The organism is Plantactinospora mayteni, assembly GCF_016862935.1.
Classification (GTDB): Bacteria; Actinomycetota; Actinomycetes; order Mycobacteriales; family Micromonosporaceae; genus Plantactinospora; species Plantactinospora mayteni.
Genome location: NZ_BONX01000011.1, coordinates 1 through 57,671 on the forward strand (window position 1 = coordinate 1; position 57,671 = coordinate 57,671).

51 protein-coding genes (1 of these 51 running past the window's edge) are annotated in these 57,671 nt (G+C 72.7%); 21 read left to right on the forward strand and 30 right to left on the reverse strand.

Annotation, left to right across the window (positions count from 1 at the left end; genetic code table 11):
* Positions 1–902, forward strand: a 902-nt coding sequence (locus Pma05_RS10330) for an MFS transporter (protein ID WP_203857128.1), incomplete at its 5' end; no start/stop codon positions are given.
* A gap of 108 nt (positions 903–1,010) precedes the next feature.
* Here Pma05_RS10330 and Pma05_RS10335 read toward each other — a convergent pair.
* The 7 genes from Pma05_RS10335 to Pma05_RS10365 form a co-directional block, all read right to left on the reverse strand.
* Entirely contained in the window at positions 1,011–1,556 is a 546-nt protein-coding gene (locus tag Pma05_RS10335) for a hypothetical protein (RefSeq protein WP_203857129.1), read from the reverse strand.
* Positions 1,557–1,783: 227 nt separating this feature from the next.
* On the reverse strand, positions 1,784–2,344 hold the full coding sequence (locus Pma05_RS10340; protein ID WP_203857130.1) for an HIT family protein: 561 nt from the start codon (positions 2,342–2,344) through the stop codon (positions 1,784–1,786).
* Positions 2,322–3,095, reverse strand: coding sequence for a hypothetical protein (locus tag Pma05_RS10345; RefSeq protein WP_203857131.1), 774 nt, complete (start codon positions 3,093–3,095; stop codon positions 2,322–2,324). The genes Pma05_RS10340 and Pma05_RS10345 overlap by 23 nt, the downstream gene beginning before the upstream one ends.
* A 178-nt stretch (positions 3,096–3,273) precedes the next feature.
* Positions 3,274–3,909: an RNA polymerase sigma factor gene (locus tag Pma05_RS10350; RefSeq protein ID WP_203857132.1), complete on the reverse strand. Its 636-nt coding sequence runs from the start codon at positions 3,907–3,909 to the stop codon at positions 3,274–3,276.
* Between the two features lie 310 nt (positions 3,910–4,219).
* Positions 4,220–4,864 carry a hypothetical protein gene (locus Pma05_RS42470; RefSeq protein ID WP_239312129.1) on the reverse strand — a complete coding sequence of 215 codons (645 nt, stop codon included), beginning with the start codon at positions 4,862–4,864 and terminating at the stop codon, positions 4,220–4,222.
* Positions 4,865–4,976: 112 nt separating this feature from the next.
* Positions 4,977–5,243, reverse strand: coding sequence for a hypothetical protein (locus Pma05_RS10360; protein ID WP_203857133.1), 267 nt, complete (start codon positions 5,241–5,243; stop codon positions 4,977–4,979).
* The gene (locus Pma05_RS10365; protein WP_203857134.1) at positions 5,240–5,608 is read right to left on the reverse strand and encodes a hypothetical protein; all 369 of its coding nucleotides are present in this window, start codon (positions 5,606–5,608) and stop codon (positions 5,240–5,242) included. Before Pma05_RS10365 ends, Pma05_RS10360 begins: the two co-directional genes overlap by 4 nt.
* A gap of 238 nt (positions 5,609–5,846) precedes the next feature.
* Between Pma05_RS10365 and Pma05_RS10370 the strand changes: the two genes are divergently transcribed.
* From Pma05_RS10370 to Pma05_RS10380, 3 genes are all read left to right on the forward strand, one after another.
* The gene (locus tag Pma05_RS10370) at positions 5,847–6,644 is read left to right on the forward strand and encodes a helix-turn-helix domain-containing protein (RefSeq protein ID WP_203857135.1); all 798 of its coding nucleotides are present in this window, start codon (positions 5,847–5,849) and stop codon (positions 6,642–6,644) included.
* Positions 6,641–6,835, forward strand: a complete 195-nt coding sequence (locus Pma05_RS10375; protein WP_203857136.1) for a DUF397 domain-containing protein — start codon at positions 6,641–6,643, stop codon at positions 6,833–6,835. The genes Pma05_RS10370 and Pma05_RS10375 overlap by 4 nt, the downstream gene beginning before the upstream one ends.
* Positions 6,836–7,196: 361 nt before the next feature.
* The gene (locus Pma05_RS10380) at positions 7,197–7,913 is read left to right on the forward strand and encodes an RICIN domain-containing protein (RefSeq protein WP_203857137.1); all 717 of its coding nucleotides are present in this window, start codon (positions 7,197–7,199) and stop codon (positions 7,911–7,913) included.
* 122 nt (positions 7,914–8,035) lie between these two features.
* Here the strand turns inward: Pma05_RS10380 and Pma05_RS10385 are convergent, their stop codons facing one another.
* The 3 genes from Pma05_RS10385 to Pma05_RS10395 form a co-directional block, all read right to left on the reverse strand.
* Positions 8,036–9,094 carry a hypothetical protein gene (locus Pma05_RS10385; protein WP_203857138.1) on the reverse strand — a complete coding sequence of 353 codons (1,059 nt, stop codon included), beginning with the start codon at positions 9,092–9,094 and terminating at the stop codon, positions 8,036–8,038.
* Between the two features lie 175 nt (positions 9,095–9,269).
* Positions 9,270–11,672, reverse strand: coding sequence for an ABC transporter permease (locus tag Pma05_RS10390; protein WP_239312132.1), 2,403 nt, complete (start codon positions 11,670–11,672; stop codon positions 9,270–9,272).
* A 67-nt stretch (positions 11,673–11,739) separates the two neighbouring features.
* Positions 11,740–12,447: an ABC transporter ATP-binding protein gene (locus Pma05_RS10395; protein ID WP_203857139.1), complete on the reverse strand. Its 708-nt coding sequence runs from the start codon at positions 12,445–12,447 to the stop codon at positions 11,740–11,742.
* A gap of 165 nt (positions 12,448–12,612) precedes the next feature.
* On the opposite strand from Pma05_RS10395, the gene Pma05_RS10400 reads away from it, so the two are divergent.
* Together Pma05_RS10400 and Pma05_RS10405 are read left to right on the forward strand one after the other, a co-directional pair.
* On the forward strand, positions 12,613–13,596 hold the full coding sequence (locus Pma05_RS10400; RefSeq protein ID WP_203857253.1) for a sensor histidine kinase: 984 nt from the start codon (positions 12,613–12,615) through the stop codon (positions 13,594–13,596).
* Positions 13,593–14,390 carry a response regulator gene (locus Pma05_RS10405; RefSeq protein WP_275414668.1) on the forward strand — a complete coding sequence of 266 codons (798 nt, stop codon included), beginning with the start codon at positions 13,593–13,595 and terminating at the stop codon, positions 14,388–14,390. The genes Pma05_RS10400 and Pma05_RS10405 overlap by 4 nt, the downstream gene beginning before the upstream one ends.
* 74 nt (positions 14,391–14,464) lie before the next feature.
* On the opposite strand, the gene Pma05_RS10410 is transcribed toward Pma05_RS10405, so the two are convergent.
* Positions 14,465–14,980, reverse strand: a complete 516-nt coding sequence (locus Pma05_RS10410) for a 2'-5' RNA ligase family protein (RefSeq protein WP_203857140.1) — start codon at positions 14,978–14,980, stop codon at positions 14,465–14,467.
* 149 nt (positions 14,981–15,129) lie between these two features.
* Positions 15,130–16,749 (reverse strand): glycosyl hydrolase family 18 protein, encoded by a 1,620-nt coding sequence (locus Pma05_RS10415; protein ID WP_203857141.1) that lies wholly within the window; start codon positions 16,747–16,749, stop codon positions 15,130–15,132.
* A 453-nt stretch (positions 16,750–17,202) separates the two neighbouring features.
* On the opposite strand from Pma05_RS10415, the gene Pma05_RS10420 reads away from it, so the two are divergent.
* A complete protein-coding gene (locus Pma05_RS10420) occupies positions 17,203–17,694 on the forward strand; it encodes a glutathione peroxidase (protein WP_203857142.1) in 492 nt (163 codons plus the stop codon).
* A gap of 87 nt (positions 17,695–17,781) precedes the next feature.
* Here the strand turns inward: Pma05_RS10420 and Pma05_RS10425 are convergent, their stop codons facing one another.
* A complete protein-coding gene (locus Pma05_RS10425) occupies positions 17,782–18,750 on the reverse strand; it encodes a TrmB family transcriptional regulator (RefSeq protein ID WP_203857143.1) in 969 nt (322 codons plus the stop codon).
* 120 nt (positions 18,751–18,870) lie between these two features.
* Between Pma05_RS10425 and Pma05_RS10430 the strand changes: the two genes are divergently transcribed.
* The 4 genes from Pma05_RS10430 (at position 18,871) to Pma05_RS10445 (ending at position 24,824) form a co-directional block, all read left to right on the forward strand.
* Positions 18,871–22,737 (forward strand): S8 family serine peptidase, encoded by a 3,867-nt coding sequence (locus tag Pma05_RS10430; protein WP_203857144.1) that lies wholly within the window; start codon positions 18,871–18,873, stop codon positions 22,735–22,737.
* A gap of 30 nt (positions 22,738–22,767) precedes the next feature.
* Positions 22,768–22,983, forward strand: coding sequence for a hypothetical protein (locus Pma05_RS10435; protein ID WP_203857145.1), 216 nt, complete (start codon positions 22,768–22,770; stop codon positions 22,981–22,983).
* A gap of 171 nt (positions 22,984–23,154) precedes the next feature.
* Entirely contained in the window at positions 23,155–24,078 is a 924-nt protein-coding gene (locus Pma05_RS10440; protein WP_203857146.1) for a DUF4397 domain-containing protein, read from the forward strand.
* Positions 24,075–24,824, forward strand: a complete 750-nt coding sequence (locus Pma05_RS10445) for a class F sortase (protein ID WP_239312135.1) — start codon at positions 24,075–24,077, stop codon at positions 24,822–24,824. Before Pma05_RS10440 ends, Pma05_RS10445 begins: the two co-directional genes overlap by 4 nt.
* A gap of 145 nt (positions 24,825–24,969) precedes the next feature.
* Here the strand turns inward: Pma05_RS10445 and Pma05_RS10450 are convergent, their stop codons facing one another.
* The 4 genes from Pma05_RS10450 to Pma05_RS10465 form a co-directional block, all read right to left on the reverse strand.
* Entirely contained in the window at positions 24,970–25,320 is a 351-nt protein-coding gene (locus tag Pma05_RS10450) for a DUF2203 domain-containing protein (RefSeq protein ID WP_203857147.1), read from the reverse strand.
* A gap of 47 nt (positions 25,321–25,367) precedes the next feature.
* Positions 25,368–26,186, reverse strand: a complete 819-nt coding sequence (proC, locus tag Pma05_RS10455) for a pyrroline-5-carboxylate reductase (RefSeq protein WP_203857148.1) — start codon at positions 26,184–26,186, stop codon at positions 25,368–25,370.
* Between the two features lie 141 nt (positions 26,187–26,327).
* A complete protein-coding gene (locus tag Pma05_RS10460) occupies positions 26,328–27,356 on the reverse strand; it encodes a 6-phosphofructokinase (RefSeq protein ID WP_203857149.1) in 1,029 nt (342 codons plus the stop codon).
* 174 nt (positions 27,357–27,530) lie between these two features.
* The gene (locus tag Pma05_RS10465; RefSeq protein ID WP_203857150.1) at positions 27,531–28,040 is read right to left on the reverse strand and encodes a polyadenylate-specific 3'-exoribonuclease AS; all 510 of its coding nucleotides are present in this window, start codon (positions 28,038–28,040) and stop codon (positions 27,531–27,533) included.
* A gap of 494 nt (positions 28,041–28,534) precedes the next feature.
* Between Pma05_RS10465 and Pma05_RS10470 the strand changes: the two genes are divergently transcribed.
* Positions 28,535–29,227 carry a Crp/Fnr family transcriptional regulator gene (locus Pma05_RS10470; RefSeq protein WP_101367233.1) on the forward strand — a complete coding sequence of 231 codons (693 nt, stop codon included), beginning with the start codon at positions 28,535–28,537 and terminating at the stop codon, positions 29,225–29,227.
* 283 nt (positions 29,228–29,510) lie between these two features.
* Here Pma05_RS10470 and Pma05_RS10475 read toward each other — a convergent pair whose 3' ends face one another.
* Positions 29,511–29,705: a hypothetical protein gene (locus tag Pma05_RS10475; protein ID WP_203857151.1), complete on the reverse strand. Its 195-nt coding sequence runs from the start codon at positions 29,703–29,705 to the stop codon at positions 29,511–29,513.
* Between the two features lie 244 nt (positions 29,706–29,949).
* Between Pma05_RS10475 and Pma05_RS10480 the strand changes: the two genes are divergently transcribed.
* Positions 29,950–33,531 (forward strand): AAA family ATPase, encoded by a 3,582-nt coding sequence (locus tag Pma05_RS10480; RefSeq protein ID WP_203857256.1) that lies wholly within the window; start codon positions 29,950–29,952, stop codon positions 33,529–33,531.
* Between the two features lie 38 nt (positions 33,532–33,569).
* Here Pma05_RS10480 and Pma05_RS10485 read toward each other — a convergent pair whose 3' ends face one another.
* On the reverse strand, positions 33,570–34,301 hold the full coding sequence (locus Pma05_RS10485; protein ID WP_203857152.1) for a lysophospholipid acyltransferase family protein: 732 nt from the start codon (positions 34,299–34,301) through the stop codon (positions 33,570–33,572).
* A 252-nt stretch (positions 34,302–34,553) separates the two neighbouring features.
* Here Pma05_RS10485 and Pma05_RS10490 point away from each other — a divergent pair, with 252 nt between their 5' ends.
* Both Pma05_RS10490 and Pma05_RS10495 read left to right on the forward strand, forming a co-directional pair.
* The gene (locus Pma05_RS10490) at positions 34,554–35,411 is read left to right on the forward strand and encodes a DUF308 domain-containing protein (RefSeq protein ID WP_203857153.1); all 858 of its coding nucleotides are present in this window, start codon (positions 34,554–34,556) and stop codon (positions 35,409–35,411) included.
* A gap of 163 nt (positions 35,412–35,574) precedes the next feature.
* Positions 35,575–36,993, forward strand: a complete 1,419-nt coding sequence (locus Pma05_RS10495) for an alpha,alpha-trehalose-phosphate synthase (UDP-forming) (RefSeq protein WP_203857154.1) — start codon at positions 35,575–35,577, stop codon at positions 36,991–36,993.
* A gap of 42 nt (positions 36,994–37,035) precedes the next feature.
* Here Pma05_RS10495 and Pma05_RS10500 read toward each other — a convergent pair whose 3' ends face one another.
* Positions 37,036–37,842, reverse strand: coding sequence for an alpha/beta hydrolase (locus Pma05_RS10500; protein WP_203857155.1), 807 nt, complete (start codon positions 37,840–37,842; stop codon positions 37,036–37,038).
* On the reverse strand, positions 37,839–39,239 hold the full coding sequence (locus tag Pma05_RS10505; RefSeq protein WP_239312137.1) for a flavin-containing monooxygenase: 1,401 nt from the start codon (positions 39,237–39,239) through the stop codon (positions 37,839–37,841). Before Pma05_RS10505 ends, Pma05_RS10500 begins: the two co-directional genes overlap by 4 nt.
* A gap of 165 nt (positions 39,240–39,404) precedes the next feature.
* Here Pma05_RS10505 and Pma05_RS10510 point away from each other — a divergent pair, with 165 nt between their 5' ends.
* The 3 genes from Pma05_RS10510 to Pma05_RS10520 all read left to right on the forward strand — a co-directional run bounded on the left by Pma05_RS10510 (position 39,405) and on the right by Pma05_RS10520 (position 43,422).
* The gene (locus Pma05_RS10510) at positions 39,405–42,143 is read left to right on the forward strand and encodes a DUF4132 domain-containing protein (protein ID WP_203857157.1); all 2,739 of its coding nucleotides are present in this window, start codon (positions 39,405–39,407) and stop codon (positions 42,141–42,143) included.
* A 305-nt stretch (positions 42,144–42,448) separates the two neighbouring features.
* The gene (locus Pma05_RS10515) at positions 42,449–43,240 is read left to right on the forward strand and encodes a helix-turn-helix domain-containing protein (protein ID WP_203857158.1); all 792 of its coding nucleotides are present in this window, start codon (positions 42,449–42,451) and stop codon (positions 43,238–43,240) included.
* The gene (locus Pma05_RS10520) at positions 43,231–43,422 is read left to right on the forward strand and encodes a DUF397 domain-containing protein (RefSeq protein WP_203857159.1); all 192 of its coding nucleotides are present in this window, start codon (positions 43,231–43,233) and stop codon (positions 43,420–43,422) included. The genes Pma05_RS10515 and Pma05_RS10520 overlap by 10 nt, the downstream gene beginning before the upstream one ends.
* Positions 43,423–43,483: 61 nt before the next feature.
* Here the strand turns inward: Pma05_RS10520 and Pma05_RS10525 are convergent, their stop codons facing one another.
* From Pma05_RS10525 to Pma05_RS10565, 9 genes are all read right to left on the reverse strand, one after another.
* Positions 43,484–43,978 carry a S26 family signal peptidase gene (locus Pma05_RS10525; protein WP_372441450.1) on the reverse strand — a complete coding sequence of 165 codons (495 nt, stop codon included), beginning with the start codon at positions 43,976–43,978 and terminating at the stop codon, positions 43,484–43,486.
* Positions 43,979–44,000: 22 nt separating this feature from the next.
* Complete coding sequence (locus Pma05_RS10530) at positions 44,001–45,893, reverse strand: ABC transporter ATP-binding protein (protein ID WP_239312140.1); 1,893 nt, start codon at positions 45,891–45,893, stop codon at positions 44,001–44,003.
* Positions 45,890–46,432 (reverse strand): TlpA family protein disulfide reductase, encoded by a 543-nt coding sequence (locus Pma05_RS10535; RefSeq protein ID WP_203857161.1) that lies wholly within the window; start codon positions 46,430–46,432, stop codon positions 45,890–45,892. The genes Pma05_RS10530 and Pma05_RS10535 overlap by 4 nt, the downstream gene beginning before the upstream one ends.
* Positions 46,433–46,639: 207 nt before the next feature.
* Positions 46,640–46,819: a hypothetical protein gene (locus tag Pma05_RS10540; protein WP_203857162.1), complete on the reverse strand. Its 180-nt coding sequence runs from the start codon at positions 46,817–46,819 to the stop codon at positions 46,640–46,642.
* A 201-nt stretch (positions 46,820–47,020) separates the two neighbouring features.
* Positions 47,021–50,191, reverse strand: coding sequence for an AfsR/SARP family transcriptional regulator (locus Pma05_RS10545; RefSeq protein ID WP_203857163.1), 3,171 nt, complete (start codon positions 50,189–50,191; stop codon positions 47,021–47,023).
* 96 nt (positions 50,192–50,287) lie between these two features.
* On the reverse strand, positions 50,288–51,013 hold the full coding sequence (locus Pma05_RS10550) for an endonuclease/exonuclease/phosphatase family protein (protein WP_239312143.1): 726 nt from the start codon (positions 51,011–51,013) through the stop codon (positions 50,288–50,290).
* 33 nt (positions 51,014–51,046) lie between these two features.
* On the reverse strand, positions 51,047–51,994 hold the full coding sequence (locus tag Pma05_RS10555) for an ROK family glucokinase (protein WP_203857164.1): 948 nt from the start codon (positions 51,992–51,994) through the stop codon (positions 51,047–51,049).
* A gap of 103 nt (positions 51,995–52,097) precedes the next feature.
* Entirely contained in the window at positions 52,098–53,456 is a 1,359-nt protein-coding gene (locus tag Pma05_RS43960; protein WP_239312146.1) for a hypothetical protein, read from the reverse strand.
* Between the two features lie 57 nt (positions 53,457–53,513).
* On the reverse strand, positions 53,514–53,969 hold the full coding sequence (locus Pma05_RS10565; RefSeq protein ID WP_203857165.1) for an SRPBCC family protein: 456 nt from the start codon (positions 53,967–53,969) through the stop codon (positions 53,514–53,516).
* Between the two features lie 163 nt (positions 53,970–54,132).
* Here Pma05_RS10565 and Pma05_RS10570 point away from each other — a divergent pair, with 163 nt between their 5' ends.
* The 3 genes in view from Pma05_RS10570 to Pma05_RS10580 are tightly spaced (at most 14 nt apart) and all read left to right on the forward strand, a layout consistent with a single transcriptional unit that may run on beyond the window.
* A complete protein-coding gene (locus Pma05_RS10570; RefSeq protein ID WP_203857166.1) occupies positions 54,133–55,947 on the forward strand; it encodes an AMP-dependent synthetase/ligase in 1,815 nt (604 codons plus the stop codon).
* Between the two features lie 14 nt (positions 55,948–55,961).
* Entirely contained in the window at positions 55,962–57,656 is a 1,695-nt protein-coding gene (locus Pma05_RS10575) for a sensor histidine kinase (RefSeq protein WP_203857167.1), read from the forward strand.
* 7 nt (positions 57,657–57,663) lie between these two features.
* Positions 57,664–57,671, forward strand: the start of a protein-coding gene (locus Pma05_RS10580) for a response regulator transcription factor (protein WP_130460771.1). It continues 661 nt past the right edge of the window; only the first 8 of its 669 coding nucleotides appear in the window; its start codon is at positions 57,664–57,666; its stop codon lies off the right edge, out of view.

The window sequence follows — 57,671 nt, forward strand, 5'->3', positions numbered from 1 at the left end:
CGGCCCGCCGCTCCCGCGCGTTCAACCTCCAGTTCTGGGCGTTCAACCTCGGCATGGCGGGCGCGTCGGCGCTGGCCGGGCTGCTCGCCGAGGCGAGCTATCTGGCCCTGTTCCTGGTCGACGCGGCGGCCACCCTCACCACCACGGTCATCATCGCCTGGAAGGTGCCGGAGACCCTGGCCCGGACGGCCCCGGCAACCTCAACGGCCGACCAGGGAGCCTCGACGGCTGACCCGGGAACCTCGACGGCCGGGCCGGGGGCGGTGCGGGCCCGGCGGGCCGGGTTGCGTACCCCGCTCACCGACCGGATCTTCCTGGCCTTCGTCGCACTGACCTTCGCGCACGCCGTGATCACCGCGCAGAACTCGACGGTGATGCCGCTGGCGATGCGCAACGACGGGCTCAGCTCCTCGGCGTACGGGCTGGTGGTGGCGCTGGGCGGGCTGTTCATCGTGATCGGTCAGCTCTTCGTGCCCCGGCTGATCGACGGTCGCCGCAAGCACCGGGTGCTGGCCACCGCGCTGGGCCTGGCCGCCTTCGGGTACGCCGGACTGACCGTCGCCGACGGACTGCCCGGGTACCTGCTGGCGGCGCTGGTCTGGACGGTCGGCGCGATGCTCGCCGCACCGCCGAACGCGGAGATCAACGCCGAACTGGCCCCGCCCCGGCTGCGTGGCCGCTACCAGGCGGTCTTCTTCCTCACCTTCCCGGCCGCGGCCTTCGTCGCCCCGGCGGTCGGCGGGGTGAGTCTGCAGTACCTCGGCGACGCCCACTGGCTCGCGGTCGGCGGGCTCGGCCTGCTCGCGGTCGCCGGCCACCTGCTCGCCGGCCCACCCCGGGAACGCCGAGTGGCCCGCATCGCCGATCCACCCGCCGTGGTCAGCGGCGCAGTTCGGAGCTGATCTCGGAGCTGATCTCGACGCCGATCTCGGAGCTGATCTCGGCGGCGGTCGCCAGGTCGGTGGCGAGGGCCGTGTGCTCGGCGGCGGAGAGTTCCACCGCGTCGACCGTCAGGTGGGGGCGTGCCGCCGCGCGAACGCCTCGATCGCGTCGAGGTCGGCGGGGCGGAGTCCCCGCCCGGGGTCGGGCATGATCAGCAGGGCGACACCCCGGGCCACCGCCCGGTCCAGGATCCTGTCCCCCGCCGGGATCGCCTCGTCGTCGGTCCAGACGAGGGTACGACCGGCTGCCAGCACCGCGTGTGCGGCGGTCAGCTTGACCGGCCAGCCCAGTTCGCCGGTCGGCACCGGATCGCAGGCGAGGGCCCGATCCAGCACCGGCAGCCGCCACAGCCGCTCCAACACGTCCGCCTCCGGGCACCAGGTGGTGCACCAGCGCACCTCCACCGCCCCGGACTCGTGCAGCGTGCGGATCCGGTCGACGAGCGCGCCGGCCCAGCGCAGCGGGTACTCACACCGGTCGGACTGGGACCAGACGTCGGCCCGGCGGGCCGCTCGGCCCCACCCCGGCCGACGGGCGTTGATCACACCGTCGACGTCGAGCAGCCAGACGGGCGGCAGATCGGGTACGACCGGCAGGTCCAGCTCGCTGTCCATGTTGCCTCCGATGATCGGTCCTCATTGTGGACGCCGCCCGCCAGCCCGGCCCGCCCCCGCAGCGACATCAGGCGATCGGTGCGCCGTCTCGCGGTCTCCGCCGATCCGGCCCGGAGCCACCTGACGTTCGTCCCGATCAGGTCTGCTCGGTCGCCCATCGGCCGCTCGCCGGAGGAGGCGGCCGGGCCGGAGTCCTGAACCCGGATGGCGGCCACCGGGCCGACCGATCAACCCGTCCGGAGCCGTTCGGCGATGGCGACGGCGACCTCCACGCGCCGGTCGCTCGTCAGCCATTCGCTCTCGGGGCGGGTGAGGTAGTGGAAGACCCGTGGCCCGCGGTGTTCCGTCGGAAGGTCGGGCATCCGGGGTACGACGTGGAAGTGCACGTGCCCGAAGCCCTCCGCCTCGGCGAACTGCATCACGTACGTCTTCGCGCAGCGTACGACGTCGTGCAGGGCGGTGCTGAGCCGGTGGAGCAGCGGGCCCAGCTCGACGGCCTCGGCGGGGGTCAACTCGGCGATCGAGGTGACGTGTCGGCGCGGCAACGCGACCAGCCACCCGGGCAGGCTGGAGTGGAACGCGTGCGCCGTACGCCAGTGGTCGGTCAGGTGCAGCCGTTCGGCGAACGACGCGGTGGCGAGGTCGTTCTCCTCGCGGCAGGAGTTGCTCTCGACCTGGCCCGCCGGACCGTACCGCCGGGCGCATGGCGTTGAGGCAACCGGTGCCGGTTGCCCGGTCCCGGTCGCCTCAACGGGTGCGAGGTGGTCAGATTTTGGGGACCTCGACATCGACCGGCATACCGTAGTTGGAGAACTCGATGGTGGTTTCGATCAGCAGCCCATCCCCCTGGCTGCGGGGCGCCGAGTCCACCGGGCGGTATGTCACCGAGCTGACCTTGCCCGAGCGCACCTCGACGGTCCCGGTATAGGTAAGCCGTGCGGGGGCGCCCGTACGCGGATTGGTCGGGGCCGGCGTCCTGGCAGGGGCCGGCGTTCCGGTCGGGGGGGCCGGCGTGTACGGCAGTTCGTCGTACTGGAACGCGTACGTCTCGACCCCGCCGGCGCTCCCGGTCTTCTCCACCGTGCCCGCCTCGGCCAGGGCGTTCAGCATGTCGGTGGGGTCGGTGGTCACGTCGCCCGGCAGTGCCGCCTCGAGCCCGAGAAGCGAGCGGCCCATCAGCTTCTGCACCTCGACCGCCTTACCGTCGACGATACGGATCTGATAACGGTGGTCGCCGATGATCCGCTGTTCGAAGCCATTGCCGCGTCGGTCGGTCGTAACCACGAAACCCCGCTCGCCCACCGGGTCGTAGGCGCCCTCGAAGAGCGGCTGGTCGCGGCGAATTTCCCGATTCCACCGATTCCACACCTTGAAGGCGAAACTGTTCTCTCCGGTTGCCCGCGCAGCCGCCGCCAGTTGCAGCGTCGGCGGTTGCTCCGCCACCGTCGTGCCGCCACCACCCTCACCCAGGCCCGCGTCGCCGACCAGCCCGGCGAGGGTCGCGCCCACCGCCACCACCGCGACGGCCGCCGTGGCCACCGCGACGCGTACCGCCGGCCGCGGCAACCACCGCCGCCATGCCCCGGTGCCAGTCGCCCGACCTGCCCCGGTCGGGCTGGCCGATGCCATCGCCGCCGTCAGCCGCGTCTCCGTGCCGGCCAGTTGCTCGGGACCTGGTACGGGAACATCTGTCCGCATTGCTCGCAACTCCCTCATCTCATCCATTGGGCTCCCCCTCTTCGACAGTCATGGGATTGGCCCCGCCAAGCGCCTTGCGCAACGTGCCGCGAGCCCGGCTGATCCGGGACCGGACGGTGCCGACCGGTACCCCGAGAGCCACCGCGATCTCCTCGTAGGTCAGTTCCGCCCAGGCGAACAGCAGCAGCGCGTCCCGATGTCCACGCGGCAGCCGGGCGAGGGCACCCGCCAACTGTCGGCCTGTCGCACTCGCGCTCACCCGGGCGTCGCTGCGCTCGGTGAACGCCTCCAGCACGGGGTCGACACTGCTCCGCTCGGTCACCCGAAGCTGCTTCAACTCCGTACGCCGGAACCGCCCCATCCGGTTGGTGGCGATCCCGTAGAGCCACGGCCGGGCGTCCGGCCGGGTGGAGTCGTAGCGGTGCCGTTGACGAAACGCCTCCAGGAACGTGTCGGCCAGTATGTCCTCGGCGGCCTCCGGACCGATCCGGCGTCCGAGGTAGCGCAGCAGCGCGGCGGCGTGCCGGCGGAACAGGACGGCGAAGACCTCCGGATCGTCGTACGACCTCCGGATGACCACGGCGTCGGCGGTCTCCTCGGCCTCGACGCCGACGCCGGAGCGATCCCGTGGCGGTGCCCAGTTCTGTCCGATCACGTTGTCTCGGCCTCTCGACGATTTCCCTGACACCCGTTATTGCCGACCGTCGCGCAGCCGGTTCCCGTCGAGTGCGAGACCGTTCAGAGCACACTCGCCCGACGCCTAGCCGCTCGCCGCCCGGCGCCCGGCGCCCGGCGCCCGGCGCCCGGCGCCCGGCGCCCGGCGCTCGGCGCTCGGCGCTCGGTGTGCTTCGTGCTTGGTACTCCGTGCTCGGTGCTCGGTGTGCTCGGTGCTCGGTGTGCTCGGTGCTCGGCACGATCCGCTGACGTTCGACGCGGATTCGACGCGGAGCGGTGCGGGGGCGCGGCTACGGCAGGAACGGCGCGAAGTGGTCGGCCACCAGCCCGGCGACCCCTTCCGCGTCCCGGCTGCCGTCGACCTCGATCACCCGGATGTCGAGCCGGCGGGCACCGCGTACGGCGTCCTCGGCGAGCAGGCGATCCCGCTGGATCCGGTTCCGCTGCCCGAGTTCGGGGTCGCTGACCTGGTGACCGAGCCGACCAGCCCGGGGCAGCCGGTCGAGCTGCCGCTGCCGGAACTCCTCGGTCGGCACCATCACCACCATCTGCCGGGTCGATCCGGTGACCGGCGCGACCAGGTCGGGCCGCAACCCCCAGCCCTCGGCAAGAATGGGCCGGGGTGAGGCGAGCGCCCGCAGGTCGTCCTGCACCCACTCGAACCGCTCGGCGAATTCGACCAGCACCTGCCGGGCCATCTCCTCCGGCGTCGTACGGACCCAGACCGTCTCCCAGTCGGGCTCGGCCGGCTCGCCGCGCCGGATCCGGCGTACCACCCGGCGGTCGTTGTGGCCGCGCGCGTCGTGGTAGTCGTAGTGGTAGTGCGTCAGGCCGTACCGCTCGGCGAGGATTCCGGCCACCGTCGACTTGCCGGCCCACTGACCGCCGCCGATCCAGAGCGCCCGGCGCAGGGTGCTGAAAGGGTCCCATGGCATGCCCAGAATCGTGAGCCCGATACGCACCGAATTCCAGTCTTGTATTTGGATATCCGCCCTGGTCAACTGAGGTTAGGGGGACCGTGCCGAGCCGCCGTCGTGGGCGACGGGGTCAGCGGCGGGCGGGCACCCAGCCGAGGAAGCGTTCGCTGAGTGCCCTCGCCGCCGGAGCGCCGGCCGGGTTGAGCGCATGCAGATCGCGGTACGCCTCGGCGAGCGACGAGCCGAGATGGACGCAGAGCGCGACGCGGGTGTCCGGGTACTCCCGGACCAGGCTGAGCCGGGCGGCGGCGCACGGCCAGGGCTGCCCGTCGGTGCGACACAGCCAGATTGGCCGCAGTGGAGTGTGCGGGCCGATCGGCGGCTCCGGGGCGGTCATCTCCACGCCCCGGTGCCGGCGCGGCCCCGCCGCCACTCCCCCAGCGTGCCGCGAGCGCCGTCGACCAGCGCCGGCAGCGCCCGGTGGGTCGGGTACTCCGCGTTCCAGCGCGGGTGCCGGTTGCGCCCGCGCGGCGGCGTCAACGGTGCCGGCGGTGGCGGGTCCGGTGCCGGCGGGACGGTCGGCATCGCGAGTTGGGGCGGCAGGTCGGGGGCCGGGACCGTCTGCGGCAGCAGGATCGAGAGTCCCTGCCACGGGCACGACGACCATCGCCGCCCGCACCGGCACCACAACCACAGCCGACGCCAGTCGCGACAGTGCCGGAAAACGAGCGGGACGGGCCGAGTCCGGCGTACTTTCCGCATCGCGTCTCCTTCGGAGTTGGAAGGGGGCCATCTCATTACGGGGGGAAGTGAGATGGCCCCCGCAGGTTCCGCCCGGCCGGTCACCATGCCATTTGAATTCCGGGCGGTTCCGCTAGTGACACTCTGTCGTGGAGTGCACTACGGTCGATACGTGCTCGCGGCATCCGTGCTGGTCAGAGCGGCAGGCGAGCGATTTTGTGAAGCGAATCTTCGGAAGTGAGCAGAGGTGGGATTATCGATGGGACTCGTCACGGAATACGTCCTCGCCGAGCTTAGGCTGTTTCGCACTGAGCAGCGACTCAGTCAGGAGGAGTTCGGGCGCAAGATCGGCTATTCCGGATCACACGTCAGCTCGGTGGAAACCGGCCAGCGTCCGCCGACCGACGAATACGTGGAAAAGATCGACCAGACCTTCCAGACCGGCGGCACGTTCAGCCGGATGCTCAAGAAGCTCGCCAAGCTGGACAGCACGCCGGCCTGGCTACGCGACTGGATCGAGTTCGAGCGCCTGGCCCGCCTGCTCCGCTGGTACGAGCCGGCGTACGTGCCAGGGCTCCTACAGACCGAGGCTTATGCTCGGGCAACGCTCGTCGGGGTCCACCTCACGCCGGAGGAAACCGAGCAGCGAATCCAGAGCCGGCTGGACAGGCAGGGCGTGCTCACCACCGGCAGTCCGGCACAGTTCGTCTTCGTCCTCGACGCGATGGTCCTTCGCCGACCGGTTCGCGGCGAGCCGGGTGTGATGGTCCAGCAGCTTCAACACCTGGCGACCTGCGCGGAGCTGCCACACATACAGGTCCTCGTGGTTCCTCCTGAGGTCGGGGTCTACCCTGGCCTACAGGGAGGCTTCACCCTGGCGACGCTGCCGGATCAGTCAGTAGTGGCGCACCTCGACCATCAGGTGCGAGCACAGATCGTCGACAGGGCCGAGGAACTAGCCACGCTCCAGGGCATCTGGGAGGCGATCCGCAGCGAGGCTCTCCCCAGACCACAGTCGCTCGAACTGATAAGGGAAGTGGCGAAGGAATGGACATGACCGGCGCCAACTGGCGGAAGTCCACCCGCTCGGGTGCGAACGGCGGGTCCTGTGTGGAAGTGGCGGACAACCTGCCCGACATCGTGCTCGTACGCGACACCAAAGACCGCGACGGCGGCACCCTGGCCTTCGGACCGGCCCACTGGCAGGCGTTCGTACGCCTCGCCCAGCACCTCGACCCAACCACCTGACCGCTAAGACCGAAGCTCCAGGGATCTTGGCGAGAAATGGTTCGCGGGGAACCTTAACTCGCCAAGAATCTTGGTAGCAGGCTCATCCGGGGGCGCCGCCTCAGCAGGCGGTGCCCCCGTCGGCGATCAGTAAGCGGTGCCCCCGTCGGCGGTCAGTAGGCGACGTTGCCGATCGTGCCACATCGATGTTGCCGACCATGCCACCTCAACGTTCGGGTTCGGGTTCGGCCGGGATCCCGCCGGACACCCTGTCGACGCCGGACAGTGAGCCGCAGGCGAGCCGCCGACCAGGCCGTTGGCGGAGCCGCATCTCACTGTCGCACTCCCGGTTGGAGGAAGCATGCTCGGCGCCGGATTCCCCTTGTTCGACCCAGACGACGGCAGAGCCACCGGACCACGCCTCGGCAGGCTGGTCGGCCGGCTCGACAGATCCGGAAATCCGACCGGCCAGCCGGGACCACCGACGGGCGGGGGGCACGCGGCGAGCACCCTGCTGCGGGGCCTCGCCATCGCGATGGCCCTGGTGGTCGCATCCGTCGTGATGATCGCACCCACTCCCGCGTACGCGGACACCAACCGCAGAGAGCTGGTGAGTGGCTACAGCACCCTTCGCGCCGACGTGATGTGGGCCTCCACGGCGAATCATCAGGGTGTCTTCCTCTGGCCGGACAACACCAGCGCCTCGCAGGAGTTCGACCTGCTCGACAGCGGGGGCGGCTTCTTCCGGATCAGGGCTCGGCACTCCGGTCAGTGCCTGATGCTCGACTGGCGGGCCGGGTTCTACGACAACGGCACGCCGATCATCCAGTTCCCGCACTGTTCCGCCGGCTACACCCCGGGCGAGTGGTTCACCCAGGAGGTTTTCCACAAACCCTGTACGGGTCAGTGCTTCGGCTCCTGGTTCGTGCTCATCAAGAACCGCGAGACCGGCATGTGCCTGGATGCCGCCGCGCCGTCCGGGCGGCCTGCCCAGCAGGCGGTGTTGCAGCAGTGGAGCTGCATCTCGGCCACCACCGACTGGAACGCCTTCAACCAGATGTGGAAGATCTACGATCCCACTCCGGTGATCATCGGCTAGCGCGGCGGCGGCGATCGACCAGCGACGGTGGCGACCGGGCCGATCAGCCGATCACGTGCCGACGGTGGGGCAGCCGGAACCCGGCTGCCCCACCGCGCTGGCTCAGTCGACGACCGCCTGGCTCAGTCGACGACCGGTGGCGCGGTCTTCGCCGCCTCCCGCAACGCCGCCGCCGCACCGGCGTACGGGTTGTAGGTGTACGACCGGGACAGGCTGCCCGGGATCGTGAAGTACTCGACGGAGAGCTTCGCCGAGTCGGTGGCGATCTCGCCCCGGCCCGGCAGGTCGTTGCCGTCGTCCCAGCCCCACGGCGCGTTCGCCGAGTTGGTCGAGCAGGAGAAGGTGCCGACGCCACAGTCACCGGAGGTGTCCCCGGCGAAGGTGCCGAGGTTGGCGAAGAGGTTGGCGTTGGCCCGCTGCGGCCAGAGCCCACCGGAGGCGAAGATGTCCACGAGCTTGTAGCGGACGTCCCGGTCGTTGCCGTTGCTCGGCGTCTCGGCCACCGTCGACGGGTAGTAGACGATGCCGTCCCCGTTGATGTTGTACTGCGGGTACGCCTTCAGCCCGTGCCCCTGCGCCTCCTGTGCGGTCACCGGGTGCTGGAACGAGTCGTGCGGCGACGACTGCATCTGGAGCGTACCGTCGACGTTCTCCCGCCCGCTGGTCCAGGTGCTCCCGGCCGGGGTGTACGAGTAGAAGTCGCTGTGCGCCACGGTCACCGCCCCGCGCAGTACCCCGTAGTCGGAGCCGTTCCGCTCGATGGCGAACATGACGCCCTCGCCGTCGTTCTCGTGCTCGGTCTCGAAGAACGGGTGGTCCGTCCAGTCCCGGGGGTGGAAGAACAGGTACGTGATGTACCAGTGCGTGCTGGTCTCCAGCACCGAGTAGTACGCCTGCGCGGCGAACGAGGCGCCGGAGCCGGCGGCGTTGTCCCAGTTGTTCCGCCCGTTCAGGTCCCCGTCGAAGTCGACGGCGGTGATGTAGTCGGAACGGCCGCCGAGCGCGTGGCTGCCGGTCGCGTCGACGTCCTGGTAGTGGATCGGGGCCCAGCGCAGCGCCAGTTCCGCCCGGCTCACCGCCGCGCTGGCCGGTGCCGGCGCCGCCAGCCCCACGGCCACCAGCGCCGGCACCAGTACGGCCGCCGCCAGGGATCTCCCGGCGGTCCTGAACCGATCAGGCATGTGTCCTCCCACGGTCGGGTTTGGATAGACCGCGGGCAATCTACGGGATCGACGTCGGCCGGCACATGTCCAACTGACGACGAGCGATTTGAGTGCAGTCGACGGATTGGCTGCACCGCACCGGGATCGGCGCAGCCGCACCGGGATCGGCGCGGCCACACCGCTCGACCCGGTGTCACTCGTTGTGCAGTACCTCGGCGATCGGCAGTCGCGCCGCCGAGCGGGCCGGCAACAGTGCCCCGAGCATCGCGATCGCCGCCCCCGCCAGCGCCAGTACGCCGAGCAGCGGAACCGACCAGACGTTGATCAACGAGTCCGGTACCCGGATCTGCGCCGCACCGGAGGCGATCGGCACGACCAGGCGGTGCGCGACGATCCCGACCGGGATGCCGAGCAGTCCGCCGAGCGTTCCCAGCACCGCCATCGAGGTCACCATCATCGCCGTCACCTGCCTCGGAGTCATCCCGATCGACTTGAGCATTCCGAGGTCACGACGGCGTTCCCGGGTGTTCAGCACCACGGTGTTGAAGACGGCGAGCGCCGTGACGATGCCCAGCATCAGGGTGACCACCGCCGCGAGACTGACCGCCGCCACGGTGAAGCTGTCGGTACCGCCGTTGTCCCAGGCGTCCAGGCCCGGATCCGCCGCCTCCACCGCCGCGGTGTACGCCGGGATGTCGGTGCCGCGCGCGAGCTGGATCTGGTAGAGCACCTCGTGGTTGCCGAGCTGGTGCGCCGGGGCGAGCCGGCCGACCGCCGACCAGTCGGCGAGCAGCCCGGGCGGACCGGGCGCACCGCCCATCGTCTCGCCGACGATGGTGGCGGTGCTCCGCCGGCCGTCGGCCTCCATCGTGATCCGGTCGCCGACGGCGAGTCCACGCTCCCCCAGCAACTCCGACGGGGCGACCACCTCGTCCGGGCCGGCCAGCCAGCGCCCCTCGACCACCTGTTCCCGATAGCCCTGGGTCTCGATGTCCCCGCGCAGGAAGTTGACCCCGACCGGCTGGGCGGAGCCGACCAGCGAGAAGTCGAGGGTCAGGTTGACGGTCACCCGGCTGGTGCCGGGCAGCGACCGCAACAGCGCCTCGATCTGCGGGTCGGTCAGCGACGAGGCGGGGCGCAGGGTGCTCCGCTCGGGGTCGGCGGCGCGTACCCCGACGTGGTCGTTTCCGTCGGTGGCGTCGGCGTACCGGGTGACCGTGCTGGTCAGGCCGGTCGCGAAGGTCACCGTGGTCACCCCGAGCAGCACCGCCGAGATGGTCAGCGCGGTCCGGCCCGGCCGGGCGAACGGCAGGCCGAGGCCGAGGCTGACGGCGCGGGGCAACCGGGTACCGCTGAGCCAGCGCTGCACCCGCAGCCCGCGCCCGACCCGGGGTGCGCTGCCGGCGCTGATCGCCTCGACCGCGGAGAGCCGGCGGGCCCGCGACGCCGGGACCAGCGCGGCGAGTACGACCACGACCGGCATCCCGAGCAGCGTCGCCACACTCACCAGTGGACTGATCCCGACCGGTCCGAAGCCCATCCCCTGGAACGAGATGTCCAGCAGCGGCTGCGCCCCGACGTTGCCGAGCACGGTGCCGAGCGCGCACCCGACCACCGCCGGCACGCTGACCATCACCAGATAGACCGCGAGCACCTGCCCCGGGGTGAAGCCGAGCGCCTTGAGGATGCCGATGTGCCGGAAGCCGGAGACCACCGCCCCGCTGACCACGTTCGCGACGATCAGCACCGCCGCTACCAGCCCGAGAATCCCGAAGACCATCAGGAACGGCACGAACACCCCCGGCTCGGCCGCGACCGCCTGCTTGACCAGCAGGTACGACTGGGCGGCGAGCAGGGCGTCCGCCGGTACCCCCTCGGTGACCGTCGCCATCCCGGCCTCGATCTCCTCGTCGTTGGCGGCCGAGTCGAACCGGTAGAGCACCTGGGTCGAGGAGGGCCGGAACGCCTGGATCTGCTCCGGCGTGACCCAGGCGTCGGCGGTCCGACCCAGGCTGTACGCCACGCCGACGACGGTCAGCGTCGGCCCGCCCGGGATCTCGGCGCTGGTGCCGAGGATCGGCGGCTGCCAGCGCTCCGGCCCGAAGCCGGCCAGGTCCCGGGCCGGTGGCGTGTCGTTCAGCACGATCTCACCGGGCGCGCGGGGCCAGCGCCCCGCCCAGAGGTCCACCCGGTCCACCGGACCGGCCGGGTCCGCCCGGCCCACCACGTTCAGCGGCCCGCCCGTCAGCCCGGGGCCGTTCAGCGGTACCTCCAGCACGGCCTGGGCGAACGGGCCGGCGACCGCCTCGACACCGGGCCGCCGGGCCGCCTCTGCGAGCTGCGCCTCGGAGACCAGCGTGGAGTCGTACGCCGCCGCGACGTGTGCGCCGCGCTGCCGGGCGAACGCGTCGTCGAACGGTGCGGTGGAGGCGACCAGCAGGCCCAGCGCCATCACGGTGGTGGCGGCGGAGAAGAGGAGTACCAGCCCGATCACGACCGTCTGAAGTTTCCGGCGTCGTACGGCGGCCCGGGCGGCCCGCCACACCGCGCCCGTACCGCGTCCCCGGGACGGTAGCGGCTGCGCCAGCCCGCTCATGCCGGCACTCCGCTGCGCTCCGTGCCGCCATGAGGCACCGTCGCACTGAACTGGCTGATTCGCTCGCTCATGCCGCCCGCTCCAGGCTGCGTTCGCCGGCCACCCGGCCGTCGGCCAGCTCGACCAGCCGGCTGGCGCACCGGTGTGCCAGCCGCTCGTCGTGGGTGACCAGCAGCAGCGTCTGGCCGATCTGGTTGAGGTCGAGCAGCAGGTCCATCACCTGCTCGCCGGCCGAGCTGTCCAGGGCGCCGGTCGGCTCGTCGGCCAGCAGCAGGGCGGGCCGGTTCATCAGTGCCCGGGCCACCGCCACCCGCTGCCGCTCGCCACCGCTGAGCGCGGCCGGATAGATGTTCCGCCGGTCGACGATGCCGAGTTCGTCGAGGAGTTCCAGCGCCCGCCTGCGCGCCTGCCGGGCCGGTACCCCGACCAACTGCGCGGCCAGCGCGACGTTGTCCAGCGCCGGCAGGTCGTCGAGCAGGTTGAAGAACTGGAAGATCATGCCGATCCGGCGGCGCCGGAACAGGGCCCGGCCGGTCTCGTCGAGCCGGCCCAGGTCGTCGCCGTGCACGACGACCTCCCCCGAGGTGGGCCGGTCGAGCCCGGCGACCATGTTCAGCATGGTCGACTTGCCGCAGCCGGACGGCCCCATCACGGCCACCGCCTCGCCGGCCCGGATCTCCAACGACACCCCGGCCAGGGCGGTGGTGTCGCCGTACTCCTTGCGCACGTCGGTCAGCCGCACGACGACCTCTGATGTGCTGTCTGCGCTGGTCATGGCGACCAACCTAGGCAGGACGGGGCGGGGTCGGCATCAGCCCGGGGAGGTAACGTCCGGCCAGGTCATCCTGGGGATGTACGGCATTGCTGCCCGGGGATGACGCGGATCGTGCCGCGTACTGCGAAGGTGGTCGGCGTGGGGGGAACCGGAACGGTCGGCTGGCTGGTCGGCGCGCTCGCGGCGGCCGGCGCGACCGTCGGGTGGCTGGCGGTGGCGCTGGTCCGGGCCCGCCGGCTGCACCGCCGGGCGCTCGGCGAGCGGAGCTGGCTGCTGGAGCGGGAACGGGAGAGCGCCGCCCGGGTCGCGGTCGAGGCGGAACGGGCCCGGATCGCCCGGGAGCTGCACGACATCGTCAGCCACAACGTGAGCCTGATGGTGGTGCAGGCCGGGGCGGCCCGGGAGGTGCTGGCCAGCATGCCGGACGAGGCCGCCGCCGCGCTGTTCGCGGTGGAGAGCGCCGGCCGGGACGCGATGACCGAGCTTCGCCACCTGCTCGGCCTGCTGGCACCGGCCCAGGACGGCGAGGACACCGTCGCCGACCGGTCGGGGCTGGACCCGCAACCCGGGCTGGGCCAACTCGGCCCGCTGGTCGACCGGATCGCCTTCGCCGGGTTGCCCGTCGAGGTACGCATCTCCGGGGAACCGCGTCCGCTGCCGGCCGGGATCGACCTGACCGCGTACCGGGTGGTGCAGGAGGCGCTGACCAACGCGCTGCGGCACGGCGACGGGGAGAAGGCCGAGGTGACCATCAGGTACGCACACAACTACCTGCGGGTGGAGGTACTCAACACCGGCCCGAGCGTGCTCTCCGGCGGCCGGCCGGCGGGCGCCTCCGCCAGCGACCGGTCCGCCGGTGCGTCCTCCGGTGGCCGGTCCGCCGGTGCGTCCTCCGGTGGCGGGTCCGCAGGTGCGTCCTCCGGTGGCGGGTCCGCCGGTGGCCGGTCCACGGACGGGCGCTCGGGTGGGCCGGCCACGGCGGGTGGGCCGGGGTCCGGAGGGTCCGCGCCGGGCGGGGAGGGCGGCGCGGGGCGGGGCCTGCTGGGGCTGCGCCAGCGGGTCGCGGTCTACGGTGGCGACCTGGACGCCCGGCGCCGGCTCGGCGGCGGTTACCGGGTCCGGGCCCGCATCCCGCTGGACCGGCCGTGACGGATACCGAGGAGACCCGGCCGGCACCCCGGGTGCTGATCGTCGACGACCAGGCGCTGGTCCGGACCGGGTTCCGGATGATCCTGACCGCCCGCGGCCTGCACGTGGTGGGCGAGGCAGCCGACGGGGTCGAGGCGGTGGCGGCGGCGTACGAACTGCGGCCGGACGTCGTACTGCTGGACATCCGGATGCCGAACATGGACGGCCTCCAGGCGGCCCGGCGGATCCTGGCGCAGTCCCCGGACTGTCGGGTGATCATGCTGACCACCTTCGACCTGGACCGGTACGTCTACGCCGCGCTGGCCGCCGGAGCCAGCGGCTTCCTGCTCAAGGACGTCACCCCGGAACACCTGGCCGCCGCCGTCCGGCTGGTCAACACCGGCGACGCCCTGCTGGCTCCGTCGATCACCCGACGCCTGGTGGAACGGTTCGCCACCACCGACTCGGCGCGCGCCACCACCGACTCGGCACGCGGCGCCACCGACCCAGCGCGCGGTGCTACCGACTCGGCACGCCGCACCACCGACTCCGGCCCGAGCGGCGGCGATCCCGGGCGGACCGCCGCCCGGCAGCCGGAACTGGCGGCGCTGACGCCCCGGGAGCGGGAGGTGCTGACGCTGCTGGGTCGCGGGCTGTCCAACAGCGAACTGGCGCACCGGTTGACCCTGAGCGAGGCGACGGTGAAGACCCACGTCGCCCGGATCTTCGCCAAACTCGGCCTCCGGGACCGGGCCCAGGCCGTGGTGCTGGCGTACGAGACCGGGCTGGTCGCGCCCGGCGATCCGAGGGGCTGACTCTCCCGCCGGTCAGGTCAGTGGGCTGACTCTCCCGCCGCACAGTCAGGTCAGTGGGCTGACTCGCCCGCTGGTCAGGTCAGCGGGCGGGCGATGTCCCGGGCGTGGTCGACCACCGCCGCGCCGACCACGGTCGCCTCGACCGGCAGCACCTCCAGGCAGCGCCGTACCGCAGCCGCCATCAGGGTGTTCGGCACCCGCATCGAGAGGGTGCAGTGCGGCACCCAGCGGCCGGGGTGGTAGTGCTCGCTGACCGGTACGTCGGCCCAGGTCAGCCGCTCGTGCACCATCGCCTGGTGGGCCAGCAGTTCCGAGGTGGGAGTCGGGCCGAGCCAGAGCACCCGGCCGACGAACTGGCCGGCGTACTGGAAGGAGAGTCGGAGCGGCGCGGCCACCGCCGTCCCGGTCAGCGCCTCGGCGACCGCGTCGGGGTCGAGCCGGGGAGCGACCGCCAGCGAGACGTGCGGCCGGTGCCGGTGGCCCAGCAGCGACCGCAGGCTCTGCACACCCTCGGACTCCAACGCGTCCCAGAGCACCCGGATCCGCCGGGTGGCGTCGGTGTCGAGGTACATCTCCAGGGCGGCGACCATTTGATCACTCTAGGGACCGGTCGCCGCCGTTCCCGGATCGGGACCGACCGGGTCGGCGGCACCGCACCGGGTCGACGGGACGGGCCCTGGTCACCCCCCAGATGACCAGGACCCGTCCCGATACCTGTCGACGGCGTCAGCCGGTCCGGTCAGCGCAGACCGTTGGAGACCGCCGTGATGAGTTCACCGTTGCTGGTGTCGCCGGAGAGCTCCCAGAAGAAGGCGCCGCCCAGCCCCTGACTCTTGGCGTACGACATCTTGCCGCCGATGGTGGTCGGGGTGTCGTAGCTCCACCAGTTGCTGCCACACTTCGCGTACGCCGTGCCGCCGACGGTGCCGGTGGCCGGGCAGGTGTTCTTGAGTACCTTGTAGTCCTCGATGCCGGCCTCGTAGGTGCCCGGTGCCGCCCCGGTGGCCGTACCGCCCGGGGTGGTCTGGGTGACCCCGGTCCAGCCCCGGCCGTAGAAGCCGATGCCGAGCAGCAGCTTGTTGGCCGGGATGCCCTTGCCCTTGAGCTTCTGGATCGCCGCGTCGGACCAGAAGCCCTGCTGCGGAATCCCGGCGTACGAGGTCAGCGGCGAGTGCGGGGCCGTGGGGCCCTGCGGGGCGAAGGCGCCGAAGTAGTCGTACGTCATCGGCATCAGCCAGTTGAGGTTGTTGATCGCACCGGCGTAGTCGGCCGCGTCGATCTTGCCGCCGTTGCTGCCGTCCGCGGTGATCGCGGCGGTGACCAGGTTCGACGAGCCGAACCGGCTGCGCAGCGCGGAGATCACGTTCTTGAACGCGTTCGGGCCGCTGGCGTCGCAGGTCAGACCGCAGGCGTTCGGGTACTCCCAGTCGATGTCGATGCCGTCGAAGACGTCCGCCCACCGCGGGTCCTCGACCAGGTTGTAGCAGGACTCGGCGAACGCGGCCGGGTTCTGTGCGGCCTGGGTGAAGCCGCCGGACCAGGTCCAGCCGCCGAACGACCAGATCACCTTGAGGTTCGGGTACATCCGCTTGAGCTTGCGGAGCTGGTTGAAGCTGCCGCGCAGCGCGCCCGCGTCCCAGGTGTCGGCGACCCCGTCCACGCTCTCCGCCGCCGAGTACGCCCGGTCGTAGTCGGCGTAGCTGTCGCCGATGGTGCACCGGCCGCCGGTGGTGTTGCCGAAGGCGTAGAGGATGTGGGTCAGCTTGGCGGCCGAGCCGCTGGTGTGGATGTTCTTGACGTGGTAGGCCCGCTGGTAGACGCCCCACTGGGCGAAGTAGCCGACCACCTTCTGCGCGCCCGGGTTCGGCGGCGGGGTGGTGGTCGGCGGCGGAGTGGTCGGGGTGGGGGTCGGGCTCACGGTCGGCCGGGGGGTGGTGGGGGTCGGGCTGGGAGTGCCGCCACCGCCGCAGGCGCCACCGTTGACGGTGCAGTTCGTCGGGGCCCGGTAGCCGCCGGTGCCGATGTAGCCCCAGACCGCCGAGGCGCCCGGGGCCAGCGCGCCGGCCCAGCTCTTCTGCACCGCCACGACCCGGTTGCCGCTGCGGGTGACGTCGGCGTCCCAGAAACTGCTGATGGTCGTCCCGGCCGGCAGGTCGAACTCGACCCGCCAGTTGGCGACCGGCGCGTCGGTGCCGTTGGTGACGGTGACCCTGACCTCGTGGCCGGAGCCCCAGTCGGAGCTGGCGGTGAAGCTGGTGGTCAGGCTGCCGGCGCCGAGGGCCGCGGTGATCGGGACCACGGCGACGGCCACCGCGGCCGCGACGCCGGCCCACAGCGCCCGGCGGATGGATCTCCTCATGGTGGCGTCTCCCTTTATTGATAGGAAACTTTCCAGATAGTGAGGCGACGCTACTCAGCAGTTCACCGCTTCGTCAAGATGTCCATGTTTCGATTTACCGCGCGGCGCCCGAGCGAGGCCGGCAGAGGATCGCGCGGCGCCCGAGCGAGGCCGGCAGAGGATCGCGCGGCGACCGAGCGACGCCGGCAGAGGATCGCGCGGCGACCGAGCGACGCCGACCGAGGACCGCACGCCGACCGAGCGGCGCCGGCCGAGGACCGCGCGGCAGCCGCCACCGAACCGAGGGGGCGGCCGAGGGGGTCGGCGGAGAGGCGGCCACGGTGGGCGAGTGGCCGGGAAGTCGATCCTGACGACGCCGGCGCCCGGTAGCCTCTGGGCCATGACCGAGCGGAAAGTGAATGTCAGTCGGGCCCGACTGCGGCGACGCGGCGACGACCGGCGCGGAGGCAACCGGTGACCGTATTCGACGTCCAGATCGGAGCGCTGACCGGCGACGGTTTCGCCGACCTGGCGCAGTTCCGGGGCAACGCCATGCTGGTGGTCAACCTCGCCTCCAAGTGCGGGCTGACCCCGCAGTACGCCGGGCTCCAGACCCTGCACCAGACCTACGCGGACCGCGGGCTGACCGTGCTCGGCGTACCCAGCAACCAGTTCGCCGAGCAGGAGCCGGGCACTCCGGCCGAGATCGCCGAGTTCGCCCGCTCCACCTTCGGGGCGACCTTCCCGATGACCGAGAAGATCGACGTGAACGGCCCCGGCCGGCACCCGCTCTATGCCGCGCTGGTCGACACGGCGGACCCCGACGGACACTCCGGCGACATCCGGTGGAACTTCGAGAAGTTCCTGGTCGGCCCGGACGGCATTGCGGTCGCCCGGTTCGCGCCGCAGGTCGAGCCGGAGTCGCCGGAGATCACCGCCGCCATCGAGCGGGTACTGCCGAAGTAGTCCCGGACGAGGCGGCCGGCGTCGGGCGTCAGAGCCAGCCGGGGCGTCGCCATCAGAGCCGGTCAGGGTCCGCGGCAACGCGCGCCGTCAGAGCCAGCCGCGTTCGTGGGCCTGCCAGCCGAGTTGGAGCCGGGAGCGGGAGTTGGTGCGCTCCATCAGCACCTGCACCCGGCGTACGACGGTGCGGCGGCTGATCCCGAGCCGGGCGCCGGCCGCCTCGTCGGTCAGCCCCGCCACCAGCAGCGACAGCAGGTGGCGGTCCTCGGCGGAGATGCCGACCGCCGTCGACACCTGCTCCAGCCCGGCCGCCGACAGCGGGGTCGCCTGGGTCCACAGCGTCTCGAAGAGCGCCACCAGGGCGTCCAGCAGGCCGCACGGGTGCACCAGCAACGCCGCGTTGTGCGCCGACGCGGTCCAGGCCAGCGGCAGCAGCGCCAGGGTGCGGTCCGCGACCGCGAGCTTGGTGGGGAGCCCGACGGCGAGCCGGGCCGCCTCACCCGCGCGGATGTGCGCGGCCACGCTGGCCGCGAACTCGGGGTCGTCCAGGGCGCTGCTGTCGTACACCGCCCGGTAGGCCACCCCGGCGGCCTCCCGGTCGAACTGGGTGGTGTTCAGCGAGATCGGGGTGGCGTACGGGGGTGCCACCAGCACCCGCATCTCCTGCCGCGCGCTGCGCTGCACCCGCTCGAAGGCTCGGCCGACCGCCGCCCGCCCCGAGACGATCTCGATCAGCTCCTCGGTACGCCGGTTGCTCGCCCGCCCCTGTGCCTCGGCGGCGAGCCGGTGCGCCGCCTCCCGGGTGAGTTCCAGTTCGGCGTACCGGCGCCGGATCAGTTGCTCGACGGCGAGGTCGGGCGGCACCGGTACGACCCGTTCGGCCGGTGGCGGGGTGCGGTGCACGAAGCCCTCGCGTTCGAGTACCCCGACCACCCGGCGTGCCCGCGCCTCCGAGAGCCCGAGCCGGTCCGCGAGGTCGACCAGCCGCGCGCCGCCCTGCCGGATCAGCGCCAGGTACGCCGACTCCTCCACCGTGCTCAGTCCGGCGAACTTCAGCACGGAGGAACCTCCTGGCGCATCTAGGTCATGGCGCAGTTGCGCTCACTCCGGATCCTTTACCGGCATAGTGACGAAGTGTGACGCTGCCCGATGATCTAGCAGCACGTCAAGGGAGCTTTCGTGGTCAGACCACCACGTACGGTCATCGCGTTCGCGGTCACCGTCGCCATCCTGGCCGCCGGGGCGCCGCCGGCCGCCGCCGCGCCACACGGTGGCGCAGTCGCGCCAGCGGTCCCCTCCGGACCGGCGGCGGTGCACACCGTCACCCTGGTCACCGGAGACGTCGTCCGGCTCAGCACCTTCGCGGACGGTCGGCAGGTGGCCGAGGTGGACGACCGGGGCACGCCCAAGGGTCTCGGCTTCCAGCTCTCCGAACACGACGGAGACCTGCACGTCACGCCCTACGAGGCGCTGCCGCTGGTCGCCGCCGGGCGGGTCGACCCGGCCCTGTTCAATATCACCGACCTGGTCGCCGAGGGCTACTCGGACGCGGCCCGGCCCAACCTGCCACTGCTGCTCACCGGTGCCCCCGCCGCACCGGGGCTGCGGGCCGCCGCACCGGCGACCCCGACCGGCGCCACCCGGCACCGTGAACTGCCCAGCATCGGGGCGATCGCGGTCGGCGCCGAGAAGTCCCGGGCCGCCGACTTCTGGGCCGCCGTCACCGGCGACGCCACTCGGGACGGCAACCGGGCCACAACCGGCCCCACCACAGCCGGGGCCGGCACCCTGGCGAGCGGCTTCGGCAAGCTGTGGCTGGACCGGCGGGTCCGGGCCGACCTGGCCGAGAGCGTGCCGCAGATCGGTGCACCGCAGGCGTGGCGGGCCGGGTACGACGGCCGGGGCGTGAAGGTCGCCGTCCTGGACAGCGGCTACGACCCGAGCCACCCCGACCTCGCCGGCCGGGTCAGCGCGGCGGCCAGCTTCACCGGTACCCCCGACACCACCGACCGGGTCGGACACGGCACCCACGTCGCCGCCACCATCGCCGGCGCCGGCAGCACCGGTCGCAGCGACGAGCGGCGTCCCGACGGCAAGAGTTCGGGAGGCAACGGTTCCGGCAGCACGGGGCCGGGCGGCAAGGGAGTCGCGCCCGGCGCCCGGCTGCTGATCGGCAAGGTGCTCGACGACCAGGGTTTCGGAGACCTCTCCTGGGTGATCGCCGGCATGGAGTGGGCGGTGCGCCAGGGCGCCCGGGTGGTCAACCTGAGCCTCGGCGGCCAGGCCGCCGAGGGACCGGACCCGGTCACCGAGGCGCTCGACGCGCTCTCCGCCAGCTCCGGCGCGCTCTTCGTAGTCAGCGCCGGCAACGCCGGCCCCGGTCGGCAGACGGTCGCCACGCCGGGTACGGCGGACCGGGCGCTGACCGTCGGCGCGGTCGACGACCGGGACCGGATCGCCGACTTCTCCAGCCGGGGTCCGCGGCTCGGCGACGGCGCGGTCAAGCCGGAGATCACCGCCCCCGGGGTCGGCATCGTCGCGGCCCGCGCCGCCGGGACCACCCTCGGCGAGGTGGTCGACGCCGGCCACACCTCGATGTCCGGCACCTCGATGGCCGCCCCGCACGTCGCCGGCGCGGCGGCACTACTCGCCCAGCGGCACCCGGACTGGCGGGCCGACCAACTCAAGGCGGCCCTGGTCAGCAGCGCCGTGCCGAGCCGGGACACCCCGGCCTGGGCCCAGGGCGGCGGTCGGGTCGACGTCGCCGATGCCCTGGACCAGCCGGTCACCGTCGACACCGCGACGCTCGCCCTGGGCAAGATCCCGGCCGGTACGCCGGCCCGGAGCGCCACCGTCGGTTTCACGAACCCCGGTCGCCGGCCGGTGACCCTCACCCTCTCCGCCGAGGCCCGCGACGTCGGTGCCGACCAGCGGCGGGCGGTCGTCGGCGTCTCGCCGACCCGGCTGACCGTACCGGCCGGCGGGCGGGCCAGCGCGGTCGTCCGGCTCGACCCGACCGGCACCGCCCCCAACCTGTACGCCGGAGCGCTGACCGTCCGGGGCGGCGGCGCGGAGCTGCGTACCCCGATCGGGTTCCACGTCGTGCCGCCGACCCGGACGCTGACGATCGAGGCGGTGGACCGTCAGGGTCGGCCGCTGGCCGACTTCTACAGCCGGTCCCAACTGTTCAACCTGGACACCGGCGAGAAGCACTGGGCGCACTTCGGCGGCGGGCAGCCCCCCACCGTCGAGCTGCCGGCCGGCCGTTACGCCCTGGCGACCTGGGTGTTCGGCATGGCCCCGTCGGGCTACCCCGAGGACGCCACGCTGCTCGCCGAGCCGGAGCTGACCGTCGAGGCGGACCGGACGCTGCGGCAGGACGCCCGGACCGGTCGGGAGATCCGGGTCGACACCCCGGACCGGACCACGGCCGTGCAGGCCGCCCTGGTCTGGCAGCGGGCCACGCCGGCCGCCGCGCTGCTCTCCGGCGAGTCGCTCAACCTCGACACCATCCGCCGGATGTACGTCGCGCCGACCCGACCGGTGTCGACCGGTACCTTCCAGTTCTTCAGCCGGTGGGACCTGGCCGCGCCGACCCTCACCGCCGAGGTGACCGGCCCGGGCGGCTTCCCGGTGCCGGGCCTACGGGAGGTCGCCGACACACCGCTGCTGGACGGCCGGAGCAGCGCCCGGCTCGTCGACGGCGGCGACGGTACGCCCGCCGAACTGGCCAGGGCCGGAGCCCGGGACGCGCTGGTGCTGATCCGGCTCGACCAGGGCGGCGAGGAGGCTCCCGGCGTCGCGCAGTTGCGTGCGGCGGGCGCGGCCGGCGCGCGGGCGGTCTTCCTGGCCGGCCCGACGCCGGGCTACCACGACGCCTTCGGGTTCGGCTCGCCGGTGCCGGCGTACCGGCTGGACGCGGGCGTGGCGCAGCGGCTCCGGGAGCGGCTGACGGCCGGGCCGGCGACGCTCGCACTGGACGCCGTCGCCCGGTCGCCGTACCGCTACGACCTGCTGCTGCCGGAGCGGGGCCGGGTGCCGGCGGACCTGCACTACACCGCCGACGAACTCGCGCTGGCCACTGTGGAGTCCGAGTTCCACCAGCACGCGCCGGCGATGCTGGCCCGGGAGACCAGGGCCGGCTATCCGGACGGGGTGTCGACCGGGTTCGGCTTCAGCCGCGCCATCACCGCCGCGCACCGGCGTACCGACCACGTCAGCACCCGGGGCGTCGCCTGGCGGAGCACCGGAATCCTGGAGGCGTTCCAGGTCGGCAACCCGCAGGGGCAGATGTGGGGCCCGCTGCGGGCGTACCGGGCCGGCGAGCGGGTCCGGGAGGTGTGGTTCCCGGCCCTGACCCGGCCCGCCGTGCCGGGGACGGTGAGCGCGGACCACGCGTACGGGCTGCCGGTGAACCGGGCGTACGACGCGATCCGGGTCGCCGTCCCGCAGTACGCCGACGGTGCCGCCACCGCGTACGGCTGGGTCGACGGCCGCTCCGACCGCAGCGAGCTGACGCTGAGCCGGGACGGCAGGGTACTCGGCCGGAGCGGCGCGTCGTCCACCCAGTTCACCGTGCCGGGCGACACCGGGCGCTATCAGCTCCGCCTCGACGTGACCCGGGACTGGTACGCCGAGCGTCCCTGGTGGACCACCTCGACCGCCACGTCGACGACCTGGACGTTCCGGTCCGGTCGACCGCGCGGCGACCAGCCGGTGGTGCTGCCGCTGCCGCAGCTCGGCTACGACGTCGAGACCGACCTGACCAACACGGTCCGGGCCGACCGGCCGTACCCGCTGGTGCTGCGCCCCGGCTACCAGCCCGGGGCGACCGGCCCTGGCCGGTTCACGGTACGGGTCGCGGTCTCCTACGACGACGGCGCGCACTGGCGGGACGCGAGCACCCGGGGCGACCGGGAGGTGCGGGCGACCCTTCCGGCCGCTCCCGCCGGGGCGGAGTTCGCCACCCTCCGGGTGACCGCCGTGGACCGGGACGGCAACGGCGTCGAGCAGACCATCACCCGAGCCTGGCGGGTGACCGGTTGAGCTGAGGCGCACGCCTGCGACACTGGACGGATGCGGGCGGCGGTCGGCCGGGAGTGCCGGGTTCTGGTGCGCAGCCCTGTGCTGCGCTGCCGCCCGGTGCTGCCGGCCGCCGCCGCCGTACTGCCCGGCCGGCAGCTCAGCCCTCCGGGTCGCCGCCGCGCTGCCCGGCCGGCAGCTCAGCCCTCCGGGGGAAGTGACCCGGCCCGACCGGCCCAGGCGGCGGCCTCGGCGTTGCGTAACGATTGAGTCACTGCGTGTGGCGCGCTTGCTCCCCCGCCGGGTGCTCGGGACCCTGTCCCCGGCGCCTCCGGTCCCGCCGGACGTTCCACTCCCGAGCAGTCCCGGGTGGACGGACCGTGGGTGCGACATGCCGGGCCGCCGGGTCGATAGCCTGCCGGCCACATCCCAGGAGGCGAGATGGAGCACCTCGAACGACCTGTCCGGACCGGGCGGCGGATCGCCGCGGCAGCCGCCGCCCTCGGTCTCGGACTCGGCCTGTCCGGCCTGTCCGCCGCGCTCGCCAGTCCGGCCGGCGCCACGGCCGCGATCGGATACGTCCGGCTGGCCCACCTGTCGCCGGACACCCCGGCCGTCGACGTCTACCTCGGCCCGGCCGGCGACTCGACCGAACCGCAGGTGTTCAAGGCGGTCGGCTACGGCGTGCTGTCGCCGTACCTGCCGCTGCCGACCGGCCCGTACGCCGTCGCGATGCGCCGGGCCGGGGCGCCGGCCAGCGATCCACCGGTACTCACCACCAGCGTGTCGGTGAAGTCCGGCGAGGCGTACACGGTCGCCGGGGTCGGCCGGTACGCCGAGCTGGGCCTCAAGGTGCTCGACGACGACCTGAGCGCACCCGCCGAGGGCCGGGCCAAGGTACGGGTGGTGCAGGCGTCCGTACGGGCACCCGTGATCGACGTCGCGGTCGCCGACGGGCCGAGCATCGCCGACGCCGTACCCTTCGCCACCACCACGCCGTACCACCAGGTCCCGCCGGGGCGGTCGACGCTGCGGCTGTCGGCGACCGGGGCGAGGGCGACGACGACCGACGTGTCGCTGCGGGGCGGGACGGTCTACTCGCTGTTGGTGCTCGACGCCAAGGCGGGCGGGTTGACCACCGAGCTGCGGGTCGACGCGCGGGGCGGGGTGGTGGTGCCGAACGGTGGGGTGGACACCGGAGCCGGTGGCACGGCCGGGCCGGCCGATTCCGGGTACCCGCTCGGGCTGGCCTCGGTCGGCGCGCTCGGCGCGGTCGTCGTCGCGGCGGCCGGCCGGTCCGCGCTCCGGCGCCGCCGACTCGCGGCTGGTGTGGACCCGCAGCAAGGGCCGGATCGAGCTGCGTGACCACCGCCTTCTTCCGGGTCCTCTTCTGCTCGCGGGGCCGGGCCGGGCCGGGCGGCCGGCCTGGTCGGCCCGGCCCCGCGACAGCCCCGGGCGTCAACCTGGTGCTCTGCGCGGTGCTCGGGGCGAGCCTCGGTGTCGCGCTGACCGGCGACGCGGTGCCGGCACCGCTGCCGGTCGCGCTGCCGGGGCCGGCCGCGCCGCCGATGTCCGCCGGGCCGCCGGACTGCCCGGACGGCTGCCGGGCCACCCCGGCGGGCGCCACCGACCAGGCACCCACGGGCGCACCGACCCGGGTACGCATCCCGCGGATCCGGGTCGACTCGGCCCTGACCCGGCTGCGGCTGGACCGGTCCGGCCGGCTCGGCACTCCCGGCGACTTCGCCGAGGTCGGTTGGTACGCCGCCGGCACCGCCCCCGGGGACGTCGGGCCGGCGGTACTGGCCGGGCACGTCGACTCGACCACCGGACCGGCGGTCTTCGCCCGGCTCTCCGAACTGCGCCCGGGCGACCGGGTCGAGGTGCGGCGCGGCGACCGGTGGATCCCGTTCCGGGTGACCGGGAGCAGCCGGCACGCCAAGGACGAGTTCCCGACCGACGCCGTCTACGGCCCCACCCCCGGCCCGGAGCTGCGGCTGATCACCTGTGGCGGCGCCTTCGACCGGCCCAGCCGGCACTACCGGGACAACCTGGTGGTCTTCGCCGTCGCCGAAGCACCGGTGGTGCTCCCGGAGTCGGCCGCCGGCTGAGGCCGGATCGGGGTCGGCCGCCGACGCAGCCCCGCTCGGGGTCGGAGCCGGCCATGACCCGGTCGGGGTCGGAGCCGGCCAAGACCCGGTCGGGGTCGGAGCCGGCCAAGACCCGGTCGGGGTCAGAGCCGGCTCAGGCTCGGGGTCAGACGGGGCGTCGGCCCGAGAAGCCGCACTCCACCCGGTGGTACCACCTCAGGTCGCTGTCCCCCTCCAGCCAGCACCAGAGCACCGGCCGGCCGGCCCGCTCGCCGGGGAAGTCGAGCAGCACCGGGGCGAAGCCCTTGACCTGGATGTCGTGCCCGCTCAGCTCCTCCAGGATGCCGAAGACCCGCGCCTCCAGGCCCTTGACCTCGGCCAGCCCGCCGAGCGGGCTCGCTCCCCGGTCGGTCAGGTCGGCCCGCAGCTCGGCCAGGTCGGCGCGGAGCACGATCAGCTCGTCGATCCGTGGGCGCAGCGTCGCGATCAGGTGACGTGCCTGGGCAAGGGTGAACACGGACAAATTATGGGGCACCGGGGCCCGGATCGGGCCGGACGTACGGCTCAGTCGTTCTGTGCCGCGATCTCCCGCGCCCGGTCCCGGGCCGCCTCCAGCGCCGCCAGCAACGCCGCGCGTACGCCGTGGTTCTCCAGTTCGCGGATCGCCGAGATGGTGGTACCGGCCGGCGAGGTGACCGCCTCACGCAGCTTCACCGGGTGCTCGCCGGAGTCCCGCAGCATCACCGCCGAGCCGATCGCGGTCTGCACGATCAACTCGTGCGCCACCTGGCGGGGCAGCCCGAGCAGGATGCCGGCGTCGACCATCGCCTCGACCAGCAGATAGAAGTAGGCCGGGCCGGAGCCGGAGAGCGCGGTCACCGCGTCCTGCTGGGACTCCGGCACCCGGATCGTCGCGCCGAGCGGCCGGAACATCTCCTCGGCGAGTGCCAGGTGCGTGGCGGTGGCGTGCACCCCGGCGGAGATCGCCGTCATCGCCTCGTCGACCAGGGCCGGTGTGTTGGTCATCACCCGGACCACCGGGGTGCCCTCGGGCAGCCGCCGGGCGAAGAAGTTCGTCGGCAGCCCCGCGCAGAGCGAGACCACCAGCTTGTCGGCCGGTACCTTCGGGCCGATCTCGTCGAACAGCGCGTCGGCGTCCTGTGGCTTGACCGAGACCGCGAGCACGTCCGCCTCGGCGACCGCCGCCAGGTTCTCCACCACCCGTACGCCGTACCGGGTGGCGATCTCCTCGGCGCGGCTCTGCCGCCGGGTGGTGGCCAGCAGCCGGTCCACCGGCCAGCCCGCCCGGAGCAGCCCGGAGAGCATCAGTTCACCGATCTTGCCGGTGCCGATCACGGCAACGGTGTGCGCTCCCGGCGCCATCGCTCCTCCTCAGGTGCAGGCCGTCAAGCCGTCGCAGCCAGGTGGCCACTCGGGTCGGGGGTGGCCCGCCGGGTCCGGCTCCGAGCGGTCAGACTCGATATCGTTGCCGGACGCGGCGGGCCAACCCGCCGCCGCGAGTCGTCAGCTACCGAAGAAGACCTCGGCCTCGGTGTAGCGCTCCAGCGGCACGGTCTTCAGCTCACGGGTCGCCTCGGCCAGCGGGACCCGGACGATGTCGGTGCCCTGCATGGCGACCATCTTGCCCCAGTCGCCCTCGTTGACGGCGTCGATCGCCTGTAGGCCGAGCCGGGTGGCGAGCACCCGGTCGAACGCGGTCGGGGTGCCGCCGCGCTGGATGTGCCCGAGTACGACCGTCCGGGCCTCCTTGCCGGTCTTCGCCTCCAACTGCTCGGCGAGCCACTGCCCGATGCCGCCGAGCCGGACGTGCCCGAAGGCGTCCAGTTCCTGGTTGTGCAGCACCATCTGGCCGTCGAGCGGCTGTGCGCCCTCCGCGACCACCACGATCGGGGCGTACTGCTTCTGGAAGCGCTTCTCGACGTAGGTCGCGACCTGGTCGACGTCGAACTGCCGCTCGGGCAGGAGGATCACGTTCGCCCCACCGGCCAGGCCGGCGTGCAGGGCGATCCAGCCGGCGTGCCGACCCATCACCTCGACGACCAGGGTGCGGTGGTGGCTCTCGGCGGTGGTGTGCAGCCGGTCGATCGCCTCCATCGCGATGTTCACCGCGGTGTCGAACCCGAAGGTGTAGTCGGTCGAACCCAGGTCGTTGTCGATCGTCTTCGGTACGCCGACCACCTGGACGCCGAGTTCGTGCAGCTTGGTGGCGACGCCGAGGGTGTCCTCGCCGCCGATCGCCACCAGCGCGTCCACGCCCTGCTGCGCCAGGTTGTTCTTGATCTGCTCGACCCCGCCCTCGATCTTGAAGGGGTTGGTCCGGGAGGAGCCGAGGATGGTGCCACCGCGCGGCAGGATGCCCCGCACCTCCGCGATGCCGAGCGGCTTGGTCAGCCCCTCCAGCGGGCCGCGCCAGCCGTCACGGAACCCGACAAATTCGTGGTCGTAGGTGGCGACGCCCTTGCGCACCACCGCTCGGATCACCGCGTTCAGACCCGGGCAGTCACCACCACCGGTGAGCACGCCGATACGCATGATCTGCTTCTCCTCCAGGAGCTTCGATTGAGCCCGTCAAGCCCCAGGGTGAAAGTCGGGTGAGACCGTCGGCGTCGTTGCCGGCCCGGGGCGGGCCGTCATTGCGCACTGTAGTCGCCCGCCCCGAGCCCGACCACCGCGCCCTGGCCGCCGACGGATGATCATGAGGCGGGTTCAGGACTGCGCCGGCCGGGCGTGCATCGCCTGCCAGCGGGCGAGGTTGTGCCGGGCGTCGACCAGCGCGTCGTGCCGGTCGGAGGCGGCGTCCGGCAGCGGCGGGCTGCCCCGGTCCTCCCAGCGCTGACGCAGCTCCTTGGTGAACCGGGGAATCTCCCGGGGCAGCGCCGGCATCGCTCCCCAGAGCTGGGCGAGCACCACGTGGTCGTACGCCGCGTACCAGGCCCAGAGTTCCAGCTTCTCCCCCGGCCGGTCCCGGACCGGCTCCATCAGGAACTCGTAGAGATCGTCCCGGATCCGCTCCCGGGAGCGCCACGCCCCGTCGCCCGGGGACGGCAGCTTGTCCAGCACGTGCCGGCGTACCCACGGCACGGCGCGGGAGTCGTCGAACTCGGTGGAGACCGCGTAGAACTCGCGACCGTACTCGTCGACGACACCGATTGACACGAGGTCGACGAGCCGGCCGTCCTCGATGAACTCACAGTCGTAGAAATAGCGGTAGACCATCGCCGCCATCCTTGCCCATCCGTCCCGCCGTACGGGAATCGGGGGTGGAATTTCCACCATTCGGCGCCGGCCTGCCCGGTCGGGGTACGCGGCGGGGGCGGTCGGCGTGGTGATCCTGAAGTGTCGGCGGATCACCACGCCCTTCCCTGCCGGTCCGGCCGGCGCCCCCACGCCGGTCGCACCCGGGTCCACCGCGGCCGGCCAGCGGGACGTGGCTCGCCCTCCGGCCGGTCGCGGCTTCCCGCGCCCCCACGCATCCGCCACGCCCCCGTACGGTCCCCACCCGGTAGCGGATCTGACGTCAGAATGCTCCCTGGTCAGCGGCAGAACTGTCACAGAAGTGATTTGAGGGGTGTACAGCAAGCGACACGACCGTCATGATCTGATGTGTACCGCTACCGGACCCTACCGGTATCAGTTTCACCTTGCTTCCTCGGTCGGTTGCGGGTCGGCCGAGAGCAGAACTGGGATATTTACCGGGGAGGGGTTGAGCCGTGGAGGTTCGCCTGCCTGAGCCGGGCGACGCCCTCACCGGCGTCGACATGTTCGCCGGCCTTGAGCCAGAGGTGCGCCAGCGGGTGATCGCCGCGGCGGTGCCGCGCACCTACCGCAAGGGGCAACTGCTGTTCGTCGAGAACGATCCCGGCGAGTCCCTGATCGTCCTGCGCCGGGGAGCGGTCGCGGTGTTCCGCACCGCGCCGACCGGCGAGCGCGCGGTACTCAACGTCATCCGCCCGCCGGACGTACTCGGCGAGGTGTCCCTGCTGGACGCCTCCACCCGGTCGGCGTCCGCCGAGGCCATCGAGGACTGCACCGCCCTGGCGCTGTCCCGGGGCGCGTTCATGGAGCTGGTGCACTCCAACCCGCGCATCCTCGACGCGGTGATGCGGTCGCTGGGCGGGCTGATCCGCCGGCTGACCGAGCAGAACGCCGACCACGTCTTCCTCGACCTGCCGGGTCGGGTCGCCAAGACGCTGGTCCGGCTGGCCGGCGAGAGCCAGGCTCCGATGATCACAATCGAACTCAACCAGAGCCAGCTCGCCGAGATGGCCGGCGGTTCGCGGCAGAGCGTCAACCAGGCCATCGGGTCGTTCGCCAGCCGGGGCTGGCTGCGTACCGAGGGGCGGCGGATCGTGGTGACCGACGTCGCGGCGCTGCGCCGCCGCGCCGGCATGGCCGAGCGCTGACCCCCGTCGTCCCGACTCGCGGCACCGGCGCAACGTCCGGGTGGGACCGTCGACAGTGTCCGGTCGGCCCGGTCGCCGAGGTGACGGTCGTTGACGGTGCCGCAGGCCCGCGGTCCGTCGACGCGGCAGAGCCCGTCGACGCAGCAGATGGTGCCGCCCGAGCCCGACAGTAGTCCGGTCGCACAGGGCTGCGCGGTGTTCCGGGGCCGGACGTGACGGCGGGCGTTCCGGAAACCCGCCATGGTCTCCGGAACGCCCGGTCGGGCGCTGGGCGCCGGGACGATCAGGTCGCCCCGGGCCAGTTGGTCGTGTCCCGACCGCCGCCGGTCGCCCCCGGCCAGTCGGGATTCTCCCCGCCGACGATCCCGGCGGCCTGGAGCTTCGCCAGGGTGGCGGCGTCCACGTCGATCATGTCCCCCGAGGAGTGGCCGACGCCGTCGCCGTCGGTCCATTCCTTTTCCAGTCGGACGTACACCATTGCCCATCTCCCTGATACTCGTCGATCGCTAGGCGCCAATGACTGTATCTTGGATCACTATGGGTGGGACTGTCCGCTAGCTAACAGCCTGGTTCCCGACACCGGGCCGGACGCTGATACTCGGCGGTGGCGAAACCCCCACCCGCGCGGGCCGGCGGCTCGCCGGAGCCTCCGGCCGGCAGCCACGGCCGGGCAGCACCACCCCGGTGGACAGCACGTCCCTTCGACTCGGTAGGAGGACGGCATCTCCGCTACCTGCACCAGATGCGGCCGGATCGCCGCCGCTGGCGACCGCTTCTGCGGCGGCTGCGGCACCGAGCTGACCCCGGCCTGTCCGCACTGCGACCAGCCACTGGCCGCGGATGCCGCGTTCTGTACGGCCTGCGGCAAGCCCCGGCCCACCCCGCCCGGTCGACCGGCCACGATGTCCCAGGAGGACCGGCGGCGGGTCAGCGTACTCTTCGTGGACCTCATCGACTTCACCCCGTACGTCGAGCGGGCCGACCCGGAGCTGGTCCGGGGCATGCAGACCGCCTTCTTCGCGGCGGCCCGCCGGGTCATCGGCCAGTACGGCGGGGTGGTGGAGAAGTACATCGGCGACGCCGTGATGGCGTTGTTCGGGGCGCCGGTGGCGACCGAGACCGACCCGCTGCGCTGTGTGCGGGCGGGTCTGGAGTTGCAGCGGGTGCTGACCCGGTTCACCCCGACCGGCGCCGACCACCTGCGGTTCCGGGTGGGGGTGGCCACCGGTGAGGCGCTGGTGGACGTGGCTGCCGCCCGGGACGGCGGTCAGGCCATCGTGGCCGGCGACGTGGTGAACACGGCGTCCCGGATGCAGTCGGTGGCACCACCCGGCGGGGTACTGGTCTGCGGCACCACGTACGCGCTGACCCGGGACGCGATCCGCTACTCGGAGCAGGCGCCGGTGACGTTGCGCGGCCGTTCCTCGCCGACCGAGGTGTGGCTGGCGCTGGCCCCGGTGGACCGGCAGCCGCCGGACCGCGAGCCGGACACCACCCCGCTGATCGACCGGGAACACGAGCTGGGGCTGCTGGTCAACGCGCTGCACCGGTCCATCCGGGACCGGCTGCCGCAGATGGTGACGGTGCTCGGGCACGCCGGGATCGGCAAGAGCCGGCTGGTCCGGGAACTGTTCCGGCACACCGAGCGGCTCACCGACGAGCCGCTGACCTGGCGGGTCGGCCGCTGCCCGCCGTTCGGCGAGAACGTCACGTTCGCCGCGCTGGCCGACATCGTCAAGGCCGAGGCCGGGATCCTGGACACCGATCCGGCGCCGACCGCCACCCGGCGGCTGGAGTCGGCGCTGGTCGAGCTGGTCGGGCCGGGGCCGGCGGACCGGCTGATGGACGCGCTCCGCCCGGTGGTCGGGCTGCCCGGGCCGACGCTGCCGGCCGAGGAGTCCGAGTCGGCGTGGCGGCGGTTCCTGGTCGCGCTCGCCGCCCGCCAGCCGACCGTACTCGTCTTCGAGGACCTGCACTGGGCCGACGAGGCGATGCTGAACTTCGTCGAGCTGCTCGGGGCGTACGCGCAGAACGTGCCGCTGCTGCTGCTCTGCACCGCCCGCCCCGAGTTGCTCAACCGGGAACCGAGCTGGGCCGGCACCATCACCGGCTCGATGAGCGTCACCCTGCCGCCGTTGCGGGACACCGGCATCGCCTCGCTCTACGGGCACATCTTCGGCCAGGCGGCCTTCTCCACCGACACGCTCAGCCCGCTGGTCGAGGTCGCCGACGGCAACCCGCTCTACGCCCACGAGTACGTCCGGATGCTCGTCGAGCAGGGCGCGCTGCGCCAGTCCGGCCGGGGCTGGTCGCTGGAGAAGCAGCACAACCTGGCGATGCCGGAGAGTGTGCACTCGGTGATCGCCAACCGGGTGGACCTGCTCGACGGCCCGGACCGAATGGTGCTGCTGGCCGCCTCGGTGGTCGGCGTGCAGTTCTGGCCGGGAGCGGTCGCGGCGGCGCTCGGCCAGCCGGTCGAGTCGGTGGAGCGGGCGCTGCGCCGGCTGGAGCAGCGGGACTTCGTGCACGAGCAGGCGACGTCGGCGATGGCCGGCCAGCCGGAGTTCCGGTTCCGGCACGTGTTGGTCCGGGACGTCTGCTACCAGCGGCTGCCCCGGACCGAGCGGGTCGCCCGGCACGACCGCACGGCCGACTGGCTGGACGGGATGTCCCGGGGCCGGGACACCGACCTGGCCGAGGTACTGGCCCACCACCGCTGGGCGGCGCACGAGATCGCGCACACCCTCGGGGTGGACACCGAGCGGTACGCTCCGCCGGCCCGGGAGGCACTGCACCGGGCGGCCCGCCGGGCGTACGCGCTGCACGTGCTGGACGCGGCGGCCAACCACGCTGGGCGGGCGCTGGGGCTGGCCGACGACAGTGATCCGGTCGGCCGGCTGCACCTGGAGCTGCTGCTCACCGAGATCTCCTACTTCCGCGACGGCACCGCCTTCCTGGCCGGTGGCGGTACCGACCAACTGCACGCCCTCGCCGACCGGCTCTTCGCGTACGACGAACCCGCTGGCGCGGCCCGGGCCTGGACGCTGCTCGGCAAGGCCGCCTGGCTGCGGGCCGACCGGGCCGAGGCACTGTCCTGTCTGGACCATGCGGTGGAGCTGTTCGACGCGCTGCCGGACACCGCCCAGAAGGCGGACGCCTACGCCGAGCTGGGCCGGCTGCACATGCTCAACTACGAGCGCGACCCGGCGGTGGCCGCAGCCGGCGCGGCGGCCGACATCGCCGAACGACTCGGCCTGGTCGAGCCGCAGACCGATGCCCGGATCACCGTGGCGACCGCCCGCTACCAGTCCGGCGACCGGGCCGGGCTGGACGAGCTGCACACCATCCTGCGGTTCTGCCAGGACCACCAGCTCGTGGTGCTGCCCCGGGTGGTACGCAACCTCGCGCACGCGATGCGGGAGGAGGGCGACTGGATCCGGGCGGACGAACTGGTGGCGTCCTGCCCGGCGCTGGCCCAGGCCGAGGCGCTGTCGACCGGCGGCTCGGCGGAGGCGCTGCGCGCGTACTGCGAGGGTGACGTCGGGCGGCTGCTGACCGTCGCCGACGGTTTCGTGGACACTCCGGCCGGGCGCTGGGACATGCAGGTGCGCGGGATGCGGGCGTACCTGCGGGTGCTGCGCGACGAGCCGGTGCCGGGCGGGTCGCCGGGGCCGGTGACGCGGGTCGGCGAGGTGGCGCCGGTCGGCCGCCCCGGGATCGCCGGCCCGGACGACGTGACGGACGCGCTGGAGACCGCCCGACGCAGCGGCTTCCACCGGCTGCACTGGAACATGCTCGGCCTGGGCGCGCTCTGCCGGGCCCTACAGGGGCGTACCGGGGAGGCGGCGGAGCTGCTCGACGAGCTGGCCGAGTCGTGGGCGACCGTGCCGGCCCTGGCCAGCGGGGAGTGGATCCCGGCCGCCTCGTACGCCGCCGCGCTAACCGACCGGGACTCGGCGGTACGCGTCCGGGAGATGCTGGACGCGGTCACCCACTCCACGCTCTGGGTGGAGGCGGCGGTGCGTACCGTGACGGCCGCGCTGGCCGGCGCGGACGGCGACCATGCCCGGGCCGGCCAGCTCTACGTCGCGGCGGCGGAGAGCTACGCCCGGATCCCGGACGTCACCGACCGGATGTTCGGGCTGGCGCTCGCCGCCGGTGAACTGGCGCTGGCCGGTGACGACTCCGCCGCCGAGGTGGCGCTGGCCGAGGTACGCGCGTTCGCGCTACGCAACCGGGTGCCCGGCCTGCTCCGGCTCGGCCACGCCCCACCGGCGGCCGGTGCCCCGATGCTCGCCTCCTGAACCGCCGGCCGGGCGGGGGTCCGACCGGCCGGCAGTGCTCAGGCGGCCAGCGAGTCGGTGGGCGACTCGGCGGTCAGCTTGCCGGCTGCCGCCTTGAGCTGCTGGTTCTTGATCTTCTGGGCATAGATGTCGACGTACTCCCGGCCGGAGAGTTCCATCAGCTCGTACATGATCTCGTCGGTGATCGCCCGCTCGACGAACCGGTCGCCGGACATCCCGGCGTACCGGGAGAAGTCCAGCGGTTGGCCGAACCTGATCTTCACCCGCTTGATCTTCGGCAGCAGCTTTCCGGGCGGCTGGATCTCGTCGGCGTTCAGCATCACCACCGGGACGACCCGGGCGCCGCTGTCCAGCGCGAGCCGGGCCACCCCGGTCTTGCCGCGATAGAGCCGGCCGTCCGGCGAGCGGGTGCCCTCCGGGTAGATCCCGGCCAGGTTGCCGGCCCGCAGCACCGCGAGCTGGGTGTCCAGCGCGGCCTGCGCGGCCCGCCCGCCGGACCGGTCCACCGGGATGGTGCCGGTACCCACGAAGAACTTCTTCACCAGCCAGCCCTTCAGCCCCTTGCCGGTGAAGTATTCGGCCTTCGCCACGAAGGTCACTTTTCGCTTGACCATCAGCGGCATGAAGATCGAATCGGAGAACGACAGGTGGTTGCTGGCGATGATCGCCGGACCGGTGCCGGGTACGTTCTCCCTCCCCTCGACCTGTGGCCAAAAGATCAACTTCAGCCAGGGCCCGAGGATGACGTACTTCATCAGCCCGTACAGCACCGGTGTCCTTCCCGAGAGTCCCGCGCGTCCCCACGTCGGCCGCGGCCGGGCCCGACACGCGGGTACGCGTCGAACCGCCGTCGATGGCCGCGGGCGGGAACTGTCGGCAAGAAGCCTACGAAGCGGGTACGCCGCGCCACAACGCACTCCCGCAACCAGCACCCGCCGTGTCACGATTCATTGCGCGGCAGTGGCGCAGCCGGCGGTCGGCAACACGGCCGGGCGCCACAGGCCGGTAGGGAGGGTGTCGGGGTGTCAGCGGGTGGGGCCCGTCGGGGACGGCGGGACAACGGGCTGGAGGCGACGGAGTACGCCGTCGCCGGCGACGTGGACCCGCGGCTCGGCGAGCACCTGCTCGACGTGCTGGCGGCGGGCGGAATCGCCGCCTACCTGCAACCCTCCGCCGACCTCAACCCGGTGACCCGGACCACCACCGTGCCACCCCGGCCGGTGGACCGGCTCTATGTCGACCGCAGTTTCCTGGCCACCGCCCGGGACTACCTGACCCAGCTCGCCGACGAGGACCCGCCGGGTCAGCCCCCCGCACCCCGCCCCGACCCCGATCCGGACCCGGACGTGGAGGCCGAGTGGGCCCGGATCGTCGCCGGCTACCACACCGAGGTCGCGGCGGACTCCCGATCCTGGCCCGCCGCCGAGGACGTCGCGGTCGGCGAGTCGACGGACCGGCCCGCCGGGACGGCGACCACCCGCCCGGGACCGGAGCTGCCCGGGCCGGCCGATCCGGGCGTACGCCGGCTGCCCTCGGCCACCGACATCTCCGGGATCTCGGTCGGCGGCCGGGCCGACGACGGGTCGCTGCTCGACGGGCTGGACACCTTCGGCGCGGACCTGCCGGACGACCCGGAGGAACGCTACGTCCCGCCGCCACCGCCGCCACTGCCCCGGTTCTCGAAATACGCCGTGGTCGGGACACTGGCCATCGTCGCCGGCTTCGCGCTCTTCCTCTTCCCGCACCTGCTCCCGATCGACCGGAGCCTGGTCACCATGCTCGGCTTCGCCGGCATCCTCACCGGTTTCGTGACGCTGATCCTGCGGCTGCGGCCCGGCAACGAGGAGGACGACGACCCCGACGACGGGGCGGTGGTCTGAGCCCTGCCGTCCAGATCGCGAGATTCATCACCGCGTGGAGGCAAGGCGTAACACTCGCGTAATTTCACGTCAGTAGGAATACTGCTGTAAGTTACCTTCCCCTCACGACTACCCCGATCGCTCCTATTCGCGGTGGTCGCCTCGCCCGGAACGAGGTGCCCGATTGCGACAGAGTTCCCTCGTGGTGGTGGCCAACCGGCTGCCCGTCGACGACAGCGTGGCGCCGGACGGCGCCTGTGAATGGCGCCGCAGCCCCGGTGGGCTGGTCAGCGCCCTGCACCCCCTGCTCCAACAACACACCCCGGCAACCTGGGTGGGCTGGGCCGGCGGCACCGGTCCCGCCCCCATGCTCGCCGACGTCGACGGCGTACGCATGCACACCGTGCCGCTCGCCGGCGACGACGTACGCGACCACTACGAGGGCTTCGCGAACGCGACGCTCTGGCCGCTCTACCACGATGCGGTGGAGCAGCCGGTCTACCATCGCCGCTGGTGGGAGGCGTACCAGCGAATCAACCAGCGGTTCGCCGAGGCCGCCGCCGAGGCCGCCGAGCCGGGCGCCGTGGTCTGGGTGCAGGACTACCACCTGCAACTCGTGCCCGGCCTGCTCCGGGCGATCCGCCCCGACCTGCGGATCGGCTTCTTCATGCACGTGCCGTTCCCGCCGCCGGAGCTGTTCATGCAGCTCCCCCGCCGCGCCGAACTGCTGCTCGGGATGCTCGGCGCCGACCTGGTCGGCTTCCAGCGCCCGCAGGCGGCGCACAACTTCGCCCAACTCGCGACCAAGGTACTCGGGCTGGCCGCCACCGATCGGCGGATCGCGGTGGACGACCGGGTGGTGCGGATCGGCGCGTTCCCGGTCTCCATCGACATGGCCGAGATGGAGGCGCTGGCCACCCGCCCGGACGTGGTCACCCGGGCCGCCCGGATCCGGCGGGACCTCGGCGACCCCCAGCACATGCTGCTCAGCGTCGACCGGATGGACTACACCAAGGGCATCGAGCAGCGGCTCAAGGCATACAGCGAACTGCTCGCCACCGGGCACGTCAAGGTACGGGACACGGTGATGGTGCAGGTCGCGGTGCCGAGCCGGGAGCGGGTCGAGCAGTACCAGATCCTCCGCGAGCGGGTCGAGCGGGAGGTCGGCCGGATCAACGGCGAGTTCGGCCGGGTCGGCGAGCCGGCGATCCACTACCTCACCCAGCCGTTCGACCGGGCGGAACTCGCCGCGCTCTACCGGGCCACCGACATCATGGCGGTGACCCCGCTGCGGGACGGGATGAACCTGGTCGCCAAGGAATACATCGCGGCCCGGGTCGACAACGCCGGGGCGTTGCTGCTCAGCGAGTTCGCCGGTGCCGCAGCGGAGTTCCCGGAGGCGTTCCTGGTCAACCCGCACGACCTGGAGGGGCTCAAGCTGACCCTGATGCACGCGCTCCAGGCCATCCCGGCCGACCTGACCGCCCGGATGACCGCGATGCGCGAGCAGCTCCGGGTGAACGACATCCAGGCGTGGGCCCGGTCCTACCTGACCGCGCTCGACCAGAGCGGCAACCTGGTGCACCGGCTCACCATCACCTGAGACGGATCCTCCCCCGGGCCACCCGCGCCCGGGGGAGCCGTCCTATCCGGCCAGGTCCTTGTCGAGCCAGTCGAGGATCGCGTCGACCGGCTCCCGCCACCGGGCGTCCAGCATCATGTCGTGCCCCATGCCGGGAAAGAGCAGCGGGGCGACGCCGTACCGGCCGGCGGCCCGGGTCAGCGCCGACGGCGGCACCACCCGGTCGTCCGGGCTGCCGACCACCAGCATCGGCGGGTCGCCCACCGCCGGCTCGACCGGCCGCTGCCGGAGCAACTGCCACTGCGCCCTGGCGGAGGCCCGGCCGAGTCGGGCGGCGTATTCCCGGGCCGCCGCGTCCGGCAGCTCCCGGCTGAACAACTGGCGGTGGTGCAGCCGCAGCCGCCCGCCGAAGACCGCCGGGAGCGTACCGGCGGGGTTGCGGCCCAGCGCGGTGCCGAGGGTGCCCCAGCCGCCGAAGACCGGCGCGACCAGCACGCCGGCCCGGGCCGGATAGCGGGCCAGCGCGTGTGCCACCACGAGCGCGCCGGCACCGTGCCCGACCAGCACCGCCCGCCGGTCCAGGCCCGTCGCCACCTGGACCACGTCGTGCGCGTACGCCCGCAGCGTCGCCTTCGGCGCCGGGCCGCTGCCGCCGTGCCCGCGCAGGCTGACCGCGTGCGCCGGAAACGCCCGCGACGCGGCGTGTTCGAGCCAGTGCTCGGCGAACGCCCACGCCCCGTGCCCGAAGCCGGGTACGAAGAGCAGCGGCGGCTTTCCCTCCGGCGCCTCCGGCGTGGCGGCGCGTACCTCCCGGAACACCGCCGGCACCGGACGGGTCCAGTCCCGCACCCGTACGACCCGGGTCTTCACGCCGCCACCTCCAGCTCGTCCAGGGTGCGCTGCAACACGCGCAGATAGTCGATGTGCCCGATCTCGAACCAGTGCCGGGTGCTCTCCTTCACCTTCGCGGAGTGCCACCGGTCGCCGGCCTCGGCGTCGACCCGGGCGGCGAAGGAGCGGGCCCGTTCCGGCGCCGCCTCGCGCAGCCGGAGCCAGCGGGCGATCACCACGGACTGCCAGTGCACCAGCGGCAGCAGGCCGGAATCCGGCTGGAGCAGGCCGGCCACGGCCAGCGTCGGGTGCCGCCGGGGGAACGCGTTGAGATAGAGGGCCGGTCGGCCCGAGGCGTCGGTGCCGAGCAGCTCCGGCGCCAGGAACTCGAAGCGCGGCAGGTAGCCGGTGGCGAAGACCACCAGGTCCGGCTCGATCTCCTGCCCGTCGACCAGGGTCACACTGTTGCGGCGGAACCGGCCGACGTCCGGCACCGGGGTGATCGACCCGTGCCCGAGCTGGTAGACGAGGTGGCTGTTGACGATCGGATGGGTCTCGAAGACCCGGTGGTCGGGGCGGGGCAGCCCGAACCGGGTCAGATCGCCCACGGTCAGCTTCAGCACCCGGTGGAACAACCACTGCCGCAGCCGCAGCGGCAGGCGGTATGGGGCGAGGGAGTCGGTGACCTGGTCGGCCGGGCGGCCGAAGGTGTACTTCGGGGCGTACCAGTAGCCGCGCCGGGTGGAGTGCCAGCACTTCGCCGCCTGCTGGCCGGCCTCGACCGCGATGTCGCAGCCGGTGTTGCCGGCCCCGACCACCAGCACCCGCTTGCCGCGTACCTGGGTGGCGTCCTTGTACGCCGAGGCGTGGATCACCTTGCCCCGGAACTCGTCCAACCCCTCGTACGCCGGCATCTTCGGCGCCCAGTTGTGCCCGTTGGCCACCACCACGGCCGAGTAGCGGGAGGTGCGCTCGGCGCCGTAGCCGCCGGTGCTGCGGGTGGTGACGTCCCAGCGGTCCCCGTCGGCCGGCTCGACCCGGACGACCTCGGTGCCGAACCAGATGTGCGGCCGCAGGTCGAAGTGGTCGGCGTAGTGCTCCAGATAGGACAGTAACTGGCTGTGGTGCGGATAGTCCGGCCAGCTGTCCGGCATCGGGAAGTCGGGGTATTCGGTCAGCGGGCGGGACGAGATGAGGTGGGTGCTGGCGTAGACCGGGCTGCGGTCGTGCCGCCAGTTCCAGGCCCCGCCGACCCCGGTCTCCCGTTCGTAGCAGTCGACGCCGAAGCCGTACTCCTTCAGGTTTTTGATCGCGGTGAGGCCGCTGGCCCCGGCGCCGATCACGCAGACGGTCCCGGCCCGGTCGTAGACCGGGCGTCCGTCCCGCCAGAGGGTCGCGCCCGGCTCGTTGCTCTCCTGGTCGCTGAAGGTGGCCACCCAGAATCTCCTCTGCTCCGGCACGAGTGCCGACGTGCGGGGGAATCCTCTCGGCTCGTGTCGGCTTTTGTCCAGCCCGCCGCGCGACACGTCGGGTCGAGCCGGCATCGGAGAATGCGGGCGCCCGCCGACGTGACGTCGTACCCATCGACCATGATTCCGGACATGCATTCCGACGACACCGTCAGCCCACCCGACCTGCTGGAGCGGTTCCGAGACTGGGTCACGGCGCTTGATCCCGCGCTCACCAGCACCTTCGCGACCCTTGACGAGGCGTGGGGCTCGCCGTCGGTCGTCGGGCGATCCGCGAGCGTCAAGTTGGCGAAGACGCCACTCGGGCGGCTGATCGCCAGGTACGGCGACGCCGAGCTACGCGCGGTGGGGATCTGGGCGCAGTTGCGCCAGTCCGTCCAGTTGCATCCTCAGCGAACCGCCGCCGCCTGCCACCAGCTTGACCAGGTGATCGCCCAGGTGAGTCAGCGCCGGCTCGACTGGCGGGCCGAGGAGGTGGCGGTCCTCTGGCAGGCGGTCATCGCGATCGAGGAACAGCCCCCCTATCGCCTCGCTCCGCTCGTCGGCAACGCGCTCACCGCGACCGAGCGGCTCGACATCGCCGACCGCCGACCGTACGAGCAGGAGCTGCGGTGGGCCCTGCGCCGGCTGGAGCCGGTCAACGGCAGGTGGGGGATGCCCGATCCGGCCCGGGCGGAGGAGCTGCTGCTCTCCGTGGACGCGCGCCATCCGCTTGCCGACGTCACCGCGCTGCTCCCGGTCTCCGGCGACGGCTTCGCCGAACGGCTGCACGCCGAGCTGGCCGACCAGCTCACCGCGAACGGAATTCCCGGCTGCGTCCGGCACTGGAAGACCCGGGCACACACGTTCGAGATGGCTGGCTGGAAGGCCGACCGGGTGGAGCGGTACCGGACGGAGTGGCTCGCTCGGGCGCAGGAACTGCGGGCCGCCGCGCCCGGCTCCGACGACGTACTGCGCCAGGTGCTCGCCCACATCCCCACCCACCGGCTGTCCAGCCGGGACGGGCGTTCGGGTCCGAAGCCGGTCTTCCTGTCCGGCTTTACCGAGGTCACGCTGGTCGGCATGGTCTGGGCGGCCGAGCTGGTCGACGCCGACTGGGTGGTGCCGCTGCTCGTCGACATCGCGGGCACCTGTGCGACCAGCATGGGCGGCCCGCCCACGAACCTGCGCAGTTGGTTGTTGGCCAGGGCCGCCGCCGAGGTGCTGGCCAGGCGGCCGGAGAGCGCCGCGGACCAGGTCGCGCGGCTGTTGGGTGACGTCGCGGTCGCGGCCACCCTGGGCAGCACCGGCGCCGCCGACGGGATCCCGGAGAACGCGAAGCTCGCCCGGGAGGTGATCGAGATCCTGGCCGGGTGGTCGGGGGACGGCGCGGTCGGACAACTCGCCCGGATCCGGGCGAAGACCAAGCACAAGGGCATCATGAAGAAGCTGGTGGCGGCGCTCGACACCGTCGCCACACGCGCCGGGCTGACCCCGGACCAACTCCTGGAGCGTACGGTGCCCACGTTCGGCCTCGGCCCGGACGGCAGCCGGGCCGAGCGGGCGGGTGAGGTCCGGGTCGTACTCTCCCTCGACCCGACCGGTACGCCCACGCTGACGTTCGTCGGACCGGACGGAAAGCCACGTACGTCCGTTCCGGCGGCGGTCAAGAACGGCCACCCCGAGTTGGTCGTGGAGCTGCGCGGCACGCTCAAGGAGCTGAAGCAGGCGCTGCCGGTCGAGCGGGCCCGGATCGAGACCGCGCTGGCGGACGGACGGCGCTGGACGGCGGCACCCTGGCGGCGGTACTACCTCGATCATCCGGTGACCGGCGCGTTCGCCCGCGCGCTGATCTGGGAGTGTTCCGCCGATGGCGGGGTCACCTGGCGGTCCGGGCTGCCGGTACGGGATGGCGACGGATGGGCGCTGACCGGTGTCGACGGCGCGGCCGTGCCCGTCGACTCGGAGGCGGCGGTGCGGCTGTGGCATCCGGTCCGGGCCACCCTGGACGAGGTCCGCGCCTGGCGGGAGCGACTCTACGAGCTGGAGCTGCGGCAACCTTTCAAGCAGGCGTTCCGGGAGATCTACCTGCTCACCCCGGCCGAGGTGGGGACCGGCGGATACTCCAACCGGTTCGCCGCGCACATCCTGAAGTACGGGCAGGCCAAGGCGCTGCTGGCCGGCCGTGGGTGGTCCGGGTTGCAACTGGGCTACTACTCGGAAGACGGCGAGACGGGAGAGGCGGTCAAGGAGCTGACCGATGCCGACGTCGACACCCGGTGGCGCGCACGGTTCTTCGTCGACCTGGTCAACAACGCGGTGGCCGACGACTACGGACACGTGGGATATTGCGCGACCGACCAGGTCCGCTTCGACCGGTACGACGGTGCGGGCTGGGTGGCGGTGTCCCTGGTCGACGTGCCGCCGCTGCTGCTGTCGGAGGCCCTCCGGGATGTGGACCTGGCGGTGGGGGTCGCCTCGGTGGCGGCCGATCCGGAGTGGACCGACCGTGGCGAGGAGCGTTACCACGACTACTGGCGCGCGACCGGCTTCGGCACCCTCGACGAGTCGGCCCAGGTACGCCGGGAGGCGCTGGCCCGGCTGCTGCCCCGGTTGAAGATCGCCGACCGGGTGGAGTTGACCGACCGCTTCCTGCGGGTGCGCGGCTCGATGCGTAGCTACCGGATCCATCTCGGGTCGGGAAACATCCTCATGGAGCCCAACGACGCCTATCTCTGCATCGTGGCCGGCCGGCCCACCTCGACGGGCAAGCTGTTCCTGCCGTTCGAGGACGACCGGCTGAGCCTCGTGCTGAGCAAGGCGTTCCTGCTCGCCGACGATGCGAAGATCACCGACGAGACGATCCTGAGCCAGATCAAGGGGGCTGGCTGACGGCGGACTGCCCTCCGGCGTCCCCGGCCGTCGTGGTGACCGTCTCATCTCCGGTCCCTCCTGGCGTGGGCTCTGGATGCGGGGAACCGCCCCGGGAGTCGGGTGGGCCGGTACGGGAGGTCGTACCGGCCTGGGCGGTTCCCCGCGCGGTTCCGCCCGGGTGTTTGCCGCCCGCCGAACGGTTCCGCTGGTGACACTGTGGACCTAGAGTCACTACTCTAAGAAGGCAAACGGTCACGTAGTGATCAAAAACGTCGTCAGTGTGACCACTGTGGGTAATCCCATTCGACCTGTGAGGAGATGTGATGGGCAACGACGACCGCCTGCGGTTCCTGCTGGAGGAGTTGCGACTGGTCCGGGCGGCACGGGGCGTGACGCAGGACGACCTCGCCAAGCGGATCAAGTGGTCCTCCTCGACGGTCGCCATGGTGGAGACCGGCGCCCGCAAACCGCCGACCGGTTTCTGGGCTCTGGTGGACGACGCGTTGCAGACCGGTGGCACGTTCCAGCGGCTGGCGAATCAGTTGGGCACCCCACTGTGGAAGGTCGAGTGGGGTTCGGCCGAATCGAACGCCTCGGCGCTCCGCTCGTACGAGCCGCTGGTGGTGCCGGGGCTGTTGCAGACCGAGGCGTACGCCCGGGCGATCCTCGGTGACGCCGGCATGCTCCGGCAGGAGGAGGTCGAGCGCCACCTCGCCGACCGGCTGAAGCGGCAGGAGATCCTGACCCGGGAGAATCCCCCGCAGTTGTTCGCCGTGCTGGACGAAGGGGTGCTGCACCGCCCGGTCGGCGGGCCGACGGTGATGCGTGACCAGCTCCACGCGCTGGCCAAGGCGACCGAGGAGCCGCACATCTGGGTGCACGTCGTCCCGTTGACGGTCGGCGCGTACCCTGGGTTGAACGGCTCCTTCGTGGTGGCGGTCGATCCCGAGAACCGGCTCACCGGCTATCTGGACAACCAGCTGCACGGAGACGTGATCGACGGTGCCGAAGAGGTGGCGGCGCTGCAACTAGTTTGGGAAGCCGTTCGGGGGCAGGCACTCCCGCAAGGACAGTCAACCGACCTGATCATGAAGGTGGCGGAGACATGGATCTGACCGGCGCACAGTGGCGCAAGAGCAGCCGCAGCAGCGGAAACACCGGCAACTGCGTCGAGGTCGCGGACAACCTGCCCGGCATCGTCGGCGTCCGGGACAGCAAGGACCCCACCGGCCCGGCCCTGACCTTCGACCCCACCGCCTGGCGAGCCTTCGTCACCGAGGTCGCGGCCGGGCGGTAAGTCCGGTCGGGCCGCGGCGGCGGTCGGCCTCGCCGATGTGGCTGGCTCGGCCGCAGAGGCCCTACCCGATCCGCCCGTCGCTGGTTCGCTGGCGGCCTGCGTCCGCTCCGCCGGTGCCGATCGGTGCCCGGGTGAGGCGACGGGTGACCACACCCAGCAGATTCGCGGTGTAGAAGTAGCCGAGCTGCCGGGAGTCGGCGCCCGCCGGGTTGTCGCCGAGCGCCACCATCCGGCCCGCCGGCACGGTCTGCTCCGGCACCGACGCCAGCGCCGGCACCTCGTCCCGGGGTACCGGGTCTCCCGGGGCCGCCCGCAACCGCTTGATCATCCACAGCGGATAGTCGGGCGGCAGCGGACCAACCGGTCGGCCGGCGGCAACCACCACCACCTGCCCGGGACGGATGGCGGTGATCGGTGCCCGGCGGACCAGGACTCGGTCACCGTGCTGGAACGTCGGCTGCATGCTGGACCCCCGCACCGTCACCACCACGAGGCGACGGCGGGCCCACCACGCCGCCGCGGCCAGCGCGGCGACCACGGCACTCACGACAGTCACGACCATCACGGCACCACGACCATCACGGCACCACGTCCATCGGCCGTTCGGGCTCGGGCGCGTCGTCCTCACCGGTGTATCCGGCCGCCTGCAACCGGAACAGGGTCGCGTACGTGCCCTCCGCCGCCAGCAACTCCGGGTGGCGGCCCCGCTCCGTCACCACCCCGGCGTCGAGTACGACGATCGAATCGGCGTCGCGCACCGCGCCCAGGCGGTGCGAGATGAGCACACTGGTCCGACCCACCCGGTGCTGGCGCAGACCGGCGTGCACCTCGTACTCCGCCGCGGCGTCGAGCCCGGCGCTCGGCTCGTCCAGGATCATCAGGTCGCGCGCGTCCCGGACGAAGGCCCGGGCCAGCGCCAGTCGCTGCCACTGCCCGCCGGAGAGCACCACTCCGGTGCGGGGATCACTGCGGTCGGTCTCGGTCATGAACATCCGCGACAGCAGCGTGTCGTAGCCGTAGGGCAGGGCGACGAGGTCGGCGTGGATGCCGGCGCGGCGGGCCGCGAGGTGGATCCGGTCCGGGTCACCGATCCGCCCGACGTCGCCGATCCCGATGTTCTCGCCGGCGGACAGGTCGTACTCCACGAAGTCCTGGAACACGGCGGTGATCCGTTCCCTGAGCTGCCGGGGATCCAGCTCACGCAGGTCCACACCGTCCCACAGCACCGCACCCCGGGTCGGGTCGTAGAACCGGCAGAGCAGCTTGACCAGGGTGCTCTTACCGGCGCCGTTCCGGCCGACCAGCGCCGTCGAGGTGCCCGCCGGGATCGTCAGGTTGACACCGGACAGGACCCAGGGGTGGTCGTCGGAATAGCGGAACCACACGTCGCGCAACTCGATTCCGTGCCGCAGCGGCGGCACCGGGCGCGGCACGGACGGCGTCGGCAGGTCCGGCTCCGCGGTGAGCACCGCCCGGTAGTGGTCGATCAACAACAACCGCTGGTGCGCCCAGGCGAGAGCGCTGATCACGGTGCCCAGCGCGCCCTGCACCCCGGCGACGGCGAGGATGAACAGCGAGACGTCGCCGACCGACAGCGCCCGGGTGTGGGCGGAGCGGACGGCCCAGACCAGGCCACCGCCAGCCACCACGGCGGCGAGCACCGCGAGCCCGCCCTGGGCGAACAGCTCCCGCCGGTCGGTCGCGCGCCGGGCCCGGTCCGCGGTACGCCGTTCGGTCATCATCCGGGCCCGGAGGAAGGCCCCGGCGCCGAAGAGCCGGACCTCCTTCGCCGCCGCCACGCTGGTGAGCAGATCGTTGTAGAACAGCTCCCGGCGCTCGGCCGGGGTGATGTCAACCGTCATCCCCACCCGTCGCCGGGACAGGGCCAGTTCGGCGAGGAGCGTCGGCACCGCGGCGACGACCACGACCAACGCCATCACCGGACTCAGCAGCAGCAGCGAACCCAGGAAACCGGCCAGTACCAGCAGACCGCGGGCGACTGCCAGCTTGGCCTCGACGATCTCGGCGGGCGAGCGGACCGAGTCACCGGCGAGCCGGAGCCGGTCCAGGAAGTGCGGATCCTCGAACCGCCCGAGCCCGACGAGTCGGTCGACGGCGGCGTGCAGGCGTTCCATCCCCAGCCGGCTCGCCGCGCGGTCCACCTCGGCCCGCAGAAACTGCTCGAACTGTGGAAGCACTGCCACCAGGACACCGGTGAGCGCCAGCGCGGCACCCAGGATCACCAGTTCGGAGACCAGGGCGCCGCCGCCGACCCCGTCCAGGACGGCCCGGGTGAGCCAGGCGACCAGGACCGGGGCGACGCCACCGACGACGGCGGCCACCCCCAGCAGCAGCACCCCGCCACGGGCGGCGCCCCAGGCGAGGCCGGACGCCGTCGCGGCGGTGGCAAGCAGCGGGCGCCGCACCGGCCCGGTACCGGCGTCGTGGTGGACGCTGCCTGACGGCATCATGCGTGCGCCGCGACCGGAAGCTCGTCGAGCCGATGACCGCTGGCGGTAACCCGCCCCTGGCCGTCGAGCAGATAGACGGCGGGGAGCGCCTCGACCCCGAGGGCGGCGACCAGTCCCGGCGTACCGGGCGGTTGCCGGACCACGCGGGCGACCGGCGACAACATCTCGACGTACGGCTCGGCAGACGCCTGGTCCGCCTCCACCACCGCCAGCACAGCCGCCCGGCCCCGGTGCGCCGTCGCCGCCCGCTCGACGAACTCGGGCAGCAGCGCGTCACATGCGTCGCAACCGGGGCTGAAGAAGCCGACGAGCGTCTCGTCGGCGAGCGTGTCCCGCGACACCGGTTGGCCGTCGGTCGTGGTCGCGCTGAAGTCGGCCACGGTCGCGCCGACCGGCAGGATCCTCGCGTCGTCCCGGGGTGACTGCCGGGACAGCAGCTCGGTGTGCTCCCGCAGCCGTCGCACCACGCCGAGGGTCAGCAGGAGGTTGACCAGAGTGAGCAGTCCGATTAGCACGGTCGCGCTGACCAGCACGGGCATCCGGGGATCCCTTCGTCACGGTCGCGTCCGGGCCGGCACCGGCCCGGGCGCGAGGAGGTCTACGAGGTCGTCGAGGGTGAACGTGAGCAGGGCGAGCACGGCGGCGGCACCCCGCATGCCTTTCTCGTCGGGCCCGATGGCATCGACTGGGCGGGGCGGACGGGCCGGCGGGTACCGGGCGTCCGCCCCGACGTCAGTGGTCCGGGGTCAGCAGGTCCCGCAGCTGGCGCAGCGCCACGGCTCGCAGACGCCTCCGATGCAGTCGCGCACGCAGCGCTTCGAGTAGGTGCTGCTGCAATACATGCACGAGGTCTGCTGCGCGGCGGATGCGCTCATCTTCGGCACCACCAGGGACAGGACCTTGTCAGCGAGTCGTCCGATGCTCATCGGCTCTCCTCCATCAATGAGTGGGGGGAAATCGGGTGGCGACGCCACGCCGAGGCACGCCGTCCACCCGGGACAGTGTCGGACCCGACGCCATCGACTCTCGTCGGTCCGACGAGACAGCACGCTACGGCGGTCGGATCATCGCCACAAGCAGCGAATCCGCAGGTCAACGGCGGTTTCTACGGTGGGTCTACGGAATCTCTACGGCCGATCTCCCGGCCGCGTCGGCGACGGCCCGGCGGCCGCACCCGCCACCGACTCCGCCTCGGCGTCGTTACCCAACCGCCGCAGCAGGCGAACCGCCTGGTCGCGTACCTCGCCGGCCCGCGCCGGGTCGCCGGCGACCGCCAGCGCCTGGGCGAGCGTGCCGAGCACCCTCGCCTCGGCGTACCGGTGCTCGGCCCGGCGGTAGAGCTCGGCGGCCTCGGAGAGCCGGGCGACCGCCCGGTCCGGGTCGAGAGCGGCGAGGTCCAGCCGGCCGAGGGCGTGCAGCGCGAGCGCCTGCCCGTACAGCGAGTGGCCGGCCCGGCTCAGCGCCAGGCCATGGTCGAGGGTGAACCGGGCCGCCGGATGCCCCTGGTCTGCGTAGAGTCCGCCGAGATGACCGTAGAGGAAGGCGAGCTGGAGCTGGTCGGCGGTACGATCCGCGATCGCGATCGCCTCGGTGAAGGCCGCCTCGGCCCGGCCCGCCTCGCGCCGGTCCCGATGGATGACGCCGATCAGGCCGAGCGCCACGCTCCGGTCCCGCGGACTGTGCAGCTCGGCGGCGAGGGCCTGGGCGATCTGGGCGTCGCTCAGCGCCTCGCCGAGCCGGCCCTGCTGCCGGCGCAGGATGCTGAGCTGCTGCCAGACGTGCAGCACACCCAGGCGGTACCCGGCCTGGCGGGCAAGGCGGTAGCTGGTCGCCAGGCAGCGCAGCGCGGCCTGTTGCTCACCCCGGGTCCGGTGCACGGTCGCGCACAGATACCACGCGTCCGCCTCGCCGCGCCGCTCGCCGAGCCGGCGGAACAGCTCCCGTGCCGCCGTCGCGTGGTTGAGCTTGACCTCCACGTCCGACCCGGGCTTCGAGCTGAACAGGTCGGCCAGGTTCCGGCGCAGGACAGCCATCCCGAGCTCGTCGCCGGTGGCTTGACAGGCCGCCAGCGCCGTCTCGTGCGCACGCTGGCCGTCGTCGTACACGTTGCGTAGCTCGTAATAGCCGTGGGTGGCGGCGGCGAGGCGCCAGGCCGTGCCAGCCCGACCGGCCGCGGCGGCCTGGAGCACGGTCGCCAGCAGCGCCGGCTGTTCCGCCTCGAACCAGCCGAACGGATCACGCTCGGCGATCCGCCGGACCGGCTCCGGCACCGACCAGGTGGGCGCCGGTGCTTCGACGGCGGCGAGGGTCCGGGCCGGCGCGTGGCGGTCCGCGTACCGGGCCAGACTGAGCCAGCCGGCCAGTACCCGGTCGACCGCCGCCGCGCGCTCCGCGGCCGGCTCCTGTTCCGCGCGCTCCCGGGCGAAGAGCCGGACCAGGGAATGAAAGCGGTACCGGAGCTGTCCGCACCGGTCCACGCCGGCGTCATCGAGCAGACGCCGCGCCACCAGTACGCTCAGTGCGGCCTCGGCCGCCGCCAGTGGCAGGTCCGCAGCCGCCGCGGCCACCCACGCCGGTACGTCGGGCGCGTCGAACAGCGCCAGCCGGCGCAGAACCCGGTGCTCGGGATCGGCCATCCCGCACAGCCCGGAGCCGATGCTGGCCCGGACGTCGAGGTCGCCGACCCGGAGTTCGTCCAGGCGACGCCGCTCGTCGGTCAGCTGCTCTACGAACCAGGACAGCGGTGTCTGCGGGCTCGCCGCGACGCGCGCGGCCAGAATCCGGACCGCCAGCGGCAGGTGCCCACAGAGGCCGGTCAGATCCGTGGCCGCGGCCAGCTCGGCCCGGAACCGCTGCGCGCCGAGGCTCCGTTCGAGCAGGGCGAGCGCGGACTCCACCGGGAAGACGTCGAGGTTGAGCAGGTGCGCTCCGGCCAGCGCGGACAGTCGGGACCGGCTGGTCACCAGGACCGCGCAGCCGGAGCCGCCGGGCAGCAGCGGCCGTACCTGTCGCTCGTCGACGGCGTTCTCGAGGATGACCAGCAGCCGCCGGTTGGCGAGGTGGCTGCGGAACATCGCGACGCGCTCGTCGGTGTCCTTCGGAACCGACATCCCGGGTACGCCGAGCCCACGTAGGAAGGTGCCGAGCACGTCGGCGGGGCGTGCCGGCTCACTGTCGCCGCGCAGGTCGGCGTAGAGCTGGCCGTCGGGGTACGCCGGGCGTAGCCGGTGTGCCAGGTGCACCGCGAGCGTGCTCTTGCCGACACCTGCCCGGCCGCAGATCGCCACCACCCGTAGCGCCGTCTCCCCGGGCGTCCCGAGCCAGCGCTCGCAATCGGCCAGTTCGCGCTCGCGGCCGATGAAGTCCGCGATGTCGGCCGGCGTCTGCCATGGTCGACGCGGCTCCTCCAGCCGGGTCCCGGTTCGGTCCGGGTCGGCGACCCGAGGCCCGCGCGACGATTCGCCGGCTCGCCGTTGGGCGGCGTCGGCGGCCCTCGCGGACGGCGGGTGATCCTGCGGTTCGGGATCGCTCAGGCCGTCGGCGAGGATGTCCTGGTGAACGCGGCGTAGCTCGGGCCCCGGGTCGATGCCGAACTCACCGACCAGCCGCTGCCGGGCGTGCAGGTACGCGTTGAGGGCCTCCGCCCGCCGGCCGTCGGCGTACAGCGCGCGCATCCACTGCGCCACCACGCGTTCCCGACCCGGCTGCTCGGCCACCAGTTGCCGCAGTTCGCCGAGGATCTCGCGGTGCCGGCACAGGTGTAGGTCCGCCTCGATCCGGGCCTCGAGTGCGACCAGTCGGAGTTCCTCGAGACGCGCGACATAGGCCGCCAGCGACGGGCTGCGGGGCGTGTCCGGCAGCGCCGGGCCGGCCCAGAGCCCGAGCGCCTCGGCCAGGATCTGCCGGCCCTGCCACAACTTCCCGGCGTGTAGCGCCGCCCGCCCGTCGGCGCAGAGCCGTTCGAAGCGGTAGCTGTCGACCGCGTCCCGGGGCAGCGCGAAGTGGTAGCCGGTGCGGCGGCCGACCACGACCGCCGCGCCGTCGGGCCCGAACGCCCGGCGCAGGGACATCACGTACCCCCGCACCAGGGACCGGGCCGAGGTCGGCGCCGAGCCGGTCCACACCTCCGCCACCAGCCGATCCGGCGAGACGTCCGCGCCGCGGTGCAGCACCAGGGCGGCGAGCAGGGATCTCAGCCTCGCGCCGCGGACCGCGTGCCAGCTGTCCCCGTCCCACACCTCCATCACGCCGAGGCAGCGGCAGCGCAGGACCCCCTCAGGTACACCATCATTGATCAACGTCCACAGCGTAGCGGCGGGTGGGCACGCCCACCACAGCCGAGCCGCCACGTTGGTCAGCGCCGCGTTGGTCAGCGCCGCGTTGGTCGGCCGGGCTCAGCCGGCGGTCGGCAGCAGCAGGTCGGCGCGGATCGGGAAGTGGTCGCTGGCCCGCCGGGTCTGCTCGGTGTCCACCACGTCGTAGCCGAGCACGCTGATCCGGGGGTCGACGAAAAGCGCGTCGATCCGGTCGCGCGGCTGCGGGCACGGGTAGGTGAACCGGGACTCGCCGCCGGCCACCACGGCCGCGTCGGTGAGGCCGTCGGCGACGGTACGCCAGGCGCCGCCGCCCGAGTTCTCGTTCAGGTCCGCCCCGACCACCATCGGCAGCCGCGTCGCGGCCAGCTCCTGCTTGAAGAGCATCGCCTGACCGGGGCGCTCGGTCGGGTCGGTGGAGAGGTGCGAGCCGGCCAGGGCGAACCGGGACGCGCCGATCCCGCACTCGGCGAAGACCGCCCCGCGCATGTGCCGGCCCGGGGTCAGCGGAAACTGCCGGCACCAGCTCTGGTAGACCCGGACCCGGAGGCTGGTCAGCAGCAGGTTGCCCAGGGCCGGCAGGCCGCCGCCCGCGACCACCAGACCGAGCCGGTCGGCCAGGGCGGCGCACTTGTGCCGCCAGCGGAACCGGCGCGGCGCCTCCTGCACGATCACCACGTCCGGTTGCATCGCCCGGACCGCCTCGGCCAGCGCAGCGACGTCGTCACGCTGGCCGTGCACGTTGTAGGAGAGCACCCGGAGGCGCACCGATGCCGCCTCCCCGCCAGAGGACTGCTGCTGACCCACGCCCCGCACCCCTGCTCTGCTGTCCCAGCCCGGCTAGCGGCGCCGGGCCAGGTCGGCGGCGCCGACCATGCCGGCCGAGTTCCCCAGCTCGGCCGGGCGGATCTCGGCCACCGGAATCTTGGCACGCGCGGCGAGAGCCTCCGTGAACGACCGACGGGTCGGTCCCATCAGCAGGTCACCGGCCTCCACCACGCCGCCCCCGACCACCAGTACCTGCGGGTCGAGGATCTGCGCCATGTCGGCCAGCCCGATGCCGAGCCAGCGCCCGATCTGCGCGAAGGCCGTACCGGAGACCGGGTCGCCGGAGCGGGCGGCGGCGGTCACCATCGGGCCGCTGATCGCGTCGACGTCACCACCGGCCAGGTCGAGCAGGATGGTGGCCCGGGCCGGCTCCTGCCGGGCGCCCGCCCGGGCGAACCGGACCAGGGCGTTGCCGCTGGCGTACTGCTCGATGCAGCCGAGCCGGCCACAGCCGCAGACGTGCCCGTCCGGCACCGAGAGCATGTGCCCGAGTTCGGCGGCGATGCCGTGCGCGCCGCGCAGCAGCTCCCCGCCGAGCACGATGCCGCCGCCCACCCCGGTACCGATGGTGAACAGCACCATCGAGTCGTCGGCTTCCCGGGCCGCCCCGTAACGGAACTCGGCCCAGGCCGCGACGTTGGCGTCGTTCTCCACGATGACCGGCAGCCCGACGGCGTTGCCGACGTAGTCGCGCAGCGGCTCGTCCCGCCAGGCGATGTTCGGGGCGAACAGCACCGTCGACCGCTCGGCGTCGATCCAGCCGGCGGCACCGATGCCCACCGCGTCCACCTCGTGCTCGGCCGCCAACTCCTTGACGACCTCGACGATTGTGTCCCGGGTCCTGGCTACGTCCTCGGCGGGAGTGTCCCGGCGTATCTGCGCCCGCACCTCACCGTCGACGTCGACGACCCCGGCGGCCACCTTGGTACCCCCGACGTCGACTCCGATGGTCAGCGTCACCGAGCCGCTCCCCTCTGCCACACCGCACCTCGCGGTCACTGTCCCGCCACTGCCGCCGTACCGTGCCGTTCCCGCCCGGCGACCGGCGGACCCGTCCCGGCGGTCAGCCGTCCTCGCCGGGCGCGGCCTGCTCGCCGGAGCCGGTGGCGACCGGTCCCTCCGGGGTCCGCGACGCGGGCACCGGTGGTCGTCCGGTGGCCGCCGACGCGGCGGGCCGGGCCTGCTCCGCCCCGGCCGGGGTCGACCGGTCCGGACCGGCGGTCGTCCCGGTCTCCCGGGTTCCGGCCTCGGCACGGGTGGCGGCCGACCAGACGTCGTCCGGCTCGGCCGCTGGCCACGAATCATGCCTGGTACTGGTCGCCTCGCGCCACAGGGTGTCGCGCCACGGGCCCGGCGCGTCGGCCGACCGGGTCCCCGACGGGCCGGCGGAGCCGGTGGAACCCTCCGTGGCTCCCCCACTCCCGGCGCCCGGACCAGCCTCGGCGGTACGGCTCCGGGCGTCGTCCTCGGCGCCCTGACCAGCGCTGCCGGTCGGACCGCTGGCGACCGGCCCACTGCCTGCCGGGGCGGTGGCCGGGCCGCTGCCGGCCGGGCCGGTGCTGGACGCGCGGGTGGCGGCTGCCCAGGTGTCCCCGGTCGTGCCGTCGTCGGTCGCCGGCCCGGCGGTACGGGCCCCACCGGTGTGCCGCCCGGTGGGGCTGGTGACCGAGGAGAGGGCGCGCAGCAGGCTGGCCACTCCCGCCGCGAAGTCACCGGCGCCGGTGGCCAGCCGCTCGGCGAGTTCGGGACTCGGATCGCGCAGTGCGGCGATCGACCGGCAGACCGGGCAGACACAGCACTCGGGCTCGCCGGTGGCGAAACCGGCCCCGAACGGCGCTCCGGCCCCCGCCCCGCCCGGCTGCGGCGGCACCTCGCCGCTCGGCGGCGCCGTCGCGTCAGACGAGGGCATGTCAGACGAGGGCGTGTCAGACGAGGGCGTGTCGGACGGCGGCGGCACGGCGGTCGGCGGCGGCGTCGCATCAGACGGGGGCGTGTCGGACGGCGGCGGGACCTCGGGCGTCGGCGGCGGCGCGCTGTCGGTAGCTGGCGCGCTGTCGGTAGGTGGCGTGGTGGCAGTAGGTGGCGTGCCGGCAGTAGGTGGCGTGCCGGCAGTAGGCTCGGGCTCCGCCGTCGCGCCGTGCGGTCGGGCCGTGCGGGGCGGGTCGGCAGGGGCCGGCGCGGGGCCGTCCGTCGGCGGCGTATCCGAGCTGGTCGGTCCCGGCCGGGCCGGTCGGGGTACCACTCCGGTCTGGTCGAGTACGTCGGAGATCACCTGGCCGAGCGGGCCGAGGGCACCCGCCCGGTCCCGTGCCTCGGACGCGGCCGACCGGGCCATCGCGAGCGCGGCGGCGACCAGCCGCTCGGCCTCCTCCCGGGCGGAACCCGGATCGGACGCTCTCCCGTACGAACCACTGTCTCCCATGATCGGCTCCTCTACCCCCGCCCGCTTCGGGTGAGCCCGGCACCCCGCCCGGTGCCGTCAGCGCGTCCCGTCAAAAGTTTCCACCCGCCGCTTGAGCTGCGTCAGCGCGGCATCCATGATCATCTTCTCGGCCTTGCGCCGGAACATCCCCAGCATGCCGACCGACAGCTCGACCTCCAGGGTGTAGGTCACCGTCGAGGTGCCGTCCCCGTTGTCCTCGATGTCGTACGACCCGTTCTGGACCTTCTGCATCCGGGAGGGCTCCACCAGGTGCCACTCGATCCGCGAGATGTCCTCGGCGTACTCGTAGACCAGGGTGTATTCGTCGGTCATCACCGAGGCGTCGAGCACGAACCGGACCCGGGCCGGATAACCGTCCTCGTACTCCTCGACCACCTCGACCCGCTTCACCGCGTCGGCCCACTCGGGATAGCGCGGAAAATCGCAGATCACCGCCGTCACCCGGGACGGCGGCGCGGTGATCACGATGGACTGGGTGGAGGAATCCGCCATGCCCGGCAGGCTACCCCGCAGCGGGGTGACTCCGGCCGACCACCTCGACCCATTCGTTCCCACTCGACCCACCTGGCCGGGCGGTTCGGCCCGGTCGAAGGTAGGTTGCGGGTAGTCCGACCGGCCGAGCTGGCCGGCTCGATACGAGCACGAGGGAGTGCAGGTGCGCGAGTTCTCGGTTCCCCCGGCGGTCACGGTCGGGGACGCGGCCAACCTCACCGACCCGGTCTGGGACAACGCCGAGGAGGCCCCGGACAGCGTGCAGTTCATCCGGCGGGCCGTCGACGCCGCCGGCCGGCAGGACGGCTGGACCGACGTGACCTGCCGGCAGTTCCGCGACGAGGTGGTGGCGCTGGCCCGGGGGCTGATCGCCGCCGGGATCAACCCGGGCGACCGGGTCGGCCTGATGAGCCGCACCCGGTACGAGTGGACCCTGATCGACTATGCGATCTGGGCGGCCGGCGGGGTGACGGTGCCGATCTACGACACCTCCAGCCCCGAGCAGATCGCCTGGATCCTCTCCGACTCCGGGGCGGTGGCCTGCCTGCTGGAGACCAACGGGCACGCGATGGCGCTGGCCGGGGTCCGGGACCGGCTGCCCAAGCTGGAGCAGGTCTGGCAGATCGAGGTCGGCGGCATCGACGAACTGCTGACGCTCGGCGAGCGGGTCGACCCGGCCGAGGTCGACGTGCGGCGTACGGCGGTCAAGGCGGCCGACCTCGCCACCATCATCTACACCAGCGGCACCACCGGACGCCCCAAGGGCTGCGTACTGACCCACCGGAACCTGCTCTCCGACATCTGCAACGCCATCCCGGTGCTGCCGAACCTCTTCAACGAGGGCGCCTCGACACTGCTTTTCCTGCCGCTGGCCCACTCGTTCGCCCGGCTGATCCAGATCGGCACGGTCCGGGCCCGGGCCACGGTGGCGCACAGCGCCGACGTGAAGAACCTGGTGGGCGAGTTGAAGGATGTCAAGCCCAGCTTCGTGCTCTCGGTACCCCGGGTCTTCGAGAAGGTCTACACCGGGGCGGTGCAGAAGGCGACCGACGAGGGCAAGGGCAAGATCTTCGCCAGCGCCGAGCAGGTGGCGATCGCGTACAGCCAGGCCCTGGACACCCCGTCCGGACCCGGCCTGGGCCTGCGGCTGCGGCACCGGGTCTTCGACCGGCTGGTCTACCGCAAGCTCCGGGCCGCGCTCGGCGGGCGCTGCGAGAACGCGATCTCCGGCGGAGCGCCGCTCGGCGCCCGGCTCGGACACTTCTTCCGGGGCGTCGGGGTGCTGGTCCACGAGGGGTACGGCCTGACCGAGACCTCCCCGGCGGTGGCGGTGAACCTGCCCGGCGCCATCCGGATCGGCACCGTCGGCCGGCCCCTGCCCGGGGTGACCATCCGGATCGCCGACGACGGGGAGATCCTGATCAAGGGTGACGTGGTCTTCCAGGGCTACTGGAACAACCCGGAGGCGACCGCCGAGGTACTCACCCCGGACGGCTGGTTCCACAGCGGTGACCTGGGCGAACTCGACAACGACGGCTACCTCCGCATCACCGGGCGGAAGAAGGAGATCATCGTCACGGCGAACGGCAAGAACGTCGCCCCGGCGGTGCTGGAGGACGCCATCCGGGCGCACCGGCTGGTCAGCCAGTGCATGGTGGTCGGCGATCGGCGGCCGTTCGTCGCCGCGCTGGTCACCGTCGACGAGGAGGCGCTGCCGGCCTGGCTGCGCGAGCACGGCCGCCCGGACGGTACTCCGGTCGGGGAACTCCGGGACGACCCGGAACTGCGCGCCGAGATCCAGCGGGCCGTGGACGAGGCGAACCAGGCGGTGTCCCGGGCCGAGTCGGTCCGGGAGTTCCGGATCCTGCCCCGGGACTTCACCGAGGCGACCGGCGAGTTGACTCCGTCGATGAAGGTCAAGCGGAACGTCGTGGAGAAGACATACTCGGCGGACATCGCCGAGATATACGGCAACTGACTACCATCCGTCAGGTGCCCGCCTCGACCTCCGGCCTTCCCCGTCCGCACCCGCTCGCGGCGGCGGCGCGGGTCGTCATGCTCGCGCTCGTCGCGGTTCTCACCCTGATCGCCACCCGGGAGCCGGGGCAACTCCGCTGGGTCGCCCTGCTCGCCGTCGCCGGCATCCCGGCGGTGGTCGCCCCCGGGCACCGGATACTCGCCCCGCTGGGCCGGTTCGCCGAGGTCGTCCTGGTGGGGCTGGCCGCCGGCCAGGTCGCGGCGGCAGCGAACATCGGTACCCCGATGCCCGGGGTCGGTGCGTCGGCGATCCTGCCCTACCTCGCCGTACCGCTCACCGCGGCGGCCTTGCAGCGGCGGATCCGGGAGGGCATCGGGCTGATCGTGGCGACCGCGGTGACGCTGGTGGTCAGCGGCGTCCTCACCGCCGGGGGCGGCGGGCCACAGATCAGCCAGGTCGGCTACCTGACCGTGGCGACCCAGTGGGTGATCCTGGCCGCGCTCGGGCTCTTCGCGGCGGGTTCGCTGCAACGGATCATCCAGGCGCGCGGCGAGAGCCGGCCGCAGCCGTACACCGAGGCGACTCGACTGCTAACCCAGTTGCGCAGCGTCGCTCGACAACTACCCGGAGCCACTCTCGACCCGGGGAGCATCTCCGAGCACCTGATCGAGGAGTTGCGCGGGGTCACCCGGGCGGACCGGGCGGCGGTGCTCTCCGCCAGCGGCGGCGGCCGGCTGGTCGTACTCGCCCAGGCCGGGGTGGACCGGGTCGACTGGGAGACGACGCTCGACGCCGACTCGGCGATCGCCGACGCCTGGGCCAGTCAGCAGCCCCAGACGGCACACCGGTCACAGGCCCGTTCGCACTCGGGCGGTGACGTGTCGGCGCTGGTCGTACCGCTGGTCGCCGGGGTACGCACGGTGGGCCTGGTCACCCTGGAGGCCGACGTCTCGGGGGCGTACCCCCCGCCGGTGGTGGCCCGGGTGACCGCGCTGACCCGACCGGCGGCGCTGCGGTTGGAGGCCGCACTGCTCTTCGACGAGGTACGCTCGCTCGCCACCAACGAGGAGCGGCAGCGTCTGGCTCGGGAGATCCACGACGGGGTGGCCCAGGAGTTGGTGATGGTCGGCTACGGCATCGACAACGCCCTGGCCAGCCTCCCCGAGGAGGCCAAGGAGACCGGCGAGGAGCTGCGTACGCTGCGCGGCGAGGTGACCCGGGTGATCACCGAGCTGCGGCTGAGCCTCTTCGAGCTGCGCAGCGAGGTCGACCGGCACGGCGGGCTCGCCGCCGCCATCGCCGAGTACGCCCGCACCGTCGGCGCCTCCGCCGGTCTGCGGGTGCACTACACCCTCGACGAGTCCACCGCCCGGCTGCCGGCGGCCACCGAGGCGGAGCTGCTGCGCATCGCGCAGGAGGCGATCACCAACGCCCGCAAGCACGCCGGAGCGTCGAACCTTTGGGTCACCTGTGCCGTGGACCCCCCATTCGCCCAGATTGAAGTGTCGGATGATGGTCAGGGCATCGCTGACCAGCGGCCCGATGGCAGGTATGGTCTTGCGATCATGGCGGAGAGGGCGGAACGTATCCGGGGCCGGCTAGAGATCAGTCCGCGACACCCCAGCGGCACGACGGTGGCAGTGGTGCTCGGAACCTCGTCCCGGCGCGATAACGTGCGCGATAGCGTCACCGCATCAGAAGGGGAGTAACCCGAGCATGACCAC

What these genes read in the sequence shown, in the direction of transcription:
- Pma05_RS10335 (WP_203857129.1), bottom strand. Translation starts at nt 1,556, where the DNA reads ATGGACAGCGAGCTGGACCTGCCGGTCGTACCCGATCTGCCGCCCGTC.
- Pma05_RS10340 (WP_203857130.1), bottom strand. Translation starts at nt 2,344, where the DNA reads ATGTCGAGGTCCCCAAAATCTGACCACCTCGCACCCGTTGAGGCGACC.
- Pma05_RS42470 (WP_239312129.1), bottom strand. Translation starts at nt 4,864, where the DNA reads ATGCCATGGGACCCTTTCAGCACCCTGCGCCGGGCGCTCTGGATCGGC.
- Pma05_RS10360 (WP_203857133.1), bottom strand. Translation starts at nt 5,243, where the DNA reads ATGACCGCCCCGGAGCCGCCGATCGGCCCGCACACTCCACTGCGGCCA.
- Pma05_RS10365 (WP_203857134.1), bottom strand. Translation starts at nt 5,608, where the DNA reads ATGCGGAAAGTACGCCGGACTCGGCCCGTCCCGCTCGTTTTCCGGCAC.
- Pma05_RS10370 (WP_203857135.1), top strand. Translation starts at nt 5,847, where the DNA reads ATGGGACTCGTCACGGAATACGTCCTCGCCGAGCTTAGGCTGTTTCGC.
- Pma05_RS10375 (WP_203857136.1), top strand. Translation starts at nt 6,641, where the DNA reads ATGACCGGCGCCAACTGGCGGAAGTCCACCCGCTCGGGTGCGAACGGC.
- Pma05_RS10385 (WP_203857138.1), bottom strand. Translation starts at nt 9,094, where the DNA reads ATGCCTGATCGGTTCAGGACCGCCGGGAGATCCCTGGCGGCGGCCGTA.
- Pma05_RS10390 (WP_239312132.1), bottom strand. Translation starts at nt 11,672, where the DNA reads ATGAGCGGGCTGGCGCAGCCGCTACCGTCCCGGGGACGCGGTACGGGC.
- Pma05_RS10395 (WP_203857139.1), bottom strand. Translation starts at nt 12,447, where the DNA reads ATGACCAGCGCAGACAGCACATCAGAGGTCGTCGTGCGGCTGACCGAC.
- Pma05_RS10410 (WP_203857140.1), bottom strand. Translation starts at nt 14,980, where the DNA reads ATGGTCGCCGCCCTGGAGATGTACCTCGACACCGACGCCACCCGGCGG.
- Pma05_RS10415 (WP_203857141.1), bottom strand. Translation starts at nt 16,749, where the DNA reads ATGAGGAGATCCATCCGCCGGGCGCTGTGGGCCGGCGTCGCGGCCGCG.
- Pma05_RS10435 (WP_203857145.1), top strand. Translation starts at nt 22,768, where the DNA reads ATGCGGGCGGCGGTCGGCCGGGAGTGCCGGGTTCTGGTGCGCAGCCCT.
- Pma05_RS10440 (WP_203857146.1), top strand. Translation starts at nt 23,155, where the DNA reads ATGGAGCACCTCGAACGACCTGTCCGGACCGGGCGGCGGATCGCCGCG.
- proC (WP_203857148.1), bottom strand. Translation starts at nt 26,186, where the DNA reads ATGGCGCCGGGAGCGCACACCGTTGCCGTGATCGGCACCGGCAAGATC.
- Pma05_RS10460 (WP_203857149.1), bottom strand. Translation starts at nt 27,356, where the DNA reads ATGCGTATCGGCGTGCTCACCGGTGGTGGTGACTGCCCGGGTCTGAAC.
- Pma05_RS10465 (WP_203857150.1), bottom strand. Translation starts at nt 28,040, where the DNA reads ATGGTCTACCGCTATTTCTACGACTGTGAGTTCATCGAGGACGGCCGG.
- Pma05_RS10475 (WP_203857151.1), bottom strand. Translation starts at nt 29,705, where the DNA reads ATGGTGTACGTCCGACTGGAAAAGGAATGGACCGACGGCGACGGCGTC.
- Pma05_RS10510 (WP_203857157.1), top strand. Translation starts at nt 39,405, where the DNA reads ATGCATTCCGACGACACCGTCAGCCCACCCGACCTGCTGGAGCGGTTC.
- Pma05_RS10515 (WP_203857158.1), top strand. Translation starts at nt 42,449, where the DNA reads ATGGGCAACGACGACCGCCTGCGGTTCCTGCTGGAGGAGTTGCGACTG.
- Pma05_RS10520 (WP_203857159.1), top strand. Translation starts at nt 43,231, where the DNA reads ATGGATCTGACCGGCGCACAGTGGCGCAAGAGCAGCCGCAGCAGCGGA.
- Pma05_RS10530 (WP_239312140.1), bottom strand. Translation starts at nt 45,893, where the DNA reads ATGATGCCGTCAGGCAGCGTCCACCACGACGCCGGTACCGGGCCGGTG.
- Pma05_RS10535 (WP_203857161.1), bottom strand. Translation starts at nt 46,432, where the DNA reads ATGCCCGTGCTGGTCAGCGCGACCGTGCTAATCGGACTGCTCACTCTG.
- Pma05_RS10540 (WP_203857162.1), bottom strand. Translation starts at nt 46,819, where the DNA reads ATGAGCATCGGACGACTCGCTGACAAGGTCCTGTCCCTGGTGGTGCCG.
- Pma05_RS43960 (WP_239312146.1), bottom strand. Translation starts at nt 53,456, where the DNA reads ATGGGAGACAGTGGTTCGTACGGGAGAGCGTCCGATCCGGGTTCCGCC.
- Pma05_RS10565 (WP_203857165.1), bottom strand. Translation starts at nt 53,969, where the DNA reads ATGGCGGATTCCTCCACCCAGTCCATCGTGATCACCGCGCCGCCGTCC.